Origin of the sequence: Streptomyces stoeckheimensis (assembly GCF_045822005.1) — a bacterium.
Lineage (GTDB): Bacteria > Actinomycetota > Actinomycetes > Streptomycetales > Streptomycetaceae > Streptomyces > Streptomyces stoeckheimensis.
Genome location: NZ_CP169550.1, coordinates 396,500 through 454,170 on the forward strand (window position 1 = coordinate 396,500; position 57,671 = coordinate 454,170).

49 protein-coding genes and 1 pseudogene (2 of these 50 running past the window's edge) are annotated in these 57,671 nt (G+C 72.0%); 27 read left to right on the forward strand and 23 right to left on the reverse strand.

Annotated elements, in window-relative coordinates; all coding sequences use genetic code 11:
* Window positions 1-908 carry the 5' portion of a MurR/RpiR family transcriptional regulator gene (locus ACE1OC_RS01825; protein ID WP_250745767.1) on the reverse strand. 10 nt of this gene lie to the left of the window's left edge, so 908 of the gene's 918 nt are visible here — the first part of the coding sequence; its start codon is at window positions 906-908; the stop codon falls past the left edge of the window.
* A gap of 143 nt (window positions 909-1,051) precedes the next feature.
* The gene (locus ACE1OC_RS01830) at window positions 1,052-2,353 is read right to left on the reverse strand and encodes a M14 family zinc carboxypeptidase (protein ID WP_407841457.1); all 1,302 of its coding nucleotides are present in this window, start codon (window positions 2,351-2,353) and stop codon (window positions 1,052-1,054) included.
* Between the two features lie 312 nt (window positions 2,354-2,665).
* On the opposite strand from ACE1OC_RS01830, the gene ACE1OC_RS01835 reads away from it, so the two are divergent.
* Entirely contained in the window at window positions 2,666-3,481 is an 816-nt protein-coding gene (locus tag ACE1OC_RS01835) for a hypothetical protein (RefSeq protein WP_407835458.1), read from the forward strand.
* 45 nt (window positions 3,482-3,526) lie between these two features.
* Here ACE1OC_RS01835 and ACE1OC_RS01840 read toward each other — a convergent pair whose 3' ends face one another.
* The 4 genes from ACE1OC_RS01840 to ACE1OC_RS01855 all read right to left on the reverse strand — a co-directional run bounded on the left by ACE1OC_RS01840 (window position 3,527) and on the right by ACE1OC_RS01855 (window position 11,598).
* The gene (locus tag ACE1OC_RS01840; protein WP_407835459.1) at window positions 3,527-5,803 is read right to left on the reverse strand and encodes a HelD family protein; all 2,277 of its coding nucleotides are present in this window, start codon (window positions 5,801-5,803) and stop codon (window positions 3,527-3,529) included.
* Between the two features lie 152 nt (window positions 5,804-5,955).
* The gene (locus ACE1OC_RS01845) at window positions 5,956-6,711 is read right to left on the reverse strand and encodes a carbonic anhydrase (protein ID WP_407835460.1); all 756 of its coding nucleotides are present in this window, start codon (window positions 6,709-6,711) and stop codon (window positions 5,956-5,958) included.
* Window positions 6,712-6,931: 220 nt separating this feature from the next.
* A complete protein-coding gene (locus ACE1OC_RS01850) occupies window positions 6,932-8,011 on the reverse strand; it encodes a DNA polymerase Y family protein (protein ID WP_407835461.1) in 1,080 nt (359 codons plus the stop codon).
* A 5-nt stretch (window positions 8,012-8,016) separates the two neighbouring features.
* Window positions 8,017-11,598 (reverse strand): DNA polymerase III subunit alpha, encoded by a 3,582-nt coding sequence (locus ACE1OC_RS01855; protein WP_407835462.1) that lies wholly within the window; start codon window positions 11,596-11,598, stop codon window positions 8,017-8,019.
* Between the two features lie 150 nt (window positions 11,599-11,748).
* Here ACE1OC_RS01855 and ACE1OC_RS01860 point away from each other — a divergent pair.
* Window positions 11,749-12,180, forward strand: a pseudogene (locus ACE1OC_RS01860) (phosphotransferase); the annotation flags it as partial.
* Between the two features lie 234 nt (window positions 12,181-12,414).
* Complete coding sequence (locus ACE1OC_RS01865) at window positions 12,415-14,109, forward strand: PKD domain-containing protein (RefSeq protein ID WP_407835463.1); 1,695 nt, start codon at window positions 12,415-12,417, stop codon at window positions 14,107-14,109.
* Between the two features lie 265 nt (window positions 14,110-14,374).
* On the opposite strand, the gene ACE1OC_RS01870 is transcribed toward ACE1OC_RS01865, so the two are convergent.
* Window positions 14,375-15,004, reverse strand: coding sequence for a LysE family translocator (locus ACE1OC_RS01870; protein WP_407835464.1), 630 nt, complete (start codon window positions 15,002-15,004; stop codon window positions 14,375-14,377).
* Window positions 15,005-15,117: 113 nt separating this feature from the next.
* Between ACE1OC_RS01870 and ACE1OC_RS01875 the strand changes: the two genes are divergently transcribed.
* From ACE1OC_RS01875 to ACE1OC_RS01890, 4 genes are all read left to right on the forward strand, one after another.
* A complete protein-coding gene (locus ACE1OC_RS01875) occupies window positions 15,118-15,573 on the forward strand; it encodes an Lrp/AsnC family transcriptional regulator (protein WP_407835465.1) in 456 nt (151 codons plus the stop codon).
* Between the two features lie 328 nt (window positions 15,574-15,901).
* Window positions 15,902-16,375, forward strand: coding sequence for a GNAT family N-acetyltransferase (locus tag ACE1OC_RS01880; protein WP_407835466.1), 474 nt, complete (start codon window positions 15,902-15,904; stop codon window positions 16,373-16,375).
* 487 nt (window positions 16,376-16,862) lie between these two features.
* Window positions 16,863-17,810 carry a S41 family peptidase gene (locus ACE1OC_RS01885; protein WP_407835467.1) on the forward strand — a complete coding sequence of 316 codons (948 nt, stop codon included), beginning with the start codon at window positions 16,863-16,865 and terminating at the stop codon, window positions 17,808-17,810.
* Between the two features lie 194 nt (window positions 17,811-18,004).
* Entirely contained in the window at window positions 18,005-18,358 is a 354-nt protein-coding gene (locus tag ACE1OC_RS01890) for a hypothetical protein (RefSeq protein ID WP_407835468.1), read from the forward strand.
* 355 nt (window positions 18,359-18,713) lie between these two features.
* Here the strand turns inward: ACE1OC_RS01890 and ACE1OC_RS01895 are convergent, their stop codons facing one another.
* From ACE1OC_RS01895 to rox, 4 genes are all read right to left on the reverse strand, one after another.
* Complete coding sequence (locus ACE1OC_RS01895; protein ID WP_407835469.1) at window positions 18,714-19,148, reverse strand: YdeI/OmpD-associated family protein; 435 nt, start codon at window positions 19,146-19,148, stop codon at window positions 18,714-18,716.
* A gap of 152 nt (window positions 19,149-19,300) precedes the next feature.
* A complete protein-coding gene (locus tag ACE1OC_RS01900) occupies window positions 19,301-19,714 on the reverse strand; it encodes a VOC family protein (RefSeq protein ID WP_407835470.1) in 414 nt (137 codons plus the stop codon).
* A 331-nt stretch (window positions 19,715-20,045) separates the two neighbouring features.
* Window positions 20,046-21,113, reverse strand: coding sequence for a hypothetical protein (locus ACE1OC_RS01905; RefSeq protein ID WP_407835471.1), 1,068 nt, complete (start codon window positions 21,111-21,113; stop codon window positions 20,046-20,048).
* A gap of 40 nt (window positions 21,114-21,153) precedes the next feature.
* Window positions 21,154-22,614 (reverse strand): rifampin monooxygenase, encoded by a 1,461-nt coding sequence (gene rox, locus ACE1OC_RS01910; protein WP_407835472.1) that lies wholly within the window; start codon window positions 22,612-22,614, stop codon window positions 21,154-21,156.
* Between the two features lie 180 nt (window positions 22,615-22,794).
* Here rox and ACE1OC_RS01915 point away from each other — a divergent pair, with 180 nt between their 5' ends.
* From ACE1OC_RS01915 to ACE1OC_RS01945, 7 genes are all read left to right on the forward strand, one after another.
* The gene (locus ACE1OC_RS01915) at window positions 22,795-23,364 is read left to right on the forward strand and encodes a DinB family protein (protein WP_407835473.1); all 570 of its coding nucleotides are present in this window, start codon (window positions 22,795-22,797) and stop codon (window positions 23,362-23,364) included.
* Window positions 23,365-23,419: 55 nt separating this feature from the next.
* Window positions 23,420-23,728, forward strand: a complete 309-nt coding sequence (locus tag ACE1OC_RS01920) for a hypothetical protein (protein WP_407835474.1) — start codon at window positions 23,420-23,422, stop codon at window positions 23,726-23,728.
* 109 nt (window positions 23,729-23,837) lie between these two features.
* Window positions 23,838-24,578: a hypothetical protein gene (locus ACE1OC_RS01925; protein ID WP_407835475.1), complete on the forward strand. Its 741-nt coding sequence runs from the start codon at window positions 23,838-23,840 to the stop codon at window positions 24,576-24,578.
* A 350-nt stretch (window positions 24,579-24,928) separates the two neighbouring features.
* Window positions 24,929-26,221, forward strand: a complete 1,293-nt coding sequence (locus ACE1OC_RS01930) for a discoidin domain-containing protein (RefSeq protein WP_407835476.1) — start codon at window positions 24,929-24,931, stop codon at window positions 26,219-26,221.
* Entirely contained in the window at window positions 26,221-27,543 is a 1,323-nt protein-coding gene (locus ACE1OC_RS01935; RefSeq protein ID WP_407835477.1) for an MFS transporter, read from the forward strand. The genes ACE1OC_RS01930 and ACE1OC_RS01935 overlap by 1 nt, the downstream gene beginning before the upstream one ends.
* On the forward strand, window positions 27,540-28,586 hold the full coding sequence (locus ACE1OC_RS01940; protein ID WP_407835478.1) for a TolB family protein: 1,047 nt from the start codon (window positions 27,540-27,542) through the stop codon (window positions 28,584-28,586). The genes ACE1OC_RS01935 and ACE1OC_RS01940 overlap by 4 nt, the downstream gene beginning before the upstream one ends.
* Before the next feature lie 129 nt (window positions 28,587-28,715).
* Window positions 28,716-31,058 (forward strand): family 20 glycosylhydrolase, encoded by a 2,343-nt coding sequence (locus ACE1OC_RS01945; protein WP_407835479.1) that lies wholly within the window; start codon window positions 28,716-28,718, stop codon window positions 31,056-31,058.
* 16 nt (window positions 31,059-31,074) lie between these two features.
* On the opposite strand, the gene ACE1OC_RS01950 is transcribed toward ACE1OC_RS01945, so the two are convergent.
* The 9 genes from ACE1OC_RS01950 to ACE1OC_RS01990 form a co-directional block, all read right to left on the reverse strand.
* On the reverse strand, window positions 31,075-32,328 hold the full coding sequence (locus ACE1OC_RS01950) for an alpha-L-fucosidase (protein ID WP_407835480.1): 1,254 nt from the start codon (window positions 32,326-32,328) through the stop codon (window positions 31,075-31,077).
* A 32-nt stretch (window positions 32,329-32,360) separates the two neighbouring features.
* Window positions 32,361-33,338, reverse strand: coding sequence for a hydroxyacid dehydrogenase (locus ACE1OC_RS01955; RefSeq protein ID WP_407841458.1), 978 nt, complete (start codon window positions 33,336-33,338; stop codon window positions 32,361-32,363).
* 59 nt (window positions 33,339-33,397) lie between these two features.
* Complete coding sequence (locus ACE1OC_RS01960; protein WP_407835481.1) at window positions 33,398-34,357, reverse strand: carbohydrate ABC transporter permease; 960 nt, start codon at window positions 34,355-34,357, stop codon at window positions 33,398-33,400.
* Entirely contained in the window at window positions 34,354-35,283 is a 930-nt protein-coding gene (locus ACE1OC_RS01965) for a carbohydrate ABC transporter permease (RefSeq protein WP_407835482.1), read from the reverse strand. The genes ACE1OC_RS01960 and ACE1OC_RS01965 overlap by 4 nt, the downstream gene beginning before the upstream one ends.
* A 144-nt stretch (window positions 35,284-35,427) precedes the next feature.
* The gene (locus ACE1OC_RS01970; protein WP_407835483.1) at window positions 35,428-36,735 is read right to left on the reverse strand and encodes an ABC transporter substrate-binding protein; all 1,308 of its coding nucleotides are present in this window, start codon (window positions 36,733-36,735) and stop codon (window positions 35,428-35,430) included.
* Window positions 36,736-36,850: 115 nt separating this feature from the next.
* Complete coding sequence (locus ACE1OC_RS01975) at window positions 36,851-37,954, reverse strand: substrate-binding domain-containing protein (RefSeq protein ID WP_407835484.1); 1,104 nt, start codon at window positions 37,952-37,954, stop codon at window positions 36,851-36,853.
* A gap of 150 nt (window positions 37,955-38,104) precedes the next feature.
* On the reverse strand, window positions 38,105-39,616 hold the full coding sequence (locus ACE1OC_RS01980; RefSeq protein ID WP_407835485.1) for a peptide MFS transporter: 1,512 nt from the start codon (window positions 39,614-39,616) through the stop codon (window positions 38,105-38,107).
* Window positions 39,617-39,940: 324 nt separating this feature from the next.
* Complete coding sequence (locus ACE1OC_RS01985) at window positions 39,941-40,672, reverse strand: ribonuclease H family protein (protein WP_407835486.1); 732 nt, start codon at window positions 40,670-40,672, stop codon at window positions 39,941-39,943.
* 7 nt (window positions 40,673-40,679) lie between these two features.
* Complete coding sequence (locus ACE1OC_RS01990; protein ID WP_407835487.1) at window positions 40,680-42,938, reverse strand: MMPL family transporter; 2,259 nt, start codon at window positions 42,936-42,938, stop codon at window positions 40,680-40,682.
* Between the two features lie 114 nt (window positions 42,939-43,052).
* Between ACE1OC_RS01990 and ACE1OC_RS01995 the strand changes: the two genes are divergently transcribed.
* From ACE1OC_RS01995 to ACE1OC_RS02010, 4 genes are all read left to right on the forward strand, one after another.
* Window positions 43,053-43,745, forward strand: a complete 693-nt coding sequence (locus ACE1OC_RS01995; RefSeq protein ID WP_407835488.1) for a TetR/AcrR family transcriptional regulator — start codon at window positions 43,053-43,055, stop codon at window positions 43,743-43,745.
* The gene (locus ACE1OC_RS02000) at window positions 43,742-44,482 is read left to right on the forward strand and encodes a DUF2993 domain-containing protein (protein ID WP_407835489.1); all 741 of its coding nucleotides are present in this window, start codon (window positions 43,742-43,744) and stop codon (window positions 44,480-44,482) included. The genes ACE1OC_RS01995 and ACE1OC_RS02000 overlap by 4 nt, the downstream gene beginning before the upstream one ends.
* A gap of 123 nt (window positions 44,483-44,605) precedes the next feature.
* Entirely contained in the window at window positions 44,606-45,028 is a 423-nt protein-coding gene (locus ACE1OC_RS02005) for a hypothetical protein (RefSeq protein ID WP_407835490.1), read from the forward strand.
* Window positions 45,029-45,104: 76 nt separating this feature from the next.
* Window positions 45,105-45,515: an SgcJ/EcaC family oxidoreductase gene (locus ACE1OC_RS02010; RefSeq protein WP_407835491.1), complete on the forward strand. Its 411-nt coding sequence runs from the start codon at window positions 45,105-45,107 to the stop codon at window positions 45,513-45,515.
* A gap of 23 nt (window positions 45,516-45,538) precedes the next feature.
* Here the strand turns inward: ACE1OC_RS02010 and ACE1OC_RS02015 are convergent, their stop codons facing one another.
* On the reverse strand, window positions 45,539-46,273 hold the full coding sequence (locus ACE1OC_RS02015) for an SDR family oxidoreductase (RefSeq protein ID WP_407835492.1): 735 nt from the start codon (window positions 46,271-46,273) through the stop codon (window positions 45,539-45,541).
* Window positions 46,274-46,344: 71 nt separating this feature from the next.
* Here ACE1OC_RS02015 and ACE1OC_RS02020 point away from each other — a divergent pair, with 71 nt between their 5' ends.
* From ACE1OC_RS02020 to ACE1OC_RS02045, 6 genes are all read left to right on the forward strand, one after another.
* Window positions 46,345-47,289 (forward strand): LysR family transcriptional regulator, encoded by a 945-nt coding sequence (locus ACE1OC_RS02020; RefSeq protein WP_407835493.1) that lies wholly within the window; start codon window positions 46,345-46,347, stop codon window positions 47,287-47,289.
* A gap of 169 nt (window positions 47,290-47,458) precedes the next feature.
* Window positions 47,459-48,028: an ADP-ribosylglycohydrolase family protein gene (locus tag ACE1OC_RS02025; protein WP_407835494.1), complete on the forward strand. Its 570-nt coding sequence runs from the start codon at window positions 47,459-47,461 to the stop codon at window positions 48,026-48,028.
* Window positions 48,028-48,771 (forward strand): class I SAM-dependent DNA methyltransferase, encoded by a 744-nt coding sequence (locus tag ACE1OC_RS02030; protein WP_407835495.1) that lies wholly within the window; start codon window positions 48,028-48,030, stop codon window positions 48,769-48,771. The genes ACE1OC_RS02025 and ACE1OC_RS02030 overlap by 1 nt, the downstream gene beginning before the upstream one ends.
* A 93-nt stretch (window positions 48,772-48,864) precedes the next feature.
* On the forward strand, window positions 48,865-49,584 hold the full coding sequence (locus ACE1OC_RS02035; RefSeq protein WP_407835496.1) for a VanZ family protein: 720 nt from the start codon (window positions 48,865-48,867) through the stop codon (window positions 49,582-49,584).
* 63 nt (window positions 49,585-49,647) lie between these two features.
* Window positions 49,648-50,343: a response regulator transcription factor gene (locus ACE1OC_RS02040; protein ID WP_407835497.1), complete on the forward strand. Its 696-nt coding sequence runs from the start codon at window positions 49,648-49,650 to the stop codon at window positions 50,341-50,343.
* Window positions 50,344-50,353: 10 nt separating this feature from the next.
* Complete coding sequence (locus tag ACE1OC_RS02045; protein ID WP_407835498.1) at window positions 50,354-51,466, forward strand: sensor histidine kinase; 1,113 nt, start codon at window positions 50,354-50,356, stop codon at window positions 51,464-51,466.
* Here ACE1OC_RS02045 and ACE1OC_RS02050 read toward each other — a convergent pair.
* On the reverse strand, window positions 51,463-53,253 hold the full coding sequence (locus tag ACE1OC_RS02050) for a D-alanyl-D-alanine carboxypeptidase family protein (protein ID WP_407835499.1): 1,791 nt from the start codon (window positions 53,251-53,253) through the stop codon (window positions 51,463-51,465). The two genes, ACE1OC_RS02045 and ACE1OC_RS02050, sit on opposite strands and share 4 nt — an antisense overlap.
* An 847-nt stretch (window positions 53,254-54,100) precedes the next feature.
* Between ACE1OC_RS02050 and ACE1OC_RS02055 the strand changes: the two genes are divergently transcribed.
* Window positions 54,101-54,793 carry an N-acetylmuramoyl-L-alanine amidase gene (locus ACE1OC_RS02055; RefSeq protein ID WP_407835500.1) on the forward strand — a complete coding sequence of 231 codons (693 nt, stop codon included), beginning with the start codon at window positions 54,101-54,103 and terminating at the stop codon, window positions 54,791-54,793.
* A gap of 71 nt (window positions 54,794-54,864) precedes the next feature.
* Entirely contained in the window at window positions 54,865-55,482 is a 618-nt protein-coding gene (locus ACE1OC_RS02060; protein WP_407835501.1) for an NIPSNAP family protein, read from the forward strand.
* A 14-nt stretch (window positions 55,483-55,496) separates the two neighbouring features.
* Here ACE1OC_RS02060 and ACE1OC_RS02065 read toward each other — a convergent pair whose 3' ends face one another.
* The gene (locus tag ACE1OC_RS02065) at window positions 55,497-57,221 is read right to left on the reverse strand and encodes a chloride channel protein (RefSeq protein WP_407835502.1); all 1,725 of its coding nucleotides are present in this window, start codon (window positions 57,219-57,221) and stop codon (window positions 55,497-55,499) included.
* A gap of 280 nt (window positions 57,222-57,501) precedes the next feature.
* Between ACE1OC_RS02065 and ACE1OC_RS02070 the strand changes: the two genes are divergently transcribed.
* Window positions 57,502-57,671, forward strand: partial view of a cytochrome P450 gene (locus tag ACE1OC_RS02070; RefSeq protein WP_407835503.1) — the 5' end (the start) only. The gene runs 1,186 nt beyond the window's last position; 170 of the gene's 1,356 nt are visible here — the first part of the coding sequence; it begins with the start codon at window positions 57,502-57,504; the stop codon falls past the right edge of the window.

The window sequence follows — 57,671 nt, forward strand, 5'->3', positions numbered from 1 at the left end:
AAGCCGTGCTGGTCCGCGGCCTGCTCGTAGCTTTCGAGCCGGGCCTGCGTCCGCTCCGGGTCCGCGTCCGCCATCGCCTGGAGCAGCGCCGCGGACAGGACGCCCGGCGCCGCGTAGGAGTCGAAGACCAGCCGCGAACCGGTACCGGCCGTCAGCGCCACGTCGGCCTCGTCCACCAGCGGTCCCAGCGTCCGGTCCGTGATCAGCGCGATGCGCAGCCCCGCCCCGCGGGCCACCCGCAGCGCCGCAAGGGTCTCCTTGGCGTGCCGGGGCATCGCGAAGGCCAGGACCCAGCTGCCGCCCGCCGCCCGGGCCTGCAGCAGCGCGTCGGAGGCGACGCTGCCGCCACCGGTGACCAGGCGCACGTCGGGGTGGATCCGGCGGGCCGCGTACGCGAAGTACTCCGCCAGCGAGACGGAGATCCGCAGGCCGAGGACCGTCAGCGGCACCGACCGGGCCAGCTCGCGCCCGATGTCGAGCACCTGGTCGGTGTCGGCCAGCAGCTGGCGGACGGTGCGCAGGTTCTCGATCTCGGCGTCGACGGCCGCCTGCAGTTCGTTGCGCCGGGTCTGTTCGGGGCTGTCCGGGGTGCCGGCCACCGCGCTGAGCGCGATCGGCTGGAGCACGTCGCGCAGGGCCGGGTACCCACTGAAACCGAGGGCCGCGGCGAAGCGGGTCACGGAGGGCTGACTCACCCCGGCCCGTTCCGCGAGCTCGGTGATCGAGAGGAACGCCGCCTCGGTGAGGTGGTCGACGAGGTACTGGGCGATCCGGCGCTGCCCCGGCGAGAGGGGGTGCCCGTCGAACAGGGCCCGGACCCGGTCGGCCGGGGCCCTCTCGTGGTCGACCGCCTGCCCGCTCGGCGTGATCGCTGCCGCCTGTGCGCGCGCCTGCTGCCCCGATGACACCGGCGGTCCTCCCTTTCGTGCCGCTCCGTGATCCCAACATAGCTCACGGCATCCGGCTGACCAGCGCGCTTCCCCCCGCAACCGGCCGCGCGCACGTCCCCGGCGCCCACGGATGCGCGGCACCGGCCGTCATTGACGGAGCATCAGCATCTCTGTACGGGCTGCCCTGTTGTGAGCCGGTGCGGGGCCCGGCCGTCGAGGAGGAGCACGACGAGGGCCCGCAGGGGCCGGCTCAGCGGGACGAACGCACCACCGCCGTCGGCGGGTACGGCCCGTACGCCGTGCAGGGCCAGGCGGTCGCCGGTCCCGGCGTACTGGGCCGGGGTGAGCCGGTAGCCGCAGGGCGGGTCGGCAAGGACCTCGTCGGCGGTCGCGGGAGCGTTGTCCGCACCGGCCAGCATGACCGGCCCCAGCGCGCTCCCCCCGGCCCGGCGGGCCGCGTCCGAGGCGGCCGCGAGGGGGCCCGTACGCGTGGAGGCGTAGTCGAACAGGCCGCGCAGGGCGGCATGTTGGGAGTCGACCCGACGGCGGTGGTTGCGGGACGCGTCGGCCCGCTCCGCGTCACCGGCCGGGCCCGCGGGTGCTTCGATGCGGCTTTCGATCAGCAGCGCGACCGCGTGCTTCACGCCTGCCGTGTTGCGCAGGATCCGCTCCTGGCCGTCGCCCGCGGACTGCCCGACCGGGGCGCCGGTCACGGGGTCGGTGCGGATGCCGTAGGTCCCGGTGGTGTGGCCGGCCGCGCTGGCGGCCCCGCGTACGTACGCGGCGGACAGGAGGCGGGACTCCGCGTACACCGCCGGGTCGGTGTTGGGATTGCGCGGCCAGAGGTCGAAGAGGTCCTTGTCGTAGGTCCCCGGCGTCGACCGGTACTCGTGCAGGTCGTACACGAGGTGCGGCCGGTGGTCGCGCAGCACGGCGGCCATCGCCCGCGCCTCGGGCGAGGTCAGGGCCATGTGGTCGCGGTTGATGTCGGTCCCCGCGGCGTTGGTGCGGGTGCCGGCCGCCCGTCCGTCCGGGTTTGCCGTCGGGATCACGAGCAGGGTGACGGTCTCCAGGAGGCGCCGGGCCGCCGCGTCCCGGGCGTGGGCGAGGTCCCGTACGGTGCTCAGACACGCCTCGCGCCCCGCCGGTTCGTCTCCGTGCTGGCTGCACACCAGCAGGATGGTGACCGGGCCCCGCCCCAGGCTCACCAGGCGCAGCGGACGGCCCCGCACGGTCGTCCCGATGGTCCGGACGGTCGTCCGGACGGCGGCGCGCTCGCCGTGCCGGCCGACGGCGTGGAGCAGGTCCCGCTCCTGGGACTCGGTGGTCCAGTGCGCTCCGTGCGTGGCCTCGAAGCCGGTACGGGGCGCCCCTTCGGCCGCACCCACCGGGCCGGGGGCCAGGGCCGTCGCGAGCACGGCCGTCAGGGTCGCAGCGAGCGCGGACAGACCGCGCGCCGTCATCTTCTCGATCACTCCCCGGTTCTAGCGGGACCCGGACCCCGGCGGCGGGGATCCGCTCCCGAACTCACCCGGGTGGCCGGGCGAGTTCCTCCCGTACGAGACACCGCGCCTCTGCCGAACGGCACTACGGCGGCACTCGTGCGGGTGGCCTTCCGGCGCAGCGGGCGCCGCGGGCGCGGCCCGGGCGGGCCGGACACGAGGATCACGGACACGGGGATCAACGGGGAGCACGGGAGCGCGACCCGACCGGAGGGAGATCGTGGTGGGATACGTGACGGGTCCGCCCGGGGATGGTGCGCGGGAGGCCGGCCCGTGACCATCACCCTCCTCGTCGCCCTCCTCGCACTGGCCGCGGGGATCGCCGCGAACCGGTTCCTGCGGCCCCGGCTGATGGGCGGTGACGATGCCGAGGGCATGGGCGTGCGCGATCTCATCGGGCCCTTGATGACCCTGACGATCCTGATCCTCGCCTTCATGCTCGTCACCGCCTCCACCTCCAACGGGCGGGCCGACGACGCCGCGCGGGCCGAAGCCCACGCACTGGACCACCTCGCGGAGGTGGCGGACTACGCTCCCCCGGCGTTGCGCCAGCGGCTGCGCGGTGACGCGGTCTGCTACGCGCGCGCCGTCGAGCAGAAGGAATGGCCCGCCATGGCCGAGGGAGAGGGTTCGTCGGCCCCCAGCGTGTGGAGCAGGGACTTCCGCGCGACCTTCAAGGAACTGGGCACAAACAGTCCCACCTTCGGCATGCTGGTCGCCGCGGACGACCAGCGGTCCCTGGGCCGGCAGGCCAGGATGGCCGAGTCCACACCGACCATCCCGCCCCTGATCTACTGGTTCATGCTGCTGAACCTCGCCGTGACCGTGGTCGGTCTCGGTCTGTGCCTGCCCCGCAAGGACAACAAGGGGCCGCTCACCGCCCTGGTCGTCGTCACCGTGCTGCTGACCGCGACCCTGCTCATCATCCGGGACGTCGACCGTCCCTTCGGCGGCGTGATCGTGGTGGAACCCGTACAGATGACGGAGGTCGAGAAGGAGTCGGTCCGGGACTTCCTGGCCGACTACCCGGCGGACCGGCTCCCGTGCGACGAGCAGGGCCTGCCCAGGCCGCCGAAGGGCGGCTCGTAGGGGCAGCCCCGGGGCGGCCCGGTCCGTGGATCCCTGGCCGTCCGCCTACGGCTGTTCGTCCAGGCCCGCCGGCAGCCGGCCGGTGTGGAGCACCCCGAGGGTCTGGGTCGCGCGCGTCAGGGCGACGTAGAGGTCGCTGGGCTCGTGGTCCGCCGGTTCCACGACGATCACCGTGTCGAACTCCAGGCCCTTGGCCTGCCGCGGTGCGAGCAGGACCACCGGTCGGGTGAGGTCGGGCTCCTCCCCCGCCCGTACGCCGGGCAGCGCGGCCGCGAGCTCCTCGTGCAGCGGGCGCGGGGCGATCACCGCGAGGCGTCCTTCGGCCGGCGCGCCCTCCCGTACCGCGTCGGCCACCGCCGCGGCCAGGTCGTCGGTCCGCTCCACCCGGGGCCGCCGCCCCGTGGAACGGACCGAGCTCGGCGGCTCGAAGCCCGGGTGGCGGGCCCGGAGCACGGCCGCCGCCAGCTCCATGATCTCGGCGGGCGTGCGGTAGTTGACGGCGAGGCGCACGAGCTCCCAGCGGTCTTCCACATAGGGCGCCAGGATCTGCTGCCAGGAGCCGCATCCGGCCTCGTCGCCGGTCTGGGCGGGGTCGCCCACCAGCGTCATGGAACGGGTCGGGCAGCGCCTCATGAGCAGGCGCCAGGCCATGGCGGACAGTTCCTGCGCCTCGTCCACGATGACGTGCCCGAAGGCCCAGGTACGGTCGGCGGCGGCCCGTTCGGCCGCGCTGCGGTGGTCGGCCTCCTCCTGCCGCTCCGCCATCCGCTCGGCGTCGATGATGTCGTGGGCCGCGAGGAACTCGTTCTCCGCGTCCTCGAACTCGTACGACTCCGACCCGGCCGACAGGTCCAGGACGCCCTGTGCGTACGCGACGCGCTCGAGGCGCTCTCGCTCCTCGGCGGCGCGCCGCGCGGTGTCGTCGATTCCGAGCAGTTCGGCGGCCTCGTCGAGCAGCGGGACGTCGGCCGGTGTCCAGTCCGCCTCGCCCGTCGTCGTACGCCGGATCAGCTCGGCCTCCCGCTCGGGGAGGTACGTGGGCTCGGCGAGGTAGTCGGCGATCAGCTGCCGGGGCGTGAGCGGGGGCCACAGCGTGTCGATGGCCGCGTGCACGTCGGCGCTGGTCGCGATCTCCTTGCCCAGCTGGGCGATGTCGTCGGGGCCGAGCAGGTTGGGGCCGCCGTAGGGGTCGGCGCCGAGCCGGTCGGCGAGCTGTTCGGTCAGCGCGTCGATGATCCGGAAGGCGAAGTAGGGGCGTGCCAGGTTGTGGGGCAGTCCGGTGGCGCGGGCCCGGTCGCGGGCTTCGTGGGCCATGGTCCGGTCGAGCAGCAGCGTCCCGTAGTCGTCGTGGTCGATCTCCAGGGCCGGTTCGGGGACCACGTCGGCGTCCTCGCCGCTGCCCGCGGGCACGATCTCCGGCAGCGCCTGCCGGTCGCTCACGACGCGGGCGAGGATCCCGGCCATCTCCGCGCGCCCCTTGACGGCGGCGGCGCCGGGGCGGTCGGCGGCGGTGGCGCGCACGCCGGGGAACAGCTCGCCCGGGGTGGCGAGCAGGACCCCGGTCTCGCCGAGGGCCGGCAGGACCTGGCCGATGTAGCCGAGGAAGGCCGGGTTCGGCCCGACGATCAGCACGCCGCGCTTGGCGAGCAGCTCGCGGTGGGCGTAGAGCAGGTAGGCCGCCCGGTGCAGGGCCACGGCGGTCTTGCCGGTGCCCGGGCCGCCCTCCACCACGAGGATGCCGCGGTGGGTGGAGCGGATGATGCGGTCCTGCTCGGCCTGGATGGTCTGCACGATGTCGTGCATCCGGCCGGTCCGGGCGGCGTCGAGCGCGGAGAGCAGCACGGCGTCCGCGTCGGTCCCCTCGTGACCGGTGCGTTCGGTGTCGGCGAGGTCGAGGATCTCGTCGTGCAGGGCGGTGACCTCGCGGCCCCGGGTGGTGATGTGGCGGCGCCGGCGCAGCCCCATGGGGGAATGCCCGGTCGCGAGATAGAACGGGCGTGCGACATCGGTCCGCCAATCGAGCACGAGAGGGGTGCGCTCCCGGTCGTCCTGCCTGATTCCAATGCGGCCGATGTGGTGGTCCGAGCCGTCGGAGAACTCCAGGCGGCCGAAACACAGGCCGCTTTCGCCCGAGTTCAGAGCGGAAAGCAGACCGGACTGTTCAGCGACCACGATGTCCCGCTCCAGTCGCGCCTGGAACCCGCTGCCGGCCTCGCCGAGTGCGCCTTGCACGGCACGTTCGGCCTGCTCCCGCAGGTCGTCGAGGCGTGCGTAGAGATCCGTGATGAATTGCTGTTCATTCCGGAATTCTTCGGTTGACAATTCCACTCCTGACGCGGTACGGTGTCCCCATAAGCTTTTTCACGTCGCAGCTCTGCCTTGATGTGAAACATCAAATATACGCAGACAAACACCCCGGCCGTCAATCGGTCCGGGGTGTTTTTGCGCGGTGTTTATATGTGGTCGGTCGGTATTTACTCGGTGCGCAGCATCCGGACCTTCTGGTCGACCAGGTCGTAGCGAGCGACCGCGACGGCGAGCCGGCCGGCGGCTATCCTGCCGGCCAGGTCCGGCTCCGCCGCCAGGAGGTCCCGGGTCCGGCGCGCGTGGGCGTCGATGGTGGCGGCGACCCGGGCCTCACCGTGCCGACTGTGGTCGATGGAGGGCCGGATCTGCTCCGCCAGGTACTGGATGTGCGCGGGCAGCCGGGCACCCGTCTCATCGGCGTGCACCGCGGCGCCGACGGCCCCGCACGACTGGTGGGCGAGGACCAGGACCAGGGGGACGTCGAGCTCCAGGACCCCGTACACGATGCTGCCGAGCACCGCCTCGTCCAGCACCTCCCCCGCCGCGCGCACGGTCAGCAGGTCGCCGAGCCCCTGGTCGAAGACGAGCTCCGGCGGCACCCGGGAGTCGACGCAGCCCAGCACGATCGCGAACGGGTGCTGCTCCCGCGCCACTTGGAGACGTACGGAACGGGACTCGTGCGGGTGCTGCTGGCGGTACGCCGCCCAGCGCCGGTTGCCGGCCGCCAGGCGGCGCAGCGCCTCCTCCGGACTCCGGGGACGGGCCCCGTCCAGGGCTTCGGCGGAGGCCTCGGAGGCGGAGGCCGGGAAAACGGAACCGAGTCCGAGGACGGACCCGGCGGCCGCGGTGCCGGCCAGAGCGGAGCGCAGGAGGACTCGACGACTGGGCGAACTGGCGGAATGCGTCTGTGTGTTCGAGGACATTCGGGGACGTTAACCCCGCACCGGTCCGCCGCGGCCGCTCCCGGACGGAAATGGCGGGTTCCTCCCGGAGCCCGGCTCGATCGGGACGACGGAGTCGTACGGAACGCCTACCGGCCGCCATGCCGACCCGCACGTTGCTCCAAACCCGGCGGTACGGCTCGACTTCCGCTTCGGCGTAAGGGGAGGTGGGGGGGGGAGGTGGGGGAGCCGACGGGCGCGGCTACGGCTTGCGGGCGGCGAGGGTTGCCGGTTTGACCGCGTCGGGGCCGTAACGGTCCCGGGCCCGGTCGGCGGCCGCCTCGACGGCGAGGGCCCGTTCGTCGGCCGGGTCGAGGCTGAGCTGGCGCCGGGCCTCCGAGGCGGGGCGCAGGGCTTCGGCGCGGAGGTCGAAGGAGCGTACGCGGGCCCGTTGGAGGCCGAGGAGACCGTAGAGCTCGTAGGCGGTGCCTGCGAGGGGGCCGGTGTGGTGGGTGGGTTCGGTCAGGGTGCGGGTGCGGGTGGTCGTGGTCCGGTCGGCGTAGCGGACGGTGAGGGTGAGGCCGGCGGCCACCTGCTCCTCGTCGCGGAGCCGGGCGCCGAGCCGGTGGGCGAGGTCGAGGAGGGCTCGGCGGTGCTGGTCCGTGTCGAGGCAGTCGGCCTCGAAGGGGTGGTGGGTGGTCAGGGACTTGGGGACGGGACGGGCCTCGACCGGGCGGAGGTCCTCGCCCTGGGCGTGGGCGTGCAGGGCCCGGCCGGTGGCCGAGCCGAAGATCCTGGTCAGGGTGGGCAGGGGTGCGTCGGCGAGGTCCCCGATCGTGTGCAGCCCGTACGAGGCCAGGGTGGCGGCGGTGGCCGGGCCGACTCCGTAGAGCGCTGCGACGGGTCGGGGGCGCAGCCAGGCGGTGACCTCCCCCTCGGTGAGGACGGTGGTGGCGCCGAGGGGCGTGAGGGCGGCCGTCATCGTGGCGAGCATGCGGTTGGGTGCGATCGCGCAGGTCGTCCGCACGCCGTGCAGTCCGATGGTCCGCATCCGCAGGACGGCCGCCAGGGCCTCGGCGTCGCGCTGCCAGTAGCGCAGGGCTCCGGTGATGTCGAGGTGCGCGGCGTCGGGTGGGATCGGCTGGACCCGGGGGGTGATGTCGGCCGCCATGTCGAGGAGTTGGGCGTAGAGGCTGGTGGCTGTGGCTGTGGCGGGGCCCGGGCCGGCGCAGGTATCCGTACCGGGATCCGTACGCGGGTGCATGCCCGGGCCCGTGCCCGGGGCCGCGCCGGGGTCGGCCCCGTAGGGGAAGTGGAACTGGGCGTGGAGGATCTGCTGCACGGCGATCACCCCGCCGAGCCGGGGCTGGTGTAGCCGAGGGACTTCAGGTCGGCGGCGCGGGTGCCCGCGGGCTGGAGGTCCGCGTACGGGTGGAGGCGGGCTCCGCTGGTGCCGTTGGCGAGGGTGCGCGGCAGGGCGGCGCCCTGGGCGGGCGTGGGGGCCGGGTCGGCGCGGCCGAGCAGGGCGAGTGCGGCTTCGGGGCCCTGGTCGCGGCGGGCGGCCGCGATCTCCTCGAGGTTCCAGACCATCTGGCCGACCACGGTGCGGCGCGGTCCCCGGGCCTCGACGGTGCCGCGGACCAGGAGCAGACCGGAGTGGAAGACCGTGTGGGCGCAGGCGGCGTGGCTGTCTTCGAAGAACGCGATGTCGACGAGGCCCCGGCCGTCTTCCAGGGTCACGAAGATCACCCTCTTGCCCGAAGGGATCGGGGGTGTCTGCGTCGAGGCGCGGACTCCGGCGACCAGGACCCGCTGCCCGGGGCGCATCGCGCCCAGGTGGGCGGAGTCGACGGCGCCGATCTCGCGGAGCAGCCGGTGGTGGTGCTCCATCAGGTGCTGGGAGACGTCGATGGACAGGACCTCGATCTCGGCGTTGAGGGCTTCGCGGCTGGTCATCTCCGGCAGCCCCGACGGTGCGGCGGTGACGAGTGCGCCGCCGAGGGCGAGTTGTCCGTCGACCGCGCGCCCCCGGGTGTGACGGTGGAGCTCGGAGACCTGGAGGAGGAGGTCGCGGCGGGTGAGGCGGCCGCGCAGGGCATCGAGGGCGCCGATCCGGATCAGGCGCTCGGCGGTCGGGAGCGCCGGGCGGGCCCGCTCCCAGAAGTCCTGCAGCGAGACGTAGGGCCGGCCGGCGGCGATGCGGGCCACTTCCCCGTCGCCGGTTCCCTTCACCGTCGACAGCGAGAGCCGTACCGCCCAGGTACCGTCCGCCGTCCGCTCGACGCGGTGGTCGGGCGCGGAGTGGTTGATGTCCACGGGGAGCACGGGCACGCCGTGGCGCCGGGCGTCGGAGACGATCACCCGGGCGGGCCACATCCCGGGGTCGTGCTCCAGCAGCCCGGCGTAGAGGGCCGCGGGGTGGTGGGCCTTGAGCCAGGCCGACTGGAGGGCGGGCACCGCGAAGGCGACGGCGTGCGCGCGGCAGAACCCGTACGCGCCGAACGCGGCGACGATCTCCCACACCTCGTCGAGCACCTCCCGGCCGTAGCCGCGGGCGCCCGCCCGCTGCCGGAACCACGCCTCCACCCGGGGCAGCCGGTCGGGGCCCGCGAGGGCGCGGCGCGCGATCTCGCCGAGCGCCCGGTCGCAGCCGGTCATCACCGCGAAGATGTCGATGATCTGCTCGTGCCAGATGGTCACGCCGTAGGTGTCGGCGAGCACGGGCTCCAGATCGGGGTGCGGGAAGCGGGGAGCGGCGCCGTGGCGGGCGGCGATGTAGAGGGCGGGCATGCCGCCCTTGACCGGCCCGGGCCGGAACAGGCTGATGTCGGCGATGACGTCCTGGACCCCGCGCGGCTGGAGGCGGCCGACGAGGTCCTGCTGCCCGGGGCTCTCCAACTGGAACATGCCCACGGTCCGGGCCTGCCTGATGAGCTCGAACGCGTCGGGGTCGTCCAGCCGGACGTGGTCGGGGTTGTCGAGGTCGAGCTGGCGGCCGGTGGTGCGGCGGATCTCGGCGACGGCGTGCGCCATCGCCGACTGCATGCGCACGCCGAGCACGTCGAGCTTCACGAGCCCGAGGTCTTCGACGTCCTCCTTGTCCGCCTGGACCATCGGGTACCGCCCGCCCGGGGTGGGCTGCACCGGCAGCCGGTCCAGGAGGGTGGCGTCGGAGAGGATCACTCCGCACGGGTGCATGGCGTAGCCGCGCGGCAGGGCGTCCAGGCCCTCGGCCAGCTCCCACAGCGGGCCGTACGAGGCGGCCTCGGCGGCGAGTTCCCGGAGCTCGGGGAGCTCGGCGAGGGCGCCGCGGATGTCGCAGGCCCGGATGTGCGGGAAGGACTTCGCGATCGTGTCGACGGTCTGCGGGGGCAGGCCGAGGGCGAGGCCCGTGTCGCGCAGGGCGTGGCGGGCCCGGTAGGTCTCCGGCATCGCGGCGACGGCCACCCGCTCGGTGCCGAACCGCTCGATGATCCGGTCGTAGACCTCCAGCCGGCGGGCCGACTCCACGTCGAGGTCGATGTCGGGGAGCGAGCGGCGGCGGACGCTGAGGAAGCGTTCGAAGAGCAGGTGGTGTTCGAGGGGGTTGGCCGTGGCGATGAACAGGGCGTGGTTGACCATGCTCCCGGCGCCGGAACCGCGGGCGGCGACCCGGATGCCCATGGCCCGGATGTCCGTGACGACCTGGGCGACCGCCAGGAAATAGGACTCGAACCCCAGCTTCCCGATCACGCCGAGCTCGTACTCCAGCCGCCGGACCGCCTGCCGGTCCCGGTCCAGGCCGCGCGCGAACATCCCCTCCGCGCAGCGCCGGCGCAGCAGGGCCGCGGCCTCGTCCGGTCCGGGTCCGGCGCCCACCGACTGCGGCTCGGGGAAGCTGGACCGCGCGGGGGCCGGGCCGATGCCGATGCCGAGGTCGGCCACCGGGTCGACGGTGCACAGCTCCGCCGTACGCACGGTCTCCGCGAGCAGCTCCGCCGCCCGGGCCGGGTCCGAGGCGGCGCCCGAGCCGGTGGCCGGGCCGGTGGCCGCGGCGATCCGCTCGGCGGCGTACGCCATCGCGTCCGGCCCCTTCAGCCAGCGCTCGCCGCAGTCCAGCCGGCGGCGGTCGATGGGGCGCAGCAGCCGGGCGGAGTCCAGTACGTCGGCGATGCGGTGCTGGGCGGGGTCGGCGTAGCGGACGGCGTTGGTGAGGACCGCCGGGATGCCGAGCCGGTCGGCCAGCCCCAGGGTGCGGGCGGCCAGCCGCAGCGAGCCCGGACCGGTGCCGGGCAGCCCGTACCAGAGCACCTCCAGCCGCAGTCCCGGGCCCGCGATCTCCCGCCACGGGGCGAGCAGCCGCTCGGCCAGGTCGGGCCGGCCGGCCGCGAGGGCGCGTACGGGCTCGGACACGGGGCCGAGCATGACCACCAGCCCCTGGTCCGCGTAGCGCTCCAGCACGGGCCAGGACACGACGGGCGGGGCGGGGGCGGGGGCGGGGGCTGCGGGGGCGGCACCGGCAGGGGCCGCGCCCGCACCTTCGCCCTCACCCGCTCCCCCGTGCACGCCACCCTCATGAGCGGCGGAGACCAGGCGGCACAGCCGGGCCCATCCGCCGGCGTCCTGCGCGAGGAGGGTGACCCGCAGCGCCGGCTCGACGACGTACGCACCGCCCCGCGCGGGCGTCCGCGGCCGTGCCCCGGCGGGGGCGGCGCGGCCGCCGAGTCCGGCAGCGGGGGCGACGGCGACGTCGACCCCGAACACCGGACGGACCCCCGCCCCGGCAGCCGCCTTCGCGAAGCGGACCGCCCCCGCGACGGTGTCGCGATCGGTGAGCGCAAGCGTCCCGACACCGCGCTCGGCGGCCCGTTTCACCAGGTCGGAGGGGTGCGAGGCGCCGTAACGGGCCGAGTAGCCACTCGCGGCATGAAGGTGCACACCGACGCCCATGGGCCACCTCCGATCGCCGGACAACCCCTTTCCAGCCACCCTGACCAGATACAACCACCGTATCGAACATAATTCGAACAGCGCGACTCCCCGGTTCAGCCCCAGCCGTGACGGAGCGCGACGGTTTGCGAGGGGAGCACGACAGCCGGCGAACGCCGGCCGGTGGTTCAGCGCAAGGAGCGTCGGTGGCTGCCGGTTCTGGCTCCGCACCTGCCGCTTCCGATCCCGAACCCGTACGGATCGGTGAACCGTCGGCGCGCTTCCCGAAGCCCTGGACCGCCATGACGTGGGTTCCGGGCGAGCCGCTGGGCCACACCTCGATCAGCCGCGGCGACCACGCGGCCGACACCCTGGCGGGCTCCGCCGCTCTGGGTACATGGCGACCTGCATCCGGCGAACGTCGTCGTCTCGGACGGAACGCTCTCGGGCGTCATCGACTTCGGCGACATGTTCGCCGGCGATCCGGCGCGGGATCTCGCGGCCGCATGGGTGGTCCTTCCCGCGGGCGCCGCCTCACGGTTCTTCGACACGTACGCGCATGCGGACGAGGCGACGATTCGGCACGCCCGCGGGCAGGCCGCAAGGCCTCCCGCGTCCCCGGCGGCTCGTGTGCTCTTCGAGGGGACCGCCGACCCTCCGAGGCGGATCAGCATGCGACTTCGCCGGACCCGTGAGACCCGCCCCAGACGCGAATCACCGCGATGAGCCGGGCCCGTAGCGGCTTCGGAGGTACCGGCCGCACGACCCGGACCTGCGCACAGGTAATCTGATCAAGACTTTTTTGCAATGGCGAACATGTTTAGATTTGGGGGGCCGGTGTTCCGTCACCGTGTCATGATCTCCGCCGCCGTCGTCGCGGCAGCCGTCGGCTTCGTACCCGTCACCGCCCAGGCCGCGCCGTCGGCCGGCGCTGCCTCCGCGGCGCCGACGCCGACGCCCGCTCCGGCGCCCGCGAAGGGCCCGTCGGACGGGACCGCCGCCGCGAAGGAAGCGGCCGGGAAGGCGGCCACGCAGGAGATAGCGGCGAAGACCGCGGCCGCGAAGGCCCGGGCCTCGGCCGCGTCCGGCCCGGCGGCGCGCACCCAGCAGAGCCCGTACTTCGACGTGTCGATGGGCGCGTCCACCTCCGGCGCGCTCTCCGCCGGGCTGGCCACCGGCGTCAGCACCGACCTGACGTACGGCGTCGTCCGGTACGACATCGACTGGGGCGACGGCAACGTCACCACGGAGTTCAGCCTCGTCGACGGGCTCGTGTACGCCGATCACACCTACGCCCGCGCCGGCGCCCACACGATCACGATCAAGGCGACCGGCCCGGGCGGCGAGACCGCCGTCACCACCAAGACGATGGTGGTGGAGGGCTCCGAGTTCACCCCGCACGCGCCCACCCGGCTGCTGGACACCCGTGACGGCACCGGTACCGGGACCCCCGGCGGCCGCCCCGTCGGAGCCAACGGCACGACCCGCGTGAAGATCGCCGGCAGCGGTTCCATCCCGGACGGGGTGACGGCCGTGGCCCTCAACATCACGGTGACCAACGCCGCGACCGCCGGGCACGTCATCGCGTACGCCTCCGGCACGAAGCGGCCGGAGACCTCGAACGTCAACTTCGTGAAGGGCCAGACCGTACCGAACCTGGCGATCGTGCCGGTCGGCAAGGACGGGTACGTGGAGCTGGCCAACCGCAGCCTGGGCTCGGTGGACCTGATCGCCGACGTGACGGGCTACTTCAGCCGGACCGCCGCCGGCGGCTACACCTCCGTGGAGCCGACCCGGCTCGTCGACACCCGCCAGGGGCTGGGTGCGTCCACGGTCGCGCCCGGTCCCCAGAAGACCTTCGGCGTCCAGGTCGCCGGAGCGGTCGGGCTGCCGGCCACCGGCGTGACGGCCGTGTCCCTCAACGTCACCGTGGTCAACCCGGACCAGGCCGGCCACCTGACCGTCTTCCCGGGCGGCGGGCAGGCTCCGGCCACCTCCAGCGTGAACTTCACCGCCGGGCAGACCGTCGCCAACGCGGTGATCGTCCCGGTCGGACCGGACGGCAGGATCAGCATCCGCCACGCCTCCTTCGGCTACTCCGGCGTGATCGTGGACGTCACCGGCTACTACGGCGCCGACGGCGAGGCCGCCTACCTGCCGGTGAAGCCCGAGCGCCTGGAGGACACCCGGACCTACGGCTGGCCCCTCGCGGCCCTGAGCTACCACGAAGAGATCCGGTGGGGGGCGAGCGGGCTCGAAGCCCTCGTCCTGAACACCACGGTGACCAACACGAGGAGCGCCGGTCACCTCACGGTTGCCCCCGACCCGAACACCCAGGACGACTACCTCAACGGCACGGTGGAGCGCCCGACCCCGCCGAACACCTCCGTCCTGAACTGGACGAAGGACACGACCGTCGCGAACCTGGTCCAGGCGGGCACCGGCAACAACGACATCGTCGACTTCTGGAACCGCGGCTGGGAGCCGACCGACCTGATCATCGACCTGTTCGGCACGTACAACAGGAGCTGACCCGTACCGCCGCGCTCGCTCGCGGCAGAGTCCAGGAGATCGCGTTCAGGGCGGAGGTCCGGCCGGAAGGTCGGACCACGCTCGGCCTGGTCTGGCCGAGCCCGGTCGTGGCACCGGCTCTCGGCTACCCGGACCTGGACGGACTCGTTCTGGCCGACGGCTCCCTGCCCGAGCCCTGGCTCCGCCGTCCCGCTCCGGTGCCTGGAGCGGTGCCGACCTGGTGGCGATTCTCTCCTTCGGACCGCTCTCGGGGGGCGCGGCGGGTTCACCCAACGAGACGTTCCACCAGCAGGAAGGCGCCGATGACGATCATCATGGCGCCGCTGATGCGCGTGACGGCCCGGGCGGCCGCGGGCCGGGACTTCAGGACCGTGCGGGCCAGGACGCCGACGGAGAGGTAGACCACGGTGCACGCGGTCAGGTGCAGCGTGCTGAGCAGCCCGGCCTGCGCGGCGACCGGCCAGCCGTCGGCGGAGTCTATGAACTGCGGGAACAGTGCGAAGTACAGCAGGAGCGCCTTCGGGTTCAGGCCGCTGATCCCGGCACCCTTGAGCATGACCTGCACGCGGGAGGCGTCCGAGCCCTCCTCGGCGGCCGCCGGTACGGTCGGCCGCCTCAGAACGCCCCAGCCCAGCCACAGCAGGTAGCCGGCGCCCGCCACGGTCAGGGCGGTGAGCGCCGCCGGGGAGCTCGCCACGATCACCGCCAGGCCCGCGACGGCCACCAGAGCGTAGGCCGCGTGTCCGGCGACCAGCCCTGTGACGGCCGGGACGACCGAGCGTTCCCGAAGTCCGGCGGAGATCGCGTAGGCCCAGTCCGCGCCGGGGGTGAACACCAGGAGCAGGTCCACCGCCAGGAAGGCCGCCAGGAAGGCCGCCAGCGTCGTCGTATCCATCGATCGTTTCCCTCTCGCAGCTTCTTGCCCTGAAGGGAACGCTAGGCCGGTTTCGCCCAAAAATGTTTGCGTATTTACCCCATGATCGCGTGACGTGAGGGAGAATCTTCCCCGTGGATGCCCTGGACCGGAAGATTCTTACCGAGCTGCAGCTCGACGGCCGCCTGACCGTCACCGAGCTGGCCGCTCGCGTGAAGCTCAGCGTCTCGCCCTGCCACCGGCGGTTGCGCGACCTTGAACGCGAGGGCGCGATCCGCGGCTACCGCGCCGTCGTCGACCCGGCCGCCGTCGGCCTGAACTTCGAGGCGCTCGTCTTCGCCACCCTGCGCTGGGAGAGCCCCGACACCGTCACGGCCTTCGAAGAGGCCGTGGCCGCCGTCCCGCATGTCCTTCAGGCACAGCGCCTGTTCGGCGAGCCCGACTACCTCCTGCGGGTCGCCTCCACAGACCTCGCGGCGTTCCAGGAGCTGTACGACCAGCAGCTCGCACGCCTACCCGGGGTCCAGCGCCTGACCTCCACCCTCGTCATGAAGAACGTCATCGACGACCGACCCCTGCCCGAAAGCTAGTCACCACCGAGCTGCTGCGCTGAACGGTCCAGCAATGGCGCCCCACCCGGCGCTTCGCTGAGCGTCTACCTGTCCAGACTGGCCAACTGCTGGATTCAGACCGCGTTTTCGCGAAGGCTCCACCTGCAGCCGACCCCGAGTTCCCCGCGGCCGCACCGCGCCTAGACGAGGCCGTCGCTCTGGCGTAGCCATCACGGAAGCGCGGTCAGAACCATCTACAGCACTCAGTCACAGCCCTTGTGGCTCTGTGCAGCGGAAATCCGAGTGCGGCGCGTGGGGTGGGGCTGGTACCTCCTGGGGGATGGAACCGTTGCCGACCCGACGCCTTGTGCTTCTCCCGCTGGACGCGGACCGGGCCCGACGGCTCGCCGCTGGACAATCCGGTCCGGGCGACCGCCGGGCCGAGGGGTACCCGGATGCCGGGGACCGTGCCGGGGCCGAACGGTACCTGCGCGTACTCGCCGACACGGGCGACCCCGCACCGTACGGGGCCTTCGAGATCCAGCGCCGCTCCGACGGGCTGCTGATCGGCGGCGCGGGATTCCATGGCCCTGCCGACGGGGAAGGGCGGGTGGCCGTTGGATACGGTCTGGTGCCGGCCGCGCGGGGCAAGGGTTACGCCGCCGAGGCACTGCGGGCCCTGCTGGAGTACGCCCGGTCCCACGGAGCGGTCTCCGTACTGGGCGACACCGACCGGCAGAACACGGCCTCGCAGCACGTCATGGCCTCCGCCGGGATGCTCGCGGTCGGCGAGGACGAGCGGCTGCTGTACTACGCGGCGAGTTGGCGCGCGGGCAGCTGACAGCAGCTAAGCGGCGGGGGCATCCTCTCCGGCAACGGAGGGCCGAACGCACTCTCGGGCCGGATCTTCCCCGGCCTGTACCCACCTGATCCCCGTCACCAGTTGGCGGGGGCTCCCGGCGGGATGTCCGGTTCGAGGACGTATAGCCTGTACGCGGGTTCCGGTGGACGAAAGAAGCCGCAGCTCCGCGGGCTGGTGCTGTGCAGTGGCCACGGGCCGCTGCGTACCGCCGGTCGACATCCGTGCCGCGGACGATGTCGACGAGCGGACCGCGGGAGGAAGAACGCCACCGGCCTGTCAGGGTGCGGCACAAGGCTGATCCTCGGCGACCGCGGAGCAGCCCTCCGCTGGTGCTCAGGCGCCTGCCGGCCCTGCCGCACCAAGCGATGCCACCGGCGCAAGAAGAGGGAGCAAGAGAGACGTCATGCGGGACATGCCGAAGAAGATGCCGACACGGCGCCACGTGGTGGCGGCCGTAGCAGCGTTCGTGATCGCCACCGGCTGTACCGCTGAGCCTTCGGCGCCGGGATCCGCGATGTCACCCGACGCCCGCGCATACCTCACCACCGCGCTGGACGTCATGGAGAGGAACTCGTTGCACAAGGGCGAGCTCGACTGGCCGGCGATACGCCGGAACGCCTTCACCCGCGCCGCCAAAGCACGCACACAGGCCGAGACCTACGGGGCCGTTCGCGAAGCACTCCGGAACTTGGGCGACCACCACAGCCAGTTCATGACCCCGGAAGAGGCCAAGGCGGCGCTGAGCCCCTCATCGGAGAACTCCCCACTGCCTGAAGGCCGGCTGCTGCCCGGAGGCATCGGCTACCTCGTGCTGCCCTCGGTCGCGTCCGACAAGGCCGCCGCGGCATACGTGCGCCAGGCACGGGCCGTCATACGGGACATGGACAGGCAGGGAGCCCGCGGCTGGATCGTCGACCTGCGCAGCAACACGGGTGGCGACATGTGGGGACCACTGGCCTCGGCCGGACGCCTCCTGAACGACGGTGACATCGGTGCGTTCGTCGAGTCCGACGGCAAGCGGACCGCCTGGACACTTCAGGATGGAACACCGAAGGCCCACCTCGGCACCTGGGGCCCCGCCGAACCATTGGGACACCCGGATCCGCCCGTTGCCGTACTCACCAGCAAGCGCACGGCCAGCGCGGCCGAGGCCGTAACGATCGCCTTCCGCGGACAGCCACGTACACGAAGTTTCGGCCAGCCCACACGAGGTGTCCCCACGGCCAACGACTCCCACCGTCTCGCCGACGGCGCGATGATCATCCTCACCCAGGCCAGAGAAGCAGATCGGACCGGACGGATCTACGACGGCCCGATCCCACCCGACGAAGAACTCCCGGACGATACGCGAAACCTCGGCAACAGCCAGGACAGCACCATCGAAGCCGCGACCCGCTGGCTGAGTACCCAGTGACCGGCCCACTGCGATCCCCCATGCCGGCGTTCCCCATGGGGCGTGGAGTCCGAGACCTGAAGGCTGTCCCGTAGCTGCTGGTCACGGCGATGGTGTGGTGCGGAAACTGCGTAGCTCTTGGCTTCCTGGCGCCGGTATCGTCCGGTCTCAGACCAGCCGTACCAGCGGCCTCCCGCGTTCAGAGAGCGATTCACATGACCAGCCGGCGAGCAACGACGACCCTGTGGCGCCCCACCGGCCCCGAGGAGCTGGACCTGGTCCGCGAGCTGGACTGGCGTGCTTGGCCGCCTCGGCTCCCCGAGCAGCCGATCTTCTACCCGGTCCTCAACGAGGACTACGCGATCAAGATCGCGAGGGACTGGAACGTGAAGCACAGCGGCGTCGGCTTCGTGACCCGATTCGAGGTCGAGTCGGAGTTCTTGAGCCGGTACCCCGTCCAGCAGGCCGGTGGGCGGACGATCCTCGAGCTGTGGGTACCGGCCGAGGAGCTGGACGACTTCAACGCTCACATCGTCGGCGAGATTCAGGTGGTACACGAGTTCCGCTGAGGCAGGGCGGCCTACTGACGGGGTAGGCCGCCCCCGGTGCGACGATGCCTGCGTGCCGTGGCTGGTGGCCGTGGCTCACTCTCAGTCAAGCGAGCAGCGGTGAACGGTCCACCCGTACCCTTCGGGGATGCCCCTCCGCCAGTACGTCTACTTCGCCCTGACCAGCCGGCGCATCACCGCGCAGGAGCGATCACCGAGGCGCTGGGTATCGAACCTGATGAGACACGCGAGCACAACCTCTTCGGCTGGGCGCTGGACCGCGAAGCAATCGCTTTCCTTGCTGCTACCGGCGCGTATCTGGACGTCGATGAGTACGACATGACCCCTTCCCCGCCCTCGGGCTGAAGGCCGGCGGTCAGCCCCGCAGGGTGGCGACGGCCTTCTCGATGCGCCGTTGGCGCGTCTCGGGCTTCTTCGCGCTCTCGATGGCGCGCACGTGCTCGCGCTTGCGGCTGTACGTCAGGGCGTCGTAGGCGGCGCGGGCGGCCGGGTCCTCGTCCAGAGCCTGAGCGAAGTCCGCAGGCTCGACGACGACGCGCGGCTCGGTGTCGAGCTCGACCTCGACCTCGATCTCCTCGCCGATCTCGACATCCGCGGCCTGCCGGTTGGCATGGCTGAGCCCGATCAAGTGGCGGCCGCGCAGGAGGGCGATCCGGCTCTTCCAGGAATGCTCGTTGATCGTGATCGTCACCGGCGGCCGCGAGCCCTCGCCGAGCGCTGCCACCACCTCGGGCGGAACTTCCAGGCCCCGCATGGGCTCAGGTGGTTCGACGATGGAACGAAACTTCAAGATCTTCCCCTGTGTTCCTGTGTTGTTCCTGTGTTCCCGTGCTCGTCTTGGCGGTTCACCACGGGTCCCCGCCCGGCCGGCTCCGATCGCCGTTCTCGTTTCCCGCGCCCGTCTCGCAGCCGTCCCGGACGGCTGCGAGACGGAGATCGCCGCTACTCGGCGTAGGGCTGGTCGGTTCCTTGGTCGCTGTAGCCGAGACTCCAGATGTAACCCTCCGGGTCGGCGAAGGTGCCGCCGTAGCCGCCCCACGGCAGAGCACCGGCGGGCTTGAGGACCGTGGCGCCGGCCTTCTGGGCCTCCGCCATGATCTCGTCGACCCGGGCCTCACTGCGGACGACGTAGGTCAGGACCAGTCCGCTGAACCCGCTGCCCTCCTGGTCCGTGCCCACCTGGTCGGCGAGGCCTTCGCGGCTGTAGAAGCCGACGGGCGAGGCGCCGTCCGATGCGAAGAACACCGATATGCCGAAGTCGCTCTGGATCTTCCAGCCGAGCCCCTCGGCGTAGAACCGCTTGGCCCGGTCCATGTCCCGGACGCCAAGAAGGATCGAGCTGACGTGCGCTTTCATGCCTTGCTCCTTGCACTGTGGATGTGTACGTGGCGGACCTCCGGGCCAGGGCCCGGAGGTCACATCGGTGCGTGTTCGCCGGTCAATCGGTAGGAAAGGGCCGGGAGTCAGGACGGCGTGGGGACGAGCGATGCGTCCGCGTCGTCATGCCGAGGAGAAGCCGGGTGAACGGTGATGTTCATGGTGATTAGGCTAAAGGCGTTCCGTGGACCCCGCTTCTTGATTCCTGATCGATCCTGATGCAGAGCCAGGCAGAATCCAGCCCACCTCCGGAGCTGGCGGCCCGCCCTGCAGATCGCCGATGACTGAGCCCCCAGGGGTGTCGCTCTGCTTACGACGTGGCTTCGCTCCAGCGGTGGAGCGTGGCGCTGCTGTCGTCGTAGGTGAGCCAGGTCCCATCGCCCAGCGGGCGCACGTAACTGTCGACGGGTCCCGTCGGATACCTGACCGTCCCGCGTGTCTCGAGGGTGCGGGCATCGAGCAGCCAGTGACGGGCCCGCTCCGGGTCCTCGTCGGATTCGACCGTCGAGGCGATGACCGTGTCGGCGTCGACGAAGCCACAGCTGTAGTCCCAGTAGGGCGGTTCCTCGTCGTCAGCCGGTTCGGGCGCCGCCTCGGAGACGACGGCGCCGTCCAGGGTGTGCAGTTGGAGGTCGGCTCCGTAGTGCTCGACCGTCAGGAAGCCCGGGAGCTCCGCGTGGACGTCCGCCAGGATGCGGTCCATGGTGGCGTTGAGGTCCCAGCCGGTCAGCGTCTCGCCGTTCCAGCGCGCCCAGTGGAGCAGGATGCCGTCCTGGCCCATGCCGATGCACAGGCCCATGTGGATGCCGTCGGGGTGGGAGACGTGGTGTGAACCTGCGGCTGCGCTGTCCAGCCGCAGCCGGGCCAGTTCACGCCCGTCGCGGGCGTCCAGGACGACCCAGCATTCCTGCCCGTTCCGTCCTTCCTCCGGGCCCATCACGACGTGCGCCCAGACGAGTCGGCCGTCGTCGGAGACCCTGCAGGATCCATGCTCGAAGCCACCGCACGCCTCCTGGTCGTCGCCCGTGTGCGCGTGACCGAGTTCGGGCGCCCAGCAACCGTGCCGGTACTCCCACAGCGTTGCTCCGTCCACGCCCACGGCCCTTACCGCGCGCTGGCCCGAGAACACCGCGAACGAGCCGTCGGGGCTCACCGAGTGGACACCGTGCTCCCACCCGGGCCAGGGAACGGGGAAGACCGCGGCCGGCGTGCGTTCCCCCGCGAAGAGCTCGTACAGGTCGTAGACCTGCAGTTCTCGCCCCTTCCGGAGGAGAGCACGGCACGACCCGTCCCCACGCCCCTCGAAGGCGAAGCCGTTGACGAGTGCATCCCCACCCGGCAGCTTCACCGAGTCGCGCAGTTGTGCGGTGATCAACATGGGCTGAAGATATCGCCCCGCGACAGCCCCGGCAGCGTGCTCAGGCCGTGGCGGTGCCGAACCACTTCGACAGGTGGGCGTCCAGGTCGTGCTGGTCCTCCCCGACCCATGCCACGTGGCCGTCCGGGCGCAACAGCACGGCCGGTACGTCCAGTTCCTCCAGTTCCGCACTGACGTCGACGACGTGATCGATGCGGTCGGCCCATGCGGAGACCGAGAGCCGGCCTGTCTGGTCGAGCAGGAGTCCGCGGCCGGTGTGCATCAGCTCGTAGAGGCGTCCCCGCTTCAGCTCCACGTCCCGCAGCCTGCGGCCGAGCAGTTCGTGGCCCTCGCCGAAGTCGTAGCGGACCTCGACCGCGGTGATCATCCCCGTCACGTACCGGTTCACCTCCTCGAAGTCCATCAGCTTCGCGAACAGCTTCCGCAGCGCGGTGGGACCCGCGTCGCTCCCCATCAGCGTGATCTGTGCACGGGTGTTGTCCAGTACGGCGGCGCCCACCGGGTGGCGTTCGGCGTGGTAGCTGTCGAGGAGGTCGTGCGGGGCCCAGCCGTGGACGGCGGCGGCGAGCTTCCAGCCGAGGTTGAAGGCGTCCTGCACGCCGAGGTTGAGTCCCTGGCCGCCGGTCGGCGGGTGGATGTGCGCCGCGTCGCCGGCCAGCAGGACCCGGCCGACCCGGTACTGCTCGGCCTGCCGGGTGGCGTCGCCGAAGCGGGACAGCCAGCGCGGCGAGTGCACGCCGAAGTCGGTTCCGCCGAAGGCCCGTAGCTGCTGCTTGAACTCCTCCAGGGTCGGTGCGCTGCGGTCCTCGGACACGCCGTCGGCGGGGACGATGATGCGGCACGACCCGTCCTCGCCCGCGTGGACGCCGAAGCGGAGCTGGGTCTTGTTGACCTCCGCGACGACCGCGGCGATCGTCTCCGGATCCGCGGCCACCTCCATCTGGCCCAGGAGGGTCTCGACCGTGGCGGGCTCGCCCGGGAAGCCGACGCCGAGCAGTTTGCGCACCGCGCTGCGGCCGCCGTCGCACCCGACGAGGTAGCGCGAGCGCAGGCGCGTACCGTCCGCCAGCTCTACGGTCACTCCGTCCTCGTCCTGGCTCAGGCCGACCGCTTCGCAGCCGCGCCGGATCTCGGTGCCGACTTCGAGGGCGTGCTCGCCCAACAGCCGCTCGGTGACGGGCTGCGGGATGGCGAGGCCGTACGGGTGCGCCGTGTCCAGCCGGTCCGGCCACGGCTTCATGACACCGCCGAACAGGCCGCCGACCTGGAACTTCTCGCTGACGGCGAGGAACCGGTCCAGCAGGCCGCGCTGGGCCATCAGCTCTACGCTGCGCGTGTGCAGGCCCTGACCGCGGGACTCTCCGGTCGGACGGGTCAGCTTCTCCACCACGACCACGCGGACACCGTGCAGGCGCAACTCGGCGGCGAGCATCAGACCGGTCGGTCCGCCGCCGACGATGGTGACGTCGATTACGTCGGTCGTGTTGGGTACTTCGGTCATCACGCAATCACCATTTCCACAGGTTCCGCCTTCGATCGGTGATTCTGCGTCACGACCGGGGCCTTGCCGCAAGCCCCCCGGTGCGCTATAAGTTGAGAGTGGCAAGGAGTCGGGAAACCTCCTTGCCATTCTGCGTTCCGGGAGAAATCGGCTGGCGAGCCGGTTTCTTCGTGGACGAGCATGGAACGCATGAGTGATCAAGACGAGCGATGGACCCGGTCGACCATCTACCCCGACATGTGGGTGGACCCGGACGACGACCCGCGCAACAGCGGCGAGAACAGTGCCGAGGGCGAGCTCGCGACCCTGCAGGACTTCCTCAAGGACTACCGCCTGACCTTGCGGATGAAGTGCGAGGGCCTGGCCCCGGAGCAGCTGGCCCGCCGGTCGGTCCCGCCGTCGACGATGTCGCTGCTCGGCCTCCTGCGGCACCTCGCCGAGGTGGAGCGGGACTGGCAGAACTGGATCACCGACGGCGATCCGCTGCCGAAGCTGTACGGCGAGCGCGACGGGGACTTCGAGGGAGCCGTCGCCGAGCAGGCCGTGGTCGACGGCGCGTACGCCGATCTGGAGCGCGAGCAGGGCGCGACCGACGCGGCGCTGGCCCGGCATCCGGATCTGGGCGAGCGGCTGGGCAAGGACCGCATCGCGGTGCGGGAGCTGATGGTGCACCGGATCGAGGAGTACGCGCGTCACTGCGGGCACGCCGACCTGTTGCGCGAATGCGTCGACGGGAGGGTGGGCCAGTGACCGGCGACGGCCCGTTCGGGAGCCGGTCGCGGGTGCCCGGCTAGGCTTTCGCCCCATGAGCGGGATAGGGCTGTGGAGACGAGCGCGCCGGAGCGACCACCCCTGCGCGGTCGTCGCCGGGGCGGTCAACCTGCTCCTCAGCTGCGTGCTGCTCTCGATGGCGATCGGCGGCCCCTTCTTCGAGGCCACGACCCGGGCGCAGGAAACCTCCGCGCAGGAGCTCGCGTTCCGGGTCTTCGGCTGCTGGCTCGTGGGCGGGCTGGTCCTGTTCCTCGCCCTGGGGATGAGCCGTACCGCGGTGGTCCACCTGCTCACCCTGTTCCTTCCGCCCGCCGTGCTGATCCTGGTCCTGCTCGCCCTGTGAGGGTGGCCGCGGAAGCGGCCCCCGGGAGAGCGGCAGGGCCGCCTACGGGAACGCGCGCAGCCCGTGTGACCATGGCTTCCTTCGCACAACAGCACCTCATGGGGGGACCATGCGCACCCGTACCACCACCGCCTCGGCCGGCCTCGCCGCCATGCTCGCGGCGGCCCTCGTCCTGTCCGGCTGCTCGGCGTCCGGCGGGAGCGCGTCCGGGAAGGGCGCAGGGGCCGGAGCAGGGGCCGGTGCTTCCTCGTCGGCAGTGGCGTCCCCCGCGCCGGTGCCCGCCGGTGGCGCGTTCGAGGGGCCGCGGCCGCAGGACCAGAACCTGCTGGCCTGGACCGGGGATCCGAACGACGCGGGACACGTCACCGCCCAGTCCGCGGCCGGGGTCGGCGGACGGGTCACCCTGGTCCGGATGGTGCTGCGCGAGCAGCTCACCTGGTCCAACATCTGGCTGGGGCTGGCAGGCATCGACCCGAACGCCCAACTGTCCAACTGCTACCTCGGCGTGTACGACGCCAAGGGCACCCTGGTGGCGTCCACCGCGGACGTCTCCCCGCAGCTGATGACCGAGGCGATAGCCAAGCCGTTCCCCCTCGCCAAGCCGTTCACCGCCGCCCCCGGCACGTACTTCGTCGCCCTCCTCCTCAACGGCAACTGGGCCACGAACGCCCTCACCCTGAAGGCCACGGGCGCCGGGATCTCGGTGAACGCGGGTCTGAACCCGCCGAGCCTCCGCTACAGCACCGTCCTGACCGGTCAGACCTCGCTCCCGGCCACGGTGAACCTCGCCGAGCAGTCGACCAGCACGATCAACACCGGCTGGGCCAGCCAGTGGTACGCGATCTCCTGAACGTCCCCGACGTCCTTGACGTCCTGAACGTCCCCGACGTCCCTGGCGTCCCCGAAGTTCGTGCCGGGCAGGCTCGAAGCTCCTGCGACGAATGACTGGTAGGAAAGTTTCCTGTTTGCTAGCATCCCGCTTCGGCGGCTCGGCGCGGTGCCCGCATCCGTGGGCATGACGCGCTCAGCGAGAGCTCTGACCCGGCCGCTGTGACCACGCCCACCCCTGCCCGCACCCGGGCAGGGGAGCAGGGTCTCGTACCGGTGCCAGCTCTCGCCACCCACCAGGCCAGGGAGTCAGGAATGCACCTGAGCACCCCAAGCACGCTTCATGTTCATACACCACGCCGCACCATCGGCGTGGTCATCACCGCCGTACTCCTCCTCGTAGGCGGCCTGTTGCTCGCCTATCCCGAACGGGCCGGCGCCGCCGCCGACCCCCTCATCTCGCGCGGCAAGACCGCCACGGCCTCCTCCGTGGAGACGTCGAGCTTCGGTCCGCAGAACGCCTTCGACGGCAGCTCCACCACCCGGTGGGCCAGCGCCGAGGGCAAGGACCCGCAGTGGATCCGCGTCGACCTCGGCGCGAACGCCACCGTCTCCCGGGTCGCGCTGCGTTGGGAGGCCGCGTACGCCAAGACGTACCGGGTCGAGATATCGGCCGACGGCACCACCTGGACCCGGCTCGCCAACGAGACGGCCGGGAACGGCGGCACCGACGACTGGACCGGCCTCTCCGGCACGGGCCGTTACCTGCGCGTGTACGGAACCGCCCGCGGCACCTCCTACGGGTACTCCCTGTACGAGGTCGAGGTGTACGGCACCCTCGACGGGGGGACTCCCCCGCCGACCGGCGCCTTCACCGTGGTCGCCGCCGGTGACATCGCCGCCCAGTGCACCGCCTCGGACAGCTCCTGCGCCCACCCCAAGACCGCGGCACAGGCCCAGAAGATCAACCCGAAGTTCTATCTGACGATGGGTGACAACCAGTACGACGACGCCCGGCTCGTCGACTACAAGGCCTACTACGACAAGTCGTGGGGCGCGTTCAAGGACAAGACCCGTCCCGTGCCCGGCAACCACGAGACCTACGACCCGGCCGGACCGCTCGCCGGCTACAAGGCGTACTTCGGTGCCGTCGCCTACCCGCAGGGCAAGAGCTACTACAGCTTCGACGAGGGCAACTGGCACTTCATCGCCCTCGACTCCAACTCCTTCGACCAGAAGGCCCAGATCGACTGGCTCAAGGCCGACCTCGCCGCGAACTCCAAGGGCTGCATCGCCGCCTACTGGCACCACCCGCTGTACTCCTCCGGCGGCCACGGCAACGACCCGGTGAGCAAGCCGGTGTGGAACATCCTGTACGGCGCCAAGGCCGACCTCGTGCTGGGCGGGCACGACCACCACTACGAGCGGTTCGCCCCGCAGGACCCGAACGGGAACGCCACCGCCGACGGGATCACCGAGATCGTGGGCGGCATGGGCGGCGCCGATCCGTACGACATCGAGAACGTCCAGCCCAACAGCCAGAAGCGGATCAGCGGTACGTACGGCGTCCTGAAGCTGGACTTCACCGACACCGGCTACAGCTGGAGCTACGTCGCCACCGACGGGACCACGAAGGACACCAGCCCGAAGTACACCTGTCACTGATGTACCTGGCCACCACCGGCCGCCGGGCCGCTCCGGCCCCGCCCCCCACCACGGGGGCGGGCCGGCGCGTCCCCGCCGCCGTCCTCGCGCTCGGTACGGTCAGCCTCGTCACCGATGTCTCCTCCGAGATGGTCAGCGCGGTGCTGCCGCTCTACCTCGTCCTCGGACTCGGTCTCTCCCCCCTCCAATTCGGCTTCCTGGACGGCCTGATGGGAGGAGCCGGTGCGGTCGTACGGCTCCTCGGCGGGCATCTCGCCGACCGCGGGCACCGCTACAAGCACGTCGCGGGCATCGGCTACGCCGTCTCGGCCTGCTCCCGTCTCGGCCTGCTGCTCGCGGGCGGCGCCACCGGCGGAATCGCGGCCTCCCTGGCCGCCGACCGGGTCGGCAAGGGCATCCGTACGGCTCCCCGCGACGCGCTGATCACCCTCAGCAGCCCTCCCGAGGACCTCGGCCGGTCCTTCGGCGTGCACCGGGCCATGGACACCACCGGCGCCCTGCTCGGCCCGCTCGCCGCCTTCGCCCTGCTCTGGGCGACCGCGGGCGCGTACGACGCGGTGTTCGTCGCCAGCTTCTGCGCCGGTCTGCTCGGCGTGCTGCTGCTCGTCCTCTACGTTCCCGGCCACCACCGCCCGGCAGCCGTGCCGGGCCCGGCCCCGGCCCGGGGCAAGGCCTTCGCGGCGCTGCGCGACCCCGCCTTCCGCCGGATCCTGTGGGCCGCCGCCCTGCTCGGCGGCGCCACCATCGGCGACGCCTTCGTCTACCTCCTGCTCCAGCGCCGACTGGGCCTGGATCCCAACTGGTTCCCGCTGCTGCCGCTCGGGGCGGCCGCGGGCTATCTGCTCCTGGCCGTCCCGGTGGGCCGGATCGCCGACCGGGTCGGGCGCAGGCTGCCGTTCCTGTACGGGCACCTCGCCCTGCTCGGCGCCTACCTCGTCCTGCTCGCCCCGGCGGGCGGGCCGGCCCCGCTCCTCCTCGCGGCCGTCCTCGCCCTGCTCGGGGTGTTCTACGCGGCCACCGACGGGGTGCTGATGGCCCTCGCCGGGCCGGTGCTGCCCGCCGGGGGCAGAGGGGGCGGGCTGGCCGTGCTCCAGACCGGCCAGGCCCTGGCCCGGATGCTCGCCGCGGCGGGCTTCGGCGCCGCGTGGACGGTGTGGGGGCCGCGGCCCGCACTGTGGGGGGCCACGGCGGTGCTGCTCGCCGCGCTGGCGGGCGGCTGGGCGCTGCTGCCGCGCGATCCGGGCGGCCCTGGGGACCCGGCCCCCGGGTCAGCACCCGCGGAGCGGGCGGAATCCCCCACCAGTGAGAAGAGCACCTCATGACCACGCAACTCACCGATCCCGCTCCCGCACGCCGGCTCGGCACCCGGGCCCGTACCGCCCTCACGGTCGCCGCGGTCGTCCTCCTCGCGGGCTCCACCGCCGGGTACGCCCTGCACGCGGGGAACCGGGCGGCGGGCCAACAGGCCGGCGGCGACGCCTCCTTCGCCCTCGCCGGTCCCGCCCTGTACTTCCGGGACAGCGCCACGGGCCGGGTGGCGCACCAGCCCCTCACCCCGACGGCGGGCGCCGCCGACCGCACCACGGGCGGTCCCGCCTGCGACCGGTTCCATGCCGCCGGGGGCACCGCCCTCTGTCTGCGCGCCGAGCCGGGGGTGCTGCCGAAGACGTACGCCGTCGTCCTCGACCGGGAGCTGCGCGAGGTGAGCCGGACCATCGTGCCGGGCGTTCCGACCCGGGCGCGGGTGTCGGCGTCGGGGCAGATGCTCGCCTGGACGGTGTTCGCCACCGGGGACTCGTACTCCGCCACCGGCTTCTCCACCCGGACGGCCGTGCTCGACCGGCGCACGGGGTACTTGGTGAAGTCCCTGGAGGAGATACCGCTCACCATGGACGGTGTCCGGTACCACTCCCCCGACGTCAACTACTGGGGCGTGAGCTTCGCCCGGGACGACAGCCGCTTCTACGCGACCGTCTCCACCAAGGGGCGTACGTACCTCGTCGAGGGGAACATGTCCGACTGGTCGGCGAGGACGCTGCGGGAGAACGTCGAATGCCCCTCCCTGTCGCCCGACAACACGCGGGTCGCCTTCAAGAAGAAGGTGTCCGACGACCCGGCGGCGCCCTGGCGGCTGTACGTCCTCGACCTGCGGACGATGGTCGAGACCCCGCTCGCCGAGACGCGCAACGTGGACGACCAGGCGGCCTGGACGGACGACGGGACGGTCGCCTACGCCCTGCCGGGCGCGGACGGTCGCGCGAGCGACGTCTGGACCGTCCCCGCGGACGGCACCGGGGCGCCCCGGCTGTCCGTCGCGGGCGGGTCGTCGCCGGTTGCGGTGGCGGACACAGCCGGCGCGCAGTGATCCGTGCGGTCGCCGATGCAAGATGATGCTCATTCGGCCTTCGCTTCGAGCATCTCTTGACATAGACCTGACACTGCGTTGCACTGTGGCCACTCCCTCCGGCAGTCACGGCCGGAGGGAGATGCCGCCGTGAACACCTGGGGACTCGCCATGCGTCTGCTCAGATTCCTGACCGCCTCCGCCCTGGCCCTGGCCGCGTCGTCCCTGCCCACCCACGCCGGGGCCGAGCCCCTGCGGGCCGGGGCGGCCGTCGCCGCCGCGGCGCCGCAGACCGTGCCGGCCCTGCGGCAGTGGACGGCCGGCAGCGGGTCGTACGGCTTCACGAGCAGCAGCCGGATCGTCGTCGATCCCGCCCACACCGCACAGCTCTCCGACGAAGCTGCCACCTTCGCCGAGGACTTGGGGGCGCTGGCCGGGCGTGCGGTGGCCGTCGTCACCGGGAGCGCCTCCGCCGGCGACATCGCCCTGAGCCTGGGCGACGGTTCGCTGCCCGCCGAGGGGTACCGGATGACCGTCGGCTCGACCCTCGCCCTCCAGGCCGGGACCGACGCCGGGGCCTTCAACGGCACCCGCACCGTGCTGCAGCTGCTGCGCCAGTCGGCCTCCGTGCCGGCCGGAACGGCGGTGGACTGGCCCACCAAGGCCGAACGCGGCCTGATGATCGACCAGGGGCGGAAGTTCTTCACGGTCGACTGGGTCAAGCAGCACATCAAGGAGCTGGCCTACCTCAAGCTCAACTACTTCCACTTCCACCTGTCGGACACCTTCGGCTTCCGCCTGGAGAGTTCGACGCACCCGGAGATCGTCTCCGCCGACCACTACTCCAAGCAGGACATCGCGGACCTGATCGCACTGGGGCAGAAGTACCACGTCACGATCGTGCCCGAGATCGACACTCCGGGGCACATGAACCAGATCCTGGCCGCCCACCCGGAGCTCAAGCTCAAGGACGCCTCGGGCACGGCCAGTTCCGAGTTCATCGACCTGTCGATGCCCGGCTCGTACACCCTGATCAAGGACCTGATCGAGGAGTACCTGCCGCTGTTCCCGGCCCCCTACTGGCACATCGGCGCCGACGAGTACGTCACCGACTACGCCAGGTACCCGCAGCTGCTCAGCTATGCCCGCGCCCACTACGGCCCGAACGCCACCGCCAAGGACACCTACTACGGGTTCGTGAACTGGTCCGACGCCCTGGTCCGCGCGGCCGGCAAGACCACCCGGATGTGGAACGACGGCATCAAGGCCGGGGACGGGACCGTCACCCCCGACGCCCGCATCCTCGTCGAGTACTGGTACAGCTACGGACTCACCCCCCAGCAGCTGGTCAATGCCGGGTACATGGTCGCCAACGAGTCCTGGACACCGACCTATTACGTGCTCGGCGGCGCGAAGCCGGACACCAAGTGGATGTACGAGACCTGGACCCCGGACCGGTTCGAGGGCGGCGCCACCATAAGCGACCCCTCGAAGAACCGCGGTTCGCTGATCCACGTGTGGTGCGACAACCCGAACGCCGAGACGGAGACGCAGATCGCGGCCGGCATCATGTACCCGCTGCGCGGGCTCGCCCAGCAGACCTGGGGTTCGCCGAAGCCGGTGGCCACCTATGCGGCGTTCACGCCGATCGTGGCCGCGATCGGGCACCATCCCTCCTGGCCGGGGACCGCGCAGCCGGGCAACCTCGCCCGCAACCGCCCCACCAACGCGTCCAGCACGGAGACCGCCAACTTCGCGGCCGCACTGGCGACGGACGGCGATCCGGGCACCCGGTGGTCGAGCGCGTACGCCGATCCGCAGTGGCTGCAAGTGGACCTCGGGTCCGCCCAGGCCGTCAACCGCGTGGTGCTGCGCTGGGAGGCGGCGTACGGGAAGGGCTTCCAGATCCAGGTCTCCGACGACCAGAGCACCTGGCGCACCCTGTACTCCACGACCACCGGCACCGGCGGGGTCCAGGACCTGACCGGCCTGTCCGGCTCCGGCCGCTACATCCGGGTGTACGGCACCCAGCGCGGCACCACGTACGGCTACTCGCTGTACGAGTTCGAGGTGTACGGCGGCCAGTTGAGCGGGACCCGGACCCTCACCGCGGCCGGGAAGGCGCTCGACGACCCGGCGAGCTCCACCGCCTCCGGCACCCAGCTGATCACCTGGACCCCGCACGGCGGCCCCAACCAGCAGTGGCGGCTGACCCTCAACGGCGACGGCAGCTACACCATGGCCAACGGCTCGTCCGGGCTCTGCGCGGACGTGGCGGGCGGTTCCACCGCTCCCGGCGCGGCCGTTGTGCAGACCTCATGCGGCAGCGGCGACAGCCAGCGCTGGGTGGTGACCCCGCTCGGGTCCGGCGACTACGCGGTGGCCAACAAGAAGAGCGGACTGCTCCTGACCACCGCGTCCGGCGCGGACGGAGCCCTGGCGAGCCAGCAGTCCAACAGCGGTTCGGTCTACCAGCGCTGGCAGATCGGCTGACGGATGGGCTGACAGATCAGCTGACGCCGGGCGGCGGTCCGGCTGCCGACACCGAGGCCAGCCGGGCCCCGGGTCCGGTCAGCCGGATCCGCAGTTCCCGCACGGTGAGGGGCTCCACACGGTGGACGCGGCGGACCCCCACCGTGTGGCCGGAGGCGATCGGCCGGCCGTCCGCCCAGACCTCGTGGCCGTCCACGCACTGACCCCGGGCGAGGTCCTCGCGCAGCTCCACGTGGTCCACGCGGACCGGCCGGCCGAAGTCCGCGAGGACGGCGTCTCCCTCGACCGTGAGGGCGGCGGGGACGGGCTCGCCGAGGCGCCGCTCCAACTCTGCGGTGAAGGACAGGAGTCGGGCCCGGTCGGCCTCGTCGATCAGTCCGCGCCGGTCGGGCGGGACGCCCAAGAGGAGGCCGGCGCCCAGCCCCACCGAGGAGTACCAGATCTCCAGCAGGTCCTCCCGGCTCTTGAGGGTGTCGTGGTTCCCCGGTTGCCAGAACCAGTCGTCGCGGAGGGGGACATCGCATTCGGGCGGCAGGTAGGCGGCCGAGTCGAGCTCGGTGTGCCGGTCGTCGTACAGGCTGATGCCCGTGGAGTGCGTGACGTAGTGGCAGGGGTCGGCGGCGAGCCCCTCCTCGTTGCCGACCCAGCGGATCGTGGGGCGGCCCATGTTGAAGACCATGGCGGCCGGCTGGTGCCGGTCGATCACGGCCATGACCGCGTCCCAGTCGTACGTGCGCCCCTCGGAGCCCGCGCCGTCGAACCACAGCTCGCACAACGGGCCGTAGCGGGTGCAGAGTTCGGTGAGCTGGCGGAGGTAGAAGGAGTCGTAGTCGGCGGGCTCCTCGTAGCAGTCCGCGTTGCGGTCCCAGGGCGAGAGGTAGAGCCCGAGACCGAGGCCCGCCTCCCCGCAGGCCTCGGCCAGTTCGGCGACCACGTCGCCCGCTCCGTCCTTCCAGGGCGAGGAAGCCACGGAGTAGGCGGTGGTGTCGGTCGGCCAGAGGCAGAAGCCGTCGTGGTGCTTGGCGGTCAGCACGACGTACTTCGCTCCGGCCTCGGCGGCGGTGCGCACCCACTGGCGCGCGTCGAGCTGCGAGGGCCGGAAGGTGGCCGGGTCCAGGGTCCCGTCGCTCCACTCGACGCCGTTGAAGGTGTTGATGCCGAAGTGCAGGAAGATCCCGAATCCGGCTTCCTGCCAGGCGAGTTGCCCCGGCGTGGGCACGAGGGGTGTTTCGCCGGGACCGGCGAGGGGTGCGGAGGGACCGAGGGTCATGGTGGGCTTTCGGGGTTCGGCGGCGGCGGGGGTCAGGCCGAGCGGGCCAGGCTCGCCGGGTGGACGGCGTAGACGAAGGGGAGTCCTCGGGCGTACCGCTCCAACTCCTCGGCCGCGCAGGCCGCGAGCCGTCCGAGTTCGTTGCCGAGGGATCCGGCGATGTGCGGGGTGAGCAGCACGTTCGGCAGGTCGTAGAGCGGCGACCCGGCCGGCAGGACGTCGGGGTGGGTGACGTCGAGGACGGCGTGCAGCCGGCCGGAGACCAGTTCCACGGTGAGCGCCTCGGTGTCGACGAGCGTCCCGCGTGCGGTGTTGACGAGGGTCGCGCCGTCGCGCATGAGGGCGAGGCGGCGGGCGTCGACGAGGTGGCGGGTCTCGGGGGTCTGCGGTGCGTGCACGCTCACCACGTCGCTGCGGCCCATCAGTTCGTCCAGGTCGACGGGTTCGACCCCCAGGGCCCTGGCTTCGTCCCCGTCCAGGTACGGGTCGTGGACCAGCACGTGGACGTCGTAGGAGCGCAGCAGCTCGATGACGCGGCGGCCGATGCGCGAGGCGCCGATGATGCCGACGGTCCTGCCGTAGTTGCCGATCCCGGGGTACAGGGTGAGCGGGTCGAGCTGCGTGCGGACCTCCCGGTAGGCCCGGGCGGTGGTGAGGACGCGCTTGTTGGCGAAGACGATCGCGGCGACGGTGAACTCGGCGACGGGCCGGGCGTTGGCCTCGGCCGCGCTGGTGACGGTCAGTCCGCGCCGCCAGGCCGCTTCCGTCATCATCCCCTTCACGGATCCGGCGGTGTGCACCACCGCCCGCAGGGCCGGAAGGAGGCCGAGGGCCTCTTCGGTGAGGGGCGGGCAGCCCCAGCCGGTGAGCAGGACCTCGGCTTCGCGCAGTCGCGCGGGGTCGGCGGCGGCGAAGTCGGTGACCAGGAGGTCGGGGTCCAGGAGCGCGGTGGCGCCGAGCCGGGCGAGGGCCTGCTCGTCGAGCAGGGCCGCCTTGGTGTCCGGGCCCATGGCGAGGAGGGTGCGGGGTCTGCGGGGCCCGTCGGCCGGGTGGTTCGGGGCGGGGTTGTTCACTTGACCGCTCCCGCCGTGAGGCCGGAGCGCCAGAACCGCTGCAGGCCGATGAAGGCGAGGGCGAGCGGGATGACGGCGACCAGGGATCCGGTGATCGCGAGGGAGTAGAACTCCGGGTACTGGAGCACGACCTGGTTCCAGCTGTAGATGCCGAGCACTGCCGGGTAGAGGTGGTGGTCGTTGAGCATGACCAGCGGGCCGAAGAAGTTGTTCCAGCTCGCTGTGAAGGAGAAGAGGAAGAGGGTCATGAAGCCCGGCATGAGCATCGGCAGCGAGATCGACCGGAAGACGCGCAGCTCGCTCGCCCCGTCGATGCGGGCCGCCTCCAGGACTTCACCGGGTACGTAGCCCTCGGAGAAGACCCGGGCCAGGTACACGCCGAAGGGGTTCACGAGCGCGGGGATGAGGATCGCCCAGTAGGTGTTGACGATCCCGGTCTCGGACGCGAGCAGGTACTGCGGGAGCGTGATGACGACGGTGGGCACGAGGGTGCCGGTCAGGACGAGGCCGAAGAGCGCGCCCTTGCCGCGGAACTCGTACTTGTCGAAGCAGTAGCCGGCGGCGACGCTGATCAGCGAGGACGCCAGTGATCCGACGACGGAGTAGAGGAGGCTGTTGAGCAGCCAGCGGCCGAAGATGCCGTCGTCGTGGGTGAAGACGGCCCGGAGGTTGTCGAAGAGGTGGAACTCCCCGAAGCCGAAGCCGGCCGTTCCGAAGAGGTCGGCGTGGTTCTTCGTGGCGGCGATCAGCAGCCAGGTCAGCGGCATCAGGGTGTAGAGGACCGCCACCAGGAGGACGGCGTTGACCACGGCCTTGGAGGCCATCGCGCCGCTCCGGCGCGGCCTTCCGGCGGGCCCCCGCTCGCCCCGCCGGGCGGGCGGGGCTCCGGGGGCGGCCGCCGGCTCGCCGCCGGGGGCGGCCTCGGGCGGGGCCGAGGGGGCAGTCTGGGTGCTCATGCCGAGTCACCTCGCTTTCCGATCCGGGTGACGACGTAGGAGAGGGTGCCGGCGACGAAGGCCACGAGGAGCGAGGCGGAGGAGGCGAGGCCGTAGTCGTGCCGCTCGAAGGCCGCCTTGTAGATGAACATCATCGGGGACCAGTCCGAGCCCATCGAGCCGGCCCGCTTCGAGAGGAGCATCGGCTCGCCGAAGATCTGGACCACGCCGACACAGGTGAACAGGAGCGTGAGGAAGACGGCCGAGCGGATCATCGGCAGTTTGATCCGCAGTGCGATGCGCAGTTCGCCGGCGCCGTCCATGACGCCCGCTTCGATGACCTCGCGGGGTACGGCCTGGAGCGCGGCGAAGAAGATGATCATGTTGTAGCCGATCCACTGCCAGGCCGCGACGTTCACCAGCGAGGGCACGACGCTGCCGGGGGCGAAGAAGTCCCACTGGCCGCCCGCCGCTTCGATCCAGTCCAGGACCGGGCTCAGGCCGGGGGTGTAGAGGTAGGTCCAGATGATCGCGGCGATCAGTCCGGGGACCGCGTGCGGCATGAAGACGGCGAACTGGACGAGCCGCTTGGCCTTGGCCGCGGCCGAATCGACGAGCAGGGCCAGGGCGAGCGCGGCGCCGATCATCACGGGGATGTAGACGGCGCAGTACGCGGCCACGTGCAGGAAGGAGGAGGTGAAGCCGTGGTCGCCGAGCGCCTTGGCGTAGTTCCCGAACCCGCTGAAGACCCTTTCGGTGCCGCCGAATCCGAGACCGGAGGAGCGCTCGGTGAAGAAGCTCATCCAGAGCGCGTACCCGACGGGCACGATCAGGACCGCGGTGAAGAGCAGGAAGAACGGGCCGAGGAAGACGAGCACCGCCCTGCCCTGGCCTGGCCGGCGCACGGGCGCGGCGCCGCGCGCTGAACGAATGAGTGGTGCTGCCACCGGATCTCCTTGGTGGTGCGCTGCGGAGGAACGGACGGGGGAACGGTCGGGGATGGGGTCAAGGAAGGGGTCGAGTAAGGGACTTCGAGACGGGACGGGGAGCGGGGCCCGGGTGCCGGGAGGGCTTCGGGCCCCGCGCGACGCCTACTTCGCGAGGTTGAGCCCTCGGCCCTTGATGGCGGCTTCGGCGGCGGTCTGGCCGGCCGCGAGTCCGTCGGTCAGGGTGCCCTTGAGCCCGGCGTCCTGGATGGCGGTGTTGGTGGCGGTCTGCACCGGACCCCAGACCCAGCCCGGGACGATGGTGTCGACCTGCGCGCCGGCGATCTCGTAGACCTTGTCGCCGCCGAAGAAGCCCTTGTCGTCGAAGGCCGCGGCGGCGATCGGACGCAGCTCGGGGCTGGCGGGCAGGCTGCTGCTCGGTGCCTTCAGGCTGCTGAGGCGGGCCTTGACGCCTTCGGGGCTGGTGGCCGCCCACGTGGCGAACTCGGCCGCTTCCTTGACGTGCTTGCTGCCCTTGGTGACGGCGTAGCTGGTACCGCCGAACATGCCGGTGGCCGGGGTGCCCCAGTGCGGCAGCGGGGCGACGCCCCACTTGCCCGAGTCCTTGGCCAGGGCGGTCATCGTGCCGCCCGCGCTCCACGAGGCGCCGATGAAGCTGGCCATGACCCCGTCGGCCTTGGCCTTCGCGAACTCCGGGCCGTTGATCTTCAGGTTCATCACCAGGTCGTCCTTGACCAGGCCCTGCCAGTACGAGGCCACCTTCTGCGAGGAGGCGTCGTTGATGTTGACCTTCCAGCCGTCACCCTCGGTGCCGTACCACTTGGCGCCGGCCTGCCAGGAGAGCGCCGCCAGCAGGGGCGCGTCGTCGTTGCCCCAGCCGCCTATGCGCACGTTCTTGTCGGAGGCCTTGATCTTCTCGGCGGCCGCCTTGTACTCGTCCCAGGTCTTGGGGACTTCGACGCCCGCGTTCTTGAAGATGTCCTTGCGGTAGTAGAGGAGGTTGGGCGTGGCGTCGTACGGCACGGCCCAGGTCTTGCCGCCGAGGATCACCCGGTCCTGGACGCCCTGGGGGAACTTCGCCTTCACGGCGGCGCCGGCCGGGCCGGTGATGTCCTCCAGGAATCCCTGGCTGACGAACTCGGGGAGGGTCGGGTACTCGATGCCCGCGACGTCGGGTGCGTTCCCGGCCTTGATCGCGTTGCTGATCTTGGCGTACCCGTCCGGTCCGCCGGTGATGGCCGAGAAGGTGACCTTGATGTTCGGGTGCGACGCGTTGAAGGCGTCCACCACCTGCTGGGCACCGCCGGTCCAGCCCCAATAGGTCAGGTTGACCGGCTCTTTGGGGGCGTCGGCCTTCGGCGCGGCGCCCTCGCTCCCACCGCAGGCAGTGGCGAACAAGGCCAGCGAGAGGGTGGCGAGGGCGGCGCGGGAGGTACGGGAAGTGAGCTTCACTGCTCTGCTCCTCAGGTGCGAGCCGTCGATGCGGCGAGGTGATGCACATCATTCGACCAGAGGAGAAGCGAGTCAATAGAAAAGGAAAGTTTGAGAAAGAAAAGCGAAGTAACGGTTAGGCCTCGCTGGACGCGCGTACCCTCAGCTCCGGAAGGATGGCGATCCGCCGCCTCGGACGGCCCGGCTCGCGCAGCCTTCGTACGAGCAACTCGACGCCAGTGACACCGACTTCGTGCTTCGAGGGCGCCACCGCGCTCAGCGGCAGGTCCGCCAGGGAGGCCACCTCGTCGTCGTACGAGACCAGCGCGACATCGCCCGGCACGGACAGCGAGGCACCGCGCAGCCGCTGCATCAGCACCATGGCCTCGTGGTCGGGATGGACCAGGGCGGCGTCGACGCGGCCCTCCCGCACCGCTTCCACGAAGGCGTCCATCACCTCTTCGTAGGCGGCGTCACCCGCACCGAACTGCGCGAGATCGAGGAAGAACGCGTGCTCGGCCGTGCCGGGGCCGGCCTCCCCCATCGCCGCGTCGTAGCCCTTCTTGATCCAGGGCGCGGTGGGGGTCCCGCCGCGCATCACGAGGGCGATCCTGCGGCGCCCCGTGTCCAGGAGGTGGCGCACCGCCAGCCTGGCTCCGTACCCGTGGTCCGTACCGACGTGCTCGGCGGCGGAGGCCTGGTGTTCGGGGCGGCGTTCCATCAGTACGACGGGCACGCCGAGCTCCTCGTACCACTGGCCGCCCGGCTTGCCCTCGCCGGCGGAGGGCGCGAGCAGCAGCCCGTCGACACCGTCCTCGACCATCCGCGCGGCCTGCGCCTTCTCGGTGTCCACGTCGTACGTGGACACGGCGAGGGTCAGCCGCACCCCGAGGGCGTCCGCCGCTTCCCGGGCGCCCTTGATCACCTCGGGGTAGTAGTAGGCGGACGACGGCACGATCAGCCCGAGGACCAACGGCCGGCCGGATCCGGCGGCGGGAGCGGCCGAGGCCGTACGGGCCGCCACCGGGGCGACGGTCGCGGGGGCGGTCTCCGCCCAGTCCTCGGGCAGCATCGCACCGCCGTGCACCCGGGCCAGCAGGCCGCGTTCCGCGAGGACTTCGACGTCCTTGCGCACCGTCACCACGGACACGCCGAGCTCCGCCGCGAAGTCCGTGACGCGCATCGATCCCGCTTCGCGGACCCGTCGCAGGATCGCCTGCTGTCGTTCCTCTGCGTGCACGGTGGAGCTCCCCTCGACTGCGTCCCTGGTCGAGATCAGCGTAGCGCGCGAAAGCCGAAACTTACGTTTTGTTTCGAACGAAAGGAATGGATAGCGCCGCCCGGCAGGGCCCGTCCGGCCGGACGGTCGTACGGCCGGACGGTCGTCCGGTCAGCGCACGCCCCCCATCAGCACCTTGACCTTGTTGCGGTACACGAAGATCGCGATGCCTCCGAGGAGCGCCAGCGCGCCCTGGCTCGCGAACCAGGACGGGGCGTCGGTGGACACGCCGAACTGCTGGAGCAGCGCCACCACCGAGTCGCCGACCGTGACCGCCAGGAACCAGACGCCCATCATCTGCGAGGAGTACTTCTCCGGGGCGAGCTTGGTGGTCAGGGAGAGCCCGACCGGGGACAGGGTGAGCTCGCCGACCGTCTGGATCAGGTACACCATCGCCAGCCACATCGGGGACACCTTGGCCCCGTCGACCGCGATGCCCTGGGCGACCATCATCACGGCGAACGAGAGCCCGATCAGGACCAGGCCGACGGCGAACTTGGCCGGGGTGCCCGGCTCCTTGGCCCGGCGGCTCAGCGCCACCCAGCCCCAGGCGAAGACGGGTGCGAGGGCCATGATGTAGAGCGGGTTGCACGCCTGGAACCAACTGGCGGGGAACCCGATGCCGAAGAAGGTGCGGGAGGTGCTGTCCTGCGCGAACAGGTTCAGCGTGGAGCCGGTCTGGTCGTAGATCCCCCAGAACAGCGCGGCCGCCGCGAAGAACCACACGTACGCCGACATCCGGGCCCGGTCGGCCGTGCCCAGGCTCTTGTCCCGCTTCATCCGCAGCAGGTACCAGGACGGCAGGACGATGCACAGGACGGTCAGCGGCAGCATCGCCCAGCTCAGCGTGAAGTGCCCGGACAGGCCCACGCATCCGTAGGCGACGGCCGCGACGGCCAGCCAGGTGAGCGACTTGCGGACGACCGCGGTGCGCTCCGCCCGCGAGAGCGGGGTCGGGACGACGTCGCTGCGCTCCGACATGTGCCGGCTGCCGAGGGCGAAGAAGGCGAGGCCCAGGGCCATGCCGACGCCAGCCATGGCGAATCCGAGGTGCCAGCTCACGCTCTGGCCGATGGTGCCGATCGTCAGCGGCGCGATGAAGGCGCCGAGGTTGATCCCCATGTAGAAGATCGTGAAGCCGCCGTCGCGGCGCGGGTCGTCCTTGTCCTCGTAGAGGTGGCCGACCATCGTGGAGATGTTGGCCTTGAGCAGGCCGGAGCCGACGGCGATGCACACGAGGCCGACGAAGAACGAGACCCGGGCCGGCACGGCCAGCAGGAAGTGCCCGATCATGATGACGGTGCCGCCGATGGCGACGGTCTTGCGGGCGCCCCAGGCACGGTCGGCGAACCAGCCGCCGGGGAGGGCGAGCAGGTAGACCATCGCGTTGTAGAGGGAGTAGATCGCGGTGGCCATGGCCGCGTTCATGGCGAGGCCGCCCTGGGAGGCCGGGGCGACCAGGTAGAGGACGAGCAGCGCGCGCATGCCGTAGAAGCTGTAGCGCTCCCACATCTCCGTCATGAACAGGTTGACCAGTCCGCGGGGCTGGCCCATGAAGGTCTTCTCGGGGCCCGCGGCGGAGGGTCTGTGCTCGTACTCGCCCTTGGTCAGGGTGGACGCCATGATCGGTCCTCGCTCGCTCTGGGCGCGCGCGGATCGGCGTGCGGCCGCGCCCGGTGGGAGGGCCGGCACCGGCGCGCGGTCCGTCCTTCCCCACGCCCGAGGGGGGTCCGGGCGGGCCTCTGGGGTGGGCCTCAGGGGCGGCCGGACGGGGGCGGAACGCGCCGGGATCCACGCCCTGGTGCTCCATCGCGCCCGGACCCGGCCCACAGGTCATTCACTGTGTTCCCAGCCTGTCCCACGGGACGGCCCGGCCCCAGAGGCCTTCGGGGCACGCCGCAGAGCCGAAGGTCACGGCACGGCCCGCGGCCGGCGCTGACGAACGGCCTATCCGGCGTCGGAGCCGGCTCCACCGCAGTCGGGGTGGCCCCAGCGCGAACCGAGCTTGCTGATCTTCTCCCCCGCCGCGTACTGCTTCCCGCAGGGGCAGGTGCCGGGGAACTTGGCCTTGATGGTCACCCCGGCCCGGCCGGCGGTCGCGCTCTTGGTGGCCGTCGCGCCCTTGGCCGACGCGGCTCCGGAGGGACGGCGGGCGGAGGTGCTGCGGGCCGGGGTGCTGCGGGCCGGCGCCGGGACGGGCATGGACGCGTGTCCCAGCGCGGTACCGGCCGGCTCCTGGCTCACGGCCGCATCACTGGCCGCCTGGTCGGCGATCGCGTTCAGGTGGTCGCCGTCCTCGCGGTGCGCGGGGACGTAGCGGAACTCCACGTCGCGGTCGGTCAGCAGGGCGTCGATGCTCTCGACGAGCTCCCGGTTGGCCACCGGCTTGCCCGCGGCCGTCTTCCAGCCGTTGCGCTTCCAGGCCGGGAGCCACTGGGTCACGGCCTTCATGGCGTACTGGGAGTCCATCCGCACCTGCACGGCCGTACCGGGGGCCACGGCCTCCAGCAGCCGCTGCAGAGCGGTGAGTTCACCCACGTTGTTGGTGGCCCGGCCCAGCGGCCCGGCCTCCCAGCGCTCGGGGTGCCCGTGGACGTCGGCGATGACCCAGGCCCAGGCGGCGGGCCCGGGATTTCCCTTGGCCGCCCCGTCGCAGGCGGCGATGATGCGATCAGACATCCCCCGATCATGCCTCACCGCGAACGCCGCCCGCGCCGACGCCCGCAGCAGCCGTGCCCGCAGCAGCCGTGTCCGCAGCCGCTCCCGGCTCCGGCGAGGCCTCCCGCTCTTCCTCGTCGTGCTGCCGCGGCAGGAGCCGGTCCAGGAAGGGCGGCAGCCACCAGTTGGCCCGGCCCATCAGGAACATCGCCGACGGGACCAGCACCAGCCGCACCACGGTCGCGTCGAGGATCACGCTCACCGCCAGGCCCACCGCGAGCATCTTGACCACGACCGTGGGCGAAGCCGCGAAGGACAGGAAGACCGCGGTCATGATGAGCGCCGCGCTGGAGATGACCCGGCCGGTGGCCGCCAGCCCCGTACCCACGGCGAGGGTGTTGTCCCCGGTGCGGCGCCAGGACCCGGCGATGGCGGAGAGCAGGAAGATCTCGTAGTCCATCGACAGCCCGAAGACGATCGCGAACATCATCATCGGTACGAACGACTCGATGGGGACGGGCTCCGACACCCCGATCAGCCCGCTCCCCCAGCCCCACTGGAACACCGCGACGAGGACCCCGTAGGACGCGGCGGTGGTGAAGAGGTTCAGGGCGACCGCCTTGAGCGGGACCACCACGCTGCGGAACACGAAGGTCAGCAGGACGAGCGCGGCGGCCAGCACGATGGCGATGATGAGCGGCAGCCGGTCCTTGACGGTGTCGCGGAAGTCCAGCTGGCCGGCGGTGGATCCGGTGAGGTAGCCCTCGGCGCCGGTGCCCTTCAGCGCGGAGGGCAGGGTGGTGCCGGTCAGCGTCGTGAACAGGCTCCCCGTGCCGGCGCTCTGCGGTCCGGTGGCCGGGGTGACGGTGGAGACGAGCAGGCGGCCGTCGGGGCTCGGCGCGAGCGGGGTGAACCCGGCCATCCCGGCGGTGTCCCGCAGCGCAGCGGTGAGTTCGGCGCCGATCCGGTCGGCCGGTACGGCGGCGTCGTGGAGGTCGGCCACCAGGACGAAGGGGCCGTTGGCCCCGGGGCCGAAGCCGGGTCCCTCGCCCTCGGCGATCCAGTCGTAGGCGGTGCGCGTGGTGCTGCCGGCCCGGTCGGCGCCGTCGTCGACGTGGCCGAGGCGCAGCGAGAACAGCGGTACGGCACACAGCGCGAGCAGCAGCGTGCCCGCGGTCAGGAACTTCCACGGGTGCCGGGCCACCAGGGCGGCGTAGCGGTGCCAGCCGTCGTGGTCGCCGGAGGTCTCGGCGACCGGGCGGCGCAGCGCGAACCGGTCGATCCGGCGCCCGACGAGGCCCAGGGCGGCCGGTACGAGGGTCAGGGCGGCCGCCCCGGTGACGACCACGACGAGGGTGGCGGCCAGCCCCGTGCGGCCGATGAAGGTCAGTCCGCAGGTGTACAGGCTCAGCATGGCCACGGCGACGGTGACGGCGGCCACGACGACGGCGCGCCCGCTGGTGGCGGCGGTACGGGCGGCCGCGTCCACCGGATCGCGCCCGTCGAGGAGGTCCTGTCGGAAGCGGGTGGTGAGGAAGAGGGCGTAGTCGATGCCCACGCCGAGGCCGATCATGGTGGCCAGGGTGGGGGCGGCGGTCGCGAAGCTGACGACGCCCGCCACGATGCCGACGATGCCGAGGCCCACGCCGACGCTGACCACCGCGATGAGCAGGGGCAGCAGGGCGGCGGCGACGCTGCCGAAGGCGAGCAGGAGGATCAGCAGGGCCACGAGGACGCCCGCTGCCTCGCGAGCCCTGTCGTCGACCGGCGGCCGGACGACCTGGTTCAGGTCCCCGCCGTACGCGACCTCCACGCCGGAGTCGCGGGCCGCGGCGGTGGCCGCGGCGAGGGTGCCGGTGTACTCGTGACCCAGGGTCTTGACCTGCCGGTCGAAGGACACCGTGGTGTAGGCGGTACGGCCGTCCGCGCTGGTGACGACCGGGGACGCGGCGGTGACGTGGGGCATCCGCGCGAGGCGGGCCGCGCTCTCGTCGATGGCCTGGCGGTGCCCGGCCAGGGAGCCGGAGTCGACGTGGAAGACCACGCGTCCGTTGGGGTCCCCGAGCCCGGGGGCGGACTCGGCCAGCAGATCGGCTCCGGTACGGGACTGCGTGCTGGGGAGGCTGATCTGGTCGCTGTAGACCGGGGCGGCGAGCCGGCTGCCGGCCATCGCGCCGGCCAGCAGCAGGAGCCAGGCCGCGATCACCCAGACGGGGTGGCGGGCGCAGAAGCCGCCGAGGCGGCCCGGGCGGCCGAGGCGGCTCTTTCGGCCGAGGGGGGAATGCACGACGCCTCCAAGAAGTGTCAGGACTGACACCACGCACCCTGGCAGAAAATGTCAGGGGTGACAATTGTCAGTCATGACAATTGACAGGGGTGACGACATTGCTAGGCTTCGACGGTGAACCAAGATCCGGCCGCACCCGCCTCCGCTTCCGCACCCGTGCCCGAATCCGGGTCGGAGCCGGGGCCCGAGTCGGAGTCCGGCCTGCGTGAGCGGAAGAAGGAGCGGACCCGCACACTGCTGCGCGAGGGCGCCGCCGCGCTGTTCGCGGAGCACGGTTTCGCGGGCACCACGGTCGCGGACATCGCCGCCTGCGCGAACGTCTCCGAGCGGACCTTCTTCCGCTACTTCGAGAGCAAGGAAGCCCTGCTCCTGCCCGACAGCGTCGACCTGTTCGCGTACGTCGAGGCCGAACTGGCCCGGCGCCCGCCGCAAGAGGATCCGCTCGACGCGGTCTGCAACGCCCTGATCGCCGCGGTGGCCCCGTTCGCGGCGTCCAGCCTCACCGCCCTGACCCACTCCGTGGCCATCGCGGGTGACGAGCGCGTGGTGGCCGCCCAACTCGTGCAGCTCTTCGCCGATTTCGAGGACCGGCTCACGCTCATGGTCCTGAACCGGCTCCCCGCCGACACCCCCGATGCCGACCTGCGCGCCGGGGTGATCGCGGGCGCCGCCCTGTCCGCCGTCCGCGCCGTCCTGCGCACCCAGCGCCGACGCCGCGCGAACGGCACCTTCACCGACACCCCGCCCGCCTCGCTCGTGCTCGAGGCCTTCGCCATGCTCAAGCAGATCGGATCCGCAGCGCAATGAAGCTCCGACGCACCCCCGCACTCGTCACCGCCGGCATCACCGCCGCCCTGGCCGGCGTCTTCGTGGCCGACGTCGCGGTAGAACACACCGCCCAGGAGCGCATCGCACGGGCGGCGGGCTGCCGCCTCCAGGCCCGCGGGCCCGTCACCGCGGAACTCTCCGGCACCTTCGCCGGACTCCGCGCACTGACCGGCCAGGTGGGCTCCGTCCACCTGGCCGCGGAGGGCGTACGCCGCGCCGACACCGACATGGACATCAAGGCCGACCTGTACGACGTCACGCGCGACGGCGGCATCAGCGGCGGCCGGGCGACGGCCACCATCCCCTACGAAGCCCTGCAGAAGCGTCTGGCCGACTCGGGGGACGCCGCCGCGGGTGCGGAGGGGCTGACCGTGGGCGGCGACGCGAAGGGGCTCACCCTCACAGGGACCGTGGGCGGCTTGGGCCTCCCCGTCACCGTGCACGCGAGCACCAGCGCCACGGCGACCGGTGTCACGATCACCCCGACGACGGTCACCGTGCTGGGCCGCGAACTGCCGATAGCCACCGTGAGCGGGCTGCCCGGTGCGGCCGGCCTGGCCGAGCGGCTGGCACCCCGGACCGTGGACGTCGGCGAGCTGCCCGAGGGGGTCAGCCTCACCGGGGTCCGGACGACCGGCGCCGGCCTCACCCTGGACGCCTCCCTCGCGAAGTCCTCCTCGTCGGACACCGACGGGAACCACTGCATGTCGGCGTAGCCCGCAGCCCACGCCCCGCCCTTCCGGTTCGCAAACATCACGAGACACCCGAACCCACCCAATCCACCAACCCACACTCACCCAGAATTGACTTTACGGATTCTTGAAATTTACGCTCCGACCATGCGCAAATCTCCCCCCACCTTCCTCTCTGCCCTCTCCCTCGCCGGCCTGGCGCTCGCCGCGGCCGGTTGCTCCGGCGCCACGACCGACAAGGCCGTGGAGCAGGTCGACAAGGCCGTGAACGAGACCTACGAGGTCACCTACGAGGTGACCGGCAAGACCGTCGACTCCGTCTCCTTCCACGACGGAGGGGGCACGGCCACCGCGCCGAACCTCGTGACCGCCGAGCAGCCGGGCGCCGCGTGGACGAAGACGGTCACCCTGCGCGGGATCATGCCCCCGGCGGTCTCCCCCAGCTCCGTCGAGAACACCGCCGACCTGACCTGCAAGGTCATCTACAAGGGCAAGGTCATCAAGGAGGCCACGGGCGAGGCCGCCACGGCCGGCGGCTGCGTGGCGGTGTCTCCGATCACCGCTCAGTAGGCGGTCCGGCCGCCGGGGCACTTCGTACGGCAACAGACTTGACCTCAAGTCTGCTTGAGGTGTGATCATCGTTCCCATGACCACGGAATCACCGTCCCGCGCGGCGGACATCGAAGCCATCAACCGGCTCGTCGCCACCGTCGAGCACTCCCAGCGGGCCAAGGACCCCGAGGAGTTCCTCGCCCTCTTCCACCCGGACGCGATCTGGACGACGGCCCACGGCAAGGTCCTCGTCGGTCTCGACGCGATCTCGGAGTTCACCCGCAAGGTCCTGCCCGCGGCGAACTGGGACGGCCAGGTCACCTACGAGGTGGTCCACGTGCTCTTCATCCGCCCGGACGTCGCGGCCGTCAAGGTCCGCCAGCGCTACCTGTCCCCGGGCGAGGAGAGCGAGGGCGCTCCCCTGTACGTGGTCGCGAAGCAGCCCGACGGCCGCTGGCTGCTGACCGCCTGCCAGAACACGGGGGTGGTCGCGGACGCGCCCTGAGGCGGAGACGGCGCGGCACGGTCTCACCAGGGGATCGGCCCGTCCTCGGCCAAGAAGGCACCCGTCGGGCCGTCCTCGCCCGCCGTCGCCAGGTCGACCGCCACGGCCGCGCCCTCCTCCGCCGTACGCATCCCGGTGTGGCGGTTGAGGTCGGTCGCGCAGTAGCCGGGACTCACCGCGTTGACCAGGATCCCTTCGGCGCGCAGTTCATTGGCGTAGAGCGCGGTGATCGCGTTCAGCGCGCTCTTCGAGGTGCAGTACGGGAGCAGGATCGAGGAGTACGCGGACCACGGGCTGCCCGGGTCGGCCAGGTGGGTGAGGGAGCCGAGTTCGCTGGACATGTTGACGATGCGTGCGGCGGCGGAGCGGCGCAGCAGGGGGAGCATGGCGTGGGTCACCGCGATGACGCCGAACACGTTGGTCTCGTAGACCTGCCGGACGGCAGCGGCCGGGGTTTCGCTCGGCTTGTGCGGTCCGGCGGCGATCGCGGCGTTGTTGACGAGGATGTCGAGGCGGCCGAACGTGGCGTCGATGTGCTCGGCGGCGGCTTGGACCGAGGTCTCGTCGGTGACGTCCAGCGGAACGAACCGTACGTCGGCGCCGCCCGCGCGGAGCTCCCCGGCCGCCGCCTCGCCACGCGCGGCGTCGCGGGCGCCGATCAGCACGGTGATGCCGAGGGCCGCGAGCCTGCGCGCCGTTTCCTTGCCGATGCCCTTGTTCGCGCCGGTGATCAGAGCAGTCTGCTGCGAAGTCGTCATGGCCCCCAGCCTCCCCTCGCCCACGGGCGGCAGGGAAATGCCGGAAGGCTCTGGATCTATAGTCCACGGATATGAGTGAGCTAGAGGTGCGGGAGCTGAGGTACTTCGTCGCGGTCGCCGAGGAACTGAACTTCAGCCGGGCCGCGCAACGCCTGGGGATGGCGCAGCCCCCGCTGTCGAAGGCGATCGCTCAGATGGAGTCCCGGCTCGGGGTACGCCTGCTGGAGCGCACCACCCGGCAGGTGAGGCTGACCAAGGCCGGTCAAGTGCTGCTCGACCAGGCCCGGATCGCGGTCGACGCGGTGCACGCGGCGGCCCGGCGAGCGCGCCGGGCCGGTCAGCCGACGCCCCGGCTCGTCGTGGCGGTCAAACCGGGAGGCGATGCCGGGTTGCTGCGGGAGATCCTCGCCGCCTACCGGGACACGGGTGCGCATCTGCCGCCGCCCGAAGTCGTCGTCGGCGGCAGCGGGGAGCCGATCGCCATGCTGCGGGACGGCCGCGCCGATGTGGCGCTGCTGCGCAGCCCGTTCGACGGTCAGGGGCTGGATTCCCAGACGCTCGTGGTCGAGCCGCGCCTGGCCGTCCTCCCCGCCGCGCACCGCCTGGCCGGACGCCGGCGACTGCGGCTGACCGACCTCAAGGGCGAACCGATCCCGCGCTGGAAGGGCGCCGCCCACTCCAGCACCGCCTACTGCACCGGATACGACGACGCTGGAGCAGGCGGTGGCCACACGGACTCGGCTCCGGCCGAGACCCCTGAGGGGCCGCTCGTGGCCGGCGTCGAGCAACTCCTGGAAGTGGTCGCGCTGGGGCAGGCGGTCGCGTTCCTGGCACGCTCCACCACCGAGCGGCACCAGCGCCCGGACATCGCGTACCGGCCGGTCACCGGCCTCAGCCCCAGCGCGGTCATGGTCGCCTGGCCGGAAACCTCACGATCCGCGGCCGTCGCCGCCTTCGTCCGAGCCGCCCACGACGTCGCCACCGACCACCCCGACCACATGCCCGCGCTGGTCTGACCCGGCGCACTGACGCCCTGGTCGCGCCGACCACGGTTCCGTTGGTCCCCGAGGCCGTAATCAGCTCGCGCGCGGCATCCGTGGACGGAGAGGACGGAGAGGACGGCTGGACCAATCCGCCAATCCGCCAATCCGCCAGTCCGTCAGTTCGCCGTTCGAAGGACCTCCGGTGAGCAGCCCGCCGTACGCCCCGGCGGCCCGCGCCTCCCTGGACGGGATGGCGATGGGCGATGCCTTCGGCGACAGCTGGTTCACGCTCTCCGGCGAGAACGTCGAGGAGCAGTGGGCGGCGCGCAGGCTCCGGCCCACCCCGTGGCAGCCGCTCGGTGCCTGGTTCCGGGGCGACCCGAAGGTGGCCGCCGAGCAGGCCCGGCTGTCCGCGCTGGCCACGCACGCCCATCCCGAGGCGGTCGCGGGCGTCGTCGCCGTGGCGGTGGCCGCCGCGCTGGCGGCAGCGGGCGCGGGCCACGACGCCCCGGTCCGCGCCGAGTTCCTGCGGGAAGTCGCCGCGTCCGTGCTGGGGTCGGGGTGGCGGGTCTCGGCCCCGGACACCGTGCCGTTCGCCCTGTGGGCCGCCGCGGGGCACTTGGACGACGTGCCGGAGGCCTTGTGGCAGACCGTCGGCGGCTGGAGGGATCGCGGCGCGCGAGGCGATTCCCGCGTGGAGCGGGTGGACGCCCGAGCAGCGAGCTCCGCAGGGCCTTTCCCGGCAGATCATGTGACTACTAGGCTGCCGTGATGGGACATGATCGGGAACGGGAACAGGAAAGCGAACCGGCGAATCATTACGACGGCTTCGCCGAGGCGTACGCGGCGGAGAACGAGAGCAGCCTCGTGAACGCCCACTACGAGCGGCCCGCGATGCTGGCCCTCGCCGGAGACGTGACCGGCCGTCGGATCCTGGACGCGGGGTGCGGCTCGGGCCCGCTCACCGCTGCACTGCGCGACCGGGGTGCGGTCGTCACGGGCGTCGACTCCAGCGCCGGGATGCTGGCGCTGGCCAGGCGCCGACTGGGTGAGGACGCGGCCCTGCACGAGGCCGACCTGCGCGACCCCCTGCCCTTCGCCGACGGCGCCTTCGACGATGTGGTCGCCTCGCTGGTGCTGCACTACCTGGAGGACTGGGGGCCGACGCTGGCCGAGGTGCGGCGCGTCCTCAGGCCGGGCGGCCGGCTGATCGCGTCGGTGGACCACCCCTTCGTGGCCTACACGTTCCAGGATCCGCGACCCGACTACTTCGCGACCGGCAACTACACCTTCGACTGGACCTTCGGCGGAAAGTCCGTCCCGATGACCTTCTGGCGCAAGTCGCTGCACGCGATGGCCGAGGCCTTCGCCACCGCCGGCTTCCGGCTTTCCGTCATCAGCGAACCGCAGCCCGACCCGGCGGCCCGTGAGCTGTTCCCCGACGGCTTCCGCGACCTGTCGAGCACACCCTGCTTCCTGTTCTTCGTCGTCGAGGTACCGCCACAACGCCCGTAACGTTCACGGCGTCCACGGCGTCCACGGCGGATATCGCGGGCGTATCGAAAATCGCATACGCCCTCGCAACGGCCCACCCTCTCCCCTGGGAACATGAACCACAACACCTCCCTGTCACCACCGCCCCGCCGCACGCGCAGGGCCGTACTCCTCGGCTTGGCGGCCCTCGGCCTGGCGGGCGTCCTGTACGTCGTGCGGGGGCCGCTCATGATGTCCGCTCCGAGGTGCATGGCCGGGCAGTGGCACGGGTGCCTCGATACCTTCAACGGCGTGGTGCTCATGACCCTCGTCGCCGTGCCGTTGTCCCTGCTGGTGGTGTGGGCCCTGGCCCGCCGCCGGCGTGCCGCCGGAGCCGGCGTCGCATCGGCGTGGCGGTTGTCGCTGGCCGAGGTGGGCATGGTGCACGGGACGGTGCCGTGGGTATGGATGACCATGATGCCGGGCTCCGGGGCCGGGATCGTCCCCGGCCGGTACAGCCTGGTACCCATCCGGGACCTGCTCACCATGGGGCCGCTCGGGATCGGCGGGAACCTGCTGGTCTTCGCCTCGCTGGGGTTCTTCGCCCCGATGCGGTGGGCGGCACTGGCCTCCGTACCGCGGGTCCTGGCCCTCGGGGCGGGTTGCTCGCTCCTGGTCGAAACGGCGCAGTACGTCCTGCAGCTGGACCGGGTCTCCTCCGTCGACGACGTCCTGGTCAACGCCACCGGCGCCGCCCTGGCCGCGCTCGCGTCGCGCCGCTGGTGGCGCACCACGACGCCGGAGCCGTCGGAGCTGCCCCGCCGCCCCTCGCCGGCACCGGCGCCGACGGGCTGAGCCGCGTACCCGATGCGCGCCGTGCATACGACGGCGATATGTCCCGGTGCTTAGGCTTCGGACATGCGCGTACTGATCGTCGAGGACGAGCCCTACCTGGCCGAGGCCGTCCGTGACGGTCTGCGGCTGGAGGCCATCGCCGCCGACATCGCCGGCGACGGCGACTCCGCCCTGGAACTGCTCGGCATCAACTCCTACGACCTCGCGATCCTCGACCGCGACATCCCCGGCCCCTCCGGCGACGAGGTCGCCCGCCGCATCGTCGCCTCCGGCAGCGGCATCCCGATCCTCATGCTCACCGCCGCCGACCGGATCGACGACAAGGCGTCCGGGTTCGGGCTCGGCGCCGACGACTACCTCACCAAGCCGTTCGAACTGCGGGAACTCGTCCTGCGGCTGCGGGCGCTCGACCGCAGGCGCGCGTACGCCCGGCCCCCGGTCCGCCGGATCGCGGGCCTGCGGCTCGACCCCTTCCGCCGGGAGGTCTTCCGCGACGGACGCTACGTCGCGCTCACCCGCAAGCAGTTCGCCGTGCTGGACGTCCTCGTCGCCGCCGAGGGCGGGGTCGTCAGCGCCGAGGAACTGCTGGAACGGGCCTGGGACGAGAACGCCGATCCCCTCACCAACGCCGTGCGCATCACCGTCTCGGCGCTGCGCAAACGGCTCGGCGAACCGTGGATCATCGCCACGGTGCCCGGCGTCGGCTACCGCATCGACACCCGGCCGGAGCCCGGACACGAGGGAGCGGACCGTGGATAGGGCGCCCGGGTTGAGCGTTCGTTCCAAACTCACCCTCAGCTACGCCGGATTCCTCATGGTCGCCGGCGCTCTGCTGCTCGCGGCGGTCTGGCTGTTCCTCCTGCGATACGTCCCCGATCGGGCGCTCATCGTCTCCGCGGAAACGCCCACCCACGGCGTCTTCCCCATCCGGACCAACCTCCTGCGCGTCTTCGCCCCGAGGGCGGCCGCCGTACTCGCGCTCCTGCTGGTGATCGGCCTCGTGGGAGGGTGGATCCTGGCCGGCCGCATGCTCGCGCCCCTGACCCGGATCACGGATGCGGCCCGGACGGCCGGGAACCGGTCGCTGTCCCACCGGATCCACATGCAGGGCCGACAGGACGAGTTCCGCGAACTCGCCGACGCGTTCGACTCGATGCTCGAACAACTGGAGTCCCACGTGGCCGAGCAGCAGAGGTTCGCCGCGAACGCCTCCCACGAGCTGCGCACCCCGCTGGCCATCTCCCGGACGCTCCTCGAGGTCGCCCGCAAGGACCCGACACGGGACCGGGGCGAACTCATCGAACGCCTGCACTCCGTCAATGCGCGGGCGATCGACCTCACCGAGGCCCTCCTGCTCCTCAGCCACGGCGACCGCGCGGACTTCGCCCGCGAGAGCGTCGACCTCTCGCTCCTCGCCGAGGAAGCCGCTGAAACCCTGCTCCCCCTCGCCGAGCAGCGCCGGATCACCCTCGACGTCACCGGTGGGGCGGCGCGGACCGACGGCTCCGCCGAGCTCCTGCTGCGGATGGTGACGAACCTCGTCCAGAACGCCGTCGTCCACAACCTCCCCACCGGCGGGACCGTGACGGTCCACACCGAGGAGCACGGCGACACGAGCGTGCTGCGGGTCGAGAACACGGGCCCCCGGCTCCCGCCGGACATGGTCCCGACGCTCACCGAACCCTTCCGCCGCGCGACCGACCGCGTACGCACGGACGAGCACGCCGGGGTCGGCCTCGGCCTGGCCATCGTGCACAGCATCGTCCGCGCCCACGCCGGGACCCTCGACCTCGTCCCGGGCCCGTCCGGCGGTCTCCTCGTCACGGTCCGGCTCCCGCGTACCCGGCAGCCAACCCCCATACGCGGCGGAGCGGCCGTCTAGCGGAGGCGGACGAGTTTCGTGCCGAGGGACGGTGCGGACAGGTCCGTCTGGAGTGCCACGGGAACCGTCGGGGCGCCCGGTCCGGTCCCGATGGTCAGGACCCCGATCTCGGTGCCGGCCGGCGCCTTGGCGGGGAGTCCCTTCTCTCCTACGGCCAGCGTCAGTTCGAGCCGCTGACCCGGCACGGCCACGGCGGCCGTGTCCCGGGTGGCCACCACCGGGGTCCGGGTACCGAGCCCGTCGTCCACGTAGCCGACGACCTGGCCCTTCTTGACCACGCCGGCCGAGGTCAGTGCCGCGCGGACGGCCTCGATGACCTTCTTGCTGTTCTGCTTGACCAGTTTCAGGCTGTTGGCTCCGTCGGGGTCGGCGCCGGTGACGTGCTGGTCGAGCATCGTGCCGAGGATCAGCGGGGTCTTGTCGCCCACCGTCTTGTACGCCGCCCACACCAGCGTGCCGCCTGCCGCCGAACTGGAGCCGGTCTTGATGCCCTTGACGCTGAGTCCGGCGATGAGCAGGTCGTCGTTGTTGTTGTTGAGCGGCTCGCTCAGGCCCGGGACGGTGGCGTTGGGAAGCTGGACGATCGCCCGGAAGGCGTCGAACTTCATGACCTCCTCGGCCAGTTTCAGCTGATCGACGGCGGTGCTCACGGTCTTGGCGTCGAGCCCGCTCGGGTCGGTGTACGTGGTGGAGGTCATGCCGAGCGCCTTGGCCTCGGCGTTCATCTTCTCCACGAAGGCGGCCTCGGAGTCACTTCCGGTGTCCCAACGGGCCAGCAGCCGGGCGATGTTGTTGCCCGAGGGGATCATCAGCATCTTCAGCATGTCCTGCTGGGAGAAGCGGGTGCCGGTGGTCAGGCCCGGGATGCGTGATTCGCTCGCCGATTTGCCGTCCGCGACGGCCTTGTCGTCGACCGCGATCTGCGGGCCGCCCTCGTCCTTCTTCAGCGGGTGGTTCTTGAGGATCACGTAGGCCGTCATGACCTTGGCGACGCTGGCCGTCGGCACGGGCTTCTGCTCCCCGAACGTCCCGATGTCGCCCGCGCCGCCGATCCGTACGGCTGCCTGGCCCTTCTCCGGCCAGGGCACGTCGAAGCGGCCGTCGAGGGCGACGGAGGACGCGGCGCCCTCGCTGGTGAGGAGCGCGTCGGGCAGCGGCCGCAACGCCTGTACGACGGCCAGTACGGCGACCAGCAGGAGCAGCAGCGGCACCCAGATCCGCACCCGGCGGGCCACCGTCCGGCCGGGGGTCTCGGGCGGCGGCGGGGTATTGGTGAGCTGCGCGAGCAGATCGAGCGCGGGCAACGGCTGCTCGGTGGTTCCCTCCGGGGCGACCGCCTCCGAGGGGGCGGCGACACCGGGAGCCCCTCCCGTCACGGGGGCGGTTCCCGGAGCCGTCACGCGGGCCGGGGCGGCTGCCGGAGTCGGGGCGGGCCCCGAAGTCCGGCCGGGCACGGGTCCCGAAGCCGGGGCGTCCGCCGGCGCGGCCGGGGCCGGCGCCGGCCGCACGGGTGCCGGGGCGGGCACCGGCCGCAGCGCCCATGAGGGCACCGGCGCCGACGTCGAGGGTGCCTCGTCCAATGACTTGAGGGCGACGAACTGGCTCGTCTTCTCGGAGTCCGACTCAGGACGGGCGCCGGGACCGCCCTCGGGACCGGCTGCCGACGTCGAGGCGGTCTCAGGCTCGGCCCCCTGCTCGGAAGCGGACCCGGGTGCGGGTACGGGGTCGACCGAAGGCGCGGGCACGTCCTGGGCCGCGACCGCGGACGGGGATTCGGAAGCGGACACGGTGTCAGGCACGGCCCTGGTCGAGGGCACGGGCTCGGCAACACCCCCGGCCGCGCGCTCCGCCCCGGGTCCGGATGCGGGTTCGGATTCGGATTCGGATTCGGACGCAGCCTCAGAGTCGTCGCCGGACCGGGGCCCGGGCACAGCCGCAGGCCCGGGCACAGCCCCGGCCGCGGACTCGGAGGCGGCACCGGCCACAGCCCCGGACTCGGCCGCAGTCTCGGTCGCGGACCCGGACCCGGACTCGGACTCGGACTCGGACTCGGCCGCAGTCTCCGTCGCGGACCCGGACTCGGCCCCGGCAACGGCCACGGCCACGGCCACGGCCACAGCCCCGGACTCGGCCGCAGTCTCGGTCGCGGACCCGGACTCGGCCCCGGCCACGGCCGCGGACTCGGCCCCGGAAGCAGCCACGGACTCAGGCGCAGCAGCCGTCCCGGCCGCCGCCCTCGGGGCCGGCACCGTGCGCGGGTCCGGACGCGGAGCGGGCTCCGGATCCGGCCCGGGTGCGGTGCGCTGGGCGGGAGTCGGTGTCTGCGCGTCGTGGGGTCCGGGCGTCCTTCCCGGGTGCTCGTCCTTCGTCGCGCCGGGCGTCTCGCCCTCCACCGGTACCGCCGTCATGCCGTACACCGCCTTGCTCGTGCCGTTCTGGATCAGCCGTCAGTCTCCGTGCCGCATATGCGCAGGTGATGCGCGCCGCATGACCAATTGGTCACAATCCGTCCGGCCCGGCCCGGGCCGGGACCCGTCATCAAACGATCATCAAACGATCACGACCCCATCATGAGCGCCCCGAAGGATCGGCCTTCCCCCACGCATCGCACCACCCAGGAACCGGACACCGCTCATGCACCCCACCAACCCCGACCACCCGGCGCCGTCGAGGCGGCGCCTGCTCGTCAGCGGCGGCGCCCTGTTCGTCACCGCGACCGCCGCTTCCCTGTTGGCCGCCCGGCCCGGCGGTTCCGGACGGAGCGACGACGACCGCGGCCCGGCGACGGGACCGTCCGGGGCCTCGCCCACCGCATCGCCCGCCTCCGGATGGATGCCCGGAGTGACGAGGATCCCCCTGGAGCGGAACTTCGTGCACGGCGACCGCGACGCGCAGCGCGGGCTCGTGCTCCATGTCCAGGAGGGCGAGGGGTCGTTGTACGAGCGGTTCAACACCCCCGGGATCAAGACCTCCTCGCACTTCTGGGTTTCCCGGGACGGGGAGACGGAGCAGTACGTGTCCGTCCTGGACCGGGCCTGGGCTCAGGTGGAGGGCAACGGGGCGTGGGCCTCGGTCGAGACCTCCGGTTTCGCCACCCGGTCGCTCACCGAGGCACAGGTCGACGCCGTCGCCCGGATCTACGCCTGGGGCGCGGGCTCGCACGGCTGGCAGGCGGCCGTCAGCGAGCACCCGGACCGGCCGGGGCTGGGCGTCCACGCCATGGGCGGCGCCGCGTGGGGCGGCCACGCATGCCCCGGCACCCTCCGGTCCGCCCAGCGCGCCGAGATCATCCGCCGGGTGCGCGAGCGGCTGCCCGGCGGGGAGTGAGACGGGTGGACCGGCCTTCGCGCACGTTCACTGACATGAGGTGTCAGTGAACCGGCTCTAGGGTCCGGGCCATGAACCTCATAGTCGAACTCCGTCAGTACACCCTCCACCCGGGCGCCCGGGACACCCTGGTCGATCTCTTCGAGCGGGAGTTCGTCACCGGGCAGGAGGCGGCCGGCATCACCGTGGGCGGCCGGTTCCGGGACCTCGACGACCCGGACCGCTTCGTCTGGCTACGCGCTTTCCCCGACATGGCGGCACGAGCGCGGGCGCTGCGCGCCTTCTACGGCGGCCCCGTCTGGCAGGCCCATCGCGAGCGGGCCAACGCGACCATGACCGACTCGGACGATGTGCTCCTGCTGCGCGGGCCGGGCCTCCCCGCGCCGGCCATCGCGGGGCCCGTCGTCGCGACCATCTGCCATCCCCTGGACCTCACGACCTTCACCGGCCACTTCGAGCAGCACCTGCGCCCCGCCCTGACCGCCGCCGGGACACCCGCGCAGGCGGTGCACGTCTCCGAGCACGCGGAGAACACCTTCCCCGCGCTGCCGGTCCGGACCGGTGAGAACGTCCTCGTCTGGTTCACGGCGGGACGGGCACCGCGCCTGCCGGACCTCTCGCTCCATCTGAAGTCGGCTCCGCGGCAGCTCCGGCTGGAGCCCGTCCGGGGGCTGCGGCCCCCGTCCTGAGGCCTGTCACCGCGTCAGGGCTGCGGGTGCAGGGCCAACAGGGCCGAGCGGTGGGAGACCCAGCCCACGAGGTGGAGCCGTTCCCCGTCGAGGACGGGGAGTCCGCCGCCCTCGCTGTCGGAGAGCAGCGGCAGCGCCTCCTGGAGGGACTGGCCGGCGAGCAGGGCCGGCGGGTGGTCCCGTACCGTCTCGACGGGCGTGTTCTCGGGGAGGCCTTCGTGCAGGGCCCGGGAGAGGGCGGGAGCGCCGACCGAACCGGCGTAGTGGCCGTGCCGGTCGACGAGCGGGAGGCGGCCGGCGTCCGCCTCGATCATCGCCGTGATCGCCTCGCGCAGGCCGGTGCCGGGTGCGAGGGCGGGCGGCGGTGGCCCCATGGCGGCCCGGACCTCGATCGCCGCCGGGCCGGTCAGGTCCAAGTCGACCCCGCGGCGGCGGAGTTTGGCGGTGTAGACGGTGTCCCGGCTGAGCGCGTGGCTGACTCCGGTGGCGACGACGACCGCGATCATCAGCGGCAGGATGATGCCGTACTCGCCGGTCAGCTCGTAGATGATGACGACGGCGGTGATCGGCGCGCGGGCCGATCCGGCGAAGACGGCGCCCATGCCGATGACGGAGTAGGTCATGGCCGAACCGGTCACCCCGGGGGCGAGGCCGTCCATCGTCTGCCCGAAGGCGCTGCCGAGCATGGCGCCGACGAAGAGGCTGGGCGCGAAGACGCCTCCCGAGCCGCCGATCCCGATGGTGACGCTGCACGCGATGATCTTGCCGACGAGCAGGACCAGCAGGAATCCGATCGCGTACCCGCCCACCGCGGCCTTGCCGAGCACCGGGTAGCCGACCCCGTACATCTCGGGCAGGGCGAGCAGGATCGCGCCCAGCACGATGCCGCCGGCTGCCGGGCGCAGCCACTCCGGGCCGTGCCAGACGGAGTCGCAGAGGTCTTCCACCCCGTAGAGCACCTTGGTGAAGAGCACCCCGACGGCGCCGGCCACCGCGCCGAGCAGGACGTACAGGGCGTACGCGGCCAAGTGGCCGGCGTTCACCGGCGCCAGGTCCAGGAACCGTTCGTCGCCGAGGGCCGCGCGTCCGATCACACTGGCGGTGACCGAGGAGACGGCCACGAGGCCGAAGGCGCGGGCCGTGAAATCGCGCAGGATCAGTTCCATGGCGAAGAAGACGCCGGCCAGGGGCGCGTTGAAGGTGGCGGCGATGCCGCCGGCCGCGCCGCAGGCGACGAGCAGCCGCATCCGTTCCTCGCTGACGCGCAGGAGCGATCCGGCGGTGGAGCCGAGGGCGGCCCCGATCTGGACGATGGGCCCTTCGCGGCCCACGGAACCGCCGCCGCCGATGCACAGCGCGGACGCGAGCGATTTCACCACCGCGACCCGGGGCGGGATCCGGCCACCCTGGCGGGCGACCGCGTACATCACCTCGGGGACGCCGTGGCCGCGCGCCTCCTTGGCGTAGCGGTAGACCAGCGGTCCGTAGAGCGCGCCCGCGACCACGGGCGCGAGCAGGACGAAGTACGGGCCGAGCCAGGGCACGTAGGGGTTGTCGGCGTGGCCGGCGGAGGAGTAGTCGTCGTGGCCGGACAGGGCCCGGGTGAAGACCTCGATGAGCCAGCGGAAGCCCACCGCGCCCAGTCCCGACCCGGCGCCCACGAGCACCGCGGGCAGCAGCATCGCGGCCTGGGTGCGGTTCAGCGCGTCCCGTGCCGCATCCGCCGAGAACGGACCCATCTCCACTCCTCAGGAACCGATCCACTGTCGATCGCGCGCCCCGGCCCCTGACCACGATCCCCCGAACCCCCCATCCAACGGGCCGCCCCGCGGCGGGACCCGGAGGCGGGCCGGAGGTACACCCGCCCGGCGTAGGGGGTGTCTTGCCGATCAGGCCGGGAGGGTGCGGTGCCTGGCCGAAGGCCGACCCCCGTCCTTCCCCGGTCCCGTACAGTCCGTGCTGCCGCCGGCCCGGCGCGGGCGGCAGCCGGCCGACGAACGGACGAACAGGGGAACAGTGATGGCCATCGAAGCCGGTCCCGTGGGGCGCCTCGCTCCCCCGGTCCCCGAGCTGGAATCCTCCGTCGTGGAACGGTGGAGCGCGGGGGGAGGGCAGCTCGTCGAGCTGCTGGCCAAGGTGTGCGGACGGCTCGGCGGGGTCGGCGCGTTCCGGCTCGGGGACGGCGGTTC

What these genes read in the sequence shown, in the direction of transcription:
- ACE1OC_RS02010 (WP_407835491.1), top strand. Translation starts at nt 45,105, where the DNA reads ATGACCACGGAATCACCGTCCCGCGCGGCGGACATCGAAGCCATCAAC.
- ACE1OC_RS02000 (WP_407835489.1), top strand. Translation starts at nt 43,742, where the DNA reads ATGAAGCTCCGACGCACCCCCGCACTCGTCACCGCCGGCATCACCGCC.
- ACE1OC_RS01900 (WP_407835470.1), bottom strand. Translation starts at nt 19,714, where the DNA reads ATGAAAGCGCACGTCAGCTCGATCCTTCTTGGCGTCCGGGACATGGAC.
- ACE1OC_RS02035 (WP_407835496.1), top strand. Translation starts at nt 48,865, where the DNA reads ATGAACCACAACACCTCCCTGTCACCACCGCCCCGCCGCACGCGCAGG.
- ACE1OC_RS01950 (WP_407835480.1), bottom strand. Translation starts at nt 32,328, where the DNA reads ATGACCCTCGGTCCCTCCGCACCCCTCGCCGGTCCCGGCGAAACACCC.
- ACE1OC_RS02065 (WP_407835502.1), bottom strand. Translation starts at nt 57,221, where the DNA reads ATGGGTCCGTTCTCGGCGGATGCGGCACGGGACGCGCTGAACCGCACC.
- ACE1OC_RS01985 (WP_407835486.1), bottom strand. Translation starts at nt 40,672, where the DNA reads ATGTCTGATCGCATCATCGCCGCCTGCGACGGGGCGGCCAAGGGAAAT.
- ACE1OC_RS01830 (WP_407841457.1), bottom strand. Translation starts at nt 2,353, where the DNA reads ATGACGGCGCGCGGTCTGTCCGCGCTCGCTGCGACCCTGACGGCCGTG.
- ACE1OC_RS01960 (WP_407835481.1), bottom strand. Translation starts at nt 34,357, where the DNA reads ATGAGCACCCAGACTGCCCCCTCGGCCCCGCCCGAGGCCGCCCCCGGC.
- ACE1OC_RS01925 (WP_407835475.1), top strand. Translation starts at nt 23,838, where the DNA reads ATGCGCACCCGTACCACCACCGCCTCGGCCGGCCTCGCCGCCATGCTC.
- ACE1OC_RS02020 (WP_407835493.1), top strand. Translation starts at nt 46,345, where the DNA reads ATGAGTGAGCTAGAGGTGCGGGAGCTGAGGTACTTCGTCGCGGTCGCC.
- ACE1OC_RS01890 (WP_407835468.1), top strand. Translation starts at nt 18,005, where the DNA reads ATGACCAGCCGGCGAGCAACGACGACCCTGTGGCGCCCCACCGGCCCC.
- ACE1OC_RS02040 (WP_407835497.1), top strand. Translation starts at nt 49,648, where the DNA reads ATGCGCGTACTGATCGTCGAGGACGAGCCCTACCTGGCCGAGGCCGTC.
- ACE1OC_RS01935 (WP_407835477.1), top strand. Translation starts at nt 26,221, where the DNA reads ATGTACCTGGCCACCACCGGCCGCCGGGCCGCTCCGGCCCCGCCCCCC.
- ACE1OC_RS02005 (WP_407835490.1), top strand. Translation starts at nt 44,606, where the DNA reads ATGCGCAAATCTCCCCCCACCTTCCTCTCTGCCCTCTCCCTCGCCGGC.
- ACE1OC_RS01915 (WP_407835473.1), top strand. Translation starts at nt 22,795, where the DNA reads ATGGAACGCATGAGTGATCAAGACGAGCGATGGACCCGGTCGACCATC.
- ACE1OC_RS01845 (WP_407835460.1), bottom strand. Translation starts at nt 6,711, where the DNA reads ATGTCCTCGAACACACAGACGCATTCCGCCAGTTCGCCCAGTCGTCGA.
- ACE1OC_RS02060 (WP_407835501.1), top strand. Translation starts at nt 54,865, where the DNA reads ATGAACCTCATAGTCGAACTCCGTCAGTACACCCTCCACCCGGGCGCC.
- rox (WP_407835472.1), bottom strand. Translation starts at nt 22,614, where the DNA reads ATGACCGAAGTACCCAACACGACCGACGTAATCGACGTCACCATCGTC.
- ACE1OC_RS02055 (WP_407835500.1), top strand. Translation starts at nt 54,101, where the DNA reads ATGCACCCCACCAACCCCGACCACCCGGCGCCGTCGAGGCGGCGCCTG.
- ACE1OC_RS02015 (WP_407835492.1), bottom strand. Translation starts at nt 46,273, where the DNA reads ATGACGACTTCGCAGCAGACTGCTCTGATCACCGGCGCGAACAAGGGC.
- ACE1OC_RS01905 (WP_407835471.1), bottom strand. Translation starts at nt 21,113, where the DNA reads ATGTTGATCACCGCACAACTGCGCGACTCGGTGAAGCTGCCGGGTGGG.
- ACE1OC_RS01980 (WP_407835485.1), bottom strand. Translation starts at nt 39,616, where the DNA reads ATGGCGTCCACCCTGACCAAGGGCGAGTACGAGCACAGACCCTCCGCC.
- ACE1OC_RS01955 (WP_407841458.1), bottom strand. Translation starts at nt 33,338, where the DNA reads ATGGGCCCGGACACCAAGGCGGCCCTGCTCGACGAGCAGGCCCTCGCC.
- ACE1OC_RS01870 (WP_407835464.1), bottom strand. Translation starts at nt 15,004, where the DNA reads ATGGATACGACGACGCTGGCGGCCTTCCTGGCGGCCTTCCTGGCGGTG.
- ACE1OC_RS02030 (WP_407835495.1), top strand. Translation starts at nt 48,028, where the DNA reads ATGGGACATGATCGGGAACGGGAACAGGAAAGCGAACCGGCGAATCAT.
- ACE1OC_RS01920 (WP_407835474.1), top strand. Translation starts at nt 23,420, where the DNA reads ATGAGCGGGATAGGGCTGTGGAGACGAGCGCGCCGGAGCGACCACCCC.
- ACE1OC_RS01940 (WP_407835478.1), top strand. Translation starts at nt 27,540, where the DNA reads ATGACCACGCAACTCACCGATCCCGCTCCCGCACGCCGGCTCGGCACC.
- ACE1OC_RS01855 (WP_407835462.1), bottom strand. Translation starts at nt 11,598, where the DNA reads ATGGGCGTCGGTGTGCACCTTCATGCCGCGAGTGGCTACTCGGCCCGT.